The organism is Paracnuella aquatica (genome assembly GCF_003332885.2).
Lineage (GTDB): Bacteria > Bacteroidota > Bacteroidia > Chitinophagales > Chitinophagaceae > Flavisolibacter > Flavisolibacter aquaticus.
Window position 1 is genome coordinate 173,015 of record NZ_QOWJ01000008.1, and the last position, 41,400, is coordinate 214,414.

A 41,400-nucleotide genomic window follows, 5' to 3' on the forward strand; every position below is an offset into this window, starting at 1 on the left:
CACTGAAAGCATTAAAACCACAACGGACGCAAAGCGCAACCACGTTTTGAGTTGGTTGCGCTTTGCGTCCGTTTTTGCTCAGCAAAAAATGGGCTTAAATGCTGTTCTCGCCTCTCTTTGTGGTGTTGCGGTCAGCACCGTCCGATTCATCTTTGCGGTGGGGTTCGCCTTTTTTATGGCTCACACCCAATGCGCCTTTTTGTGGGTTCTGCTGCTCCTCGCCTTTGCGTGGTGGGTTCACCGTATCGCGGTTGCGGCTGTCTCTTTCGCCTTTGCTGCTGTTACTCATATGTAAAAATTTAGGGTAAATAATCGGGCAACCTTTTCCGGCTGCCCCGCTCTTTTCCCCGAAAGATTGTGCCATAACCGATTAAAAAAAACGCGGTGCTCAACAGCACAGGCACAGTTTTTTCCGGGTTAGCGCCACATGAACTCGGCAACAGCGCAACATAATGAAAGTGAAACAACCGATGCCCCGCCGCCCAAACGCACCAGTGTTTTCCCAGCCCTGCAAAATTCCAATTACCGCATTTATTTTTCCGGCCAACTGGTATCTGTGATCGGTACTTGGCTGCAAATTGTAGCGCAGGGCTGGCTGGTGTTACAACTTACCCAGTCGGCATTTTTAATTGGCCTGGTGGCAGCTTTGGCTACCACGCCGTCATTGCTGTTTTCCCTGTTTGGCGGCGTCATTGTAGACCGGTTTCCTAAAAAACGAATCCTCTTTTTTACACAGCTCACCAACACAGCGCTGGCTTTAACCCTGGGTATACTCACCATTTTGGGGTTGGCCTCCATCCCCATCATTTGCGTGCTGGCGTTTTGCATGGGCACCGTTAATGCGCTGGATGCACCGGCCCGGCAAGCCTTTATCCCCGAAGTTGTGACCAAAGACGAACTGGCCTCGGCGGTGGCGCTCAACTCCGCGGTGTTTAATGCCGGGCGGGTTATTGGCCCGGTCATCGCCGGGATTTTGATTGCCGTGGTGGGCACGGGCTGGGCGTTTATTGCCAATGCCGTATCGTACGCCGCCGTGCTGATTGCGCTGCGCTTCATGCACATAAAACCATCGCCGCCAAGTCCGCCGCAGCATCCATTTACCGCCATCAGGCAGGGTGTTCAATATGCGTTTGCGCATCCCATCATCCGGGTGCTGCTGGTGTATGTGGCCATCCTTTCCATTTTTGGCTGGTCTTATTCTACGCTCATGCCCATTATTGCACAAACAGGCTTCGGGCTGGGCGCCACCGGGCTGGGTTGGCTGTACACCGCTACGGGCCTGGGTTCGCTGCTGGCGACGCTGGTGGTGAGTGCCGGCGCCAAACGAATCAGGCCCACCTATTTTGTAGTGGGCGGCGCGGTCATTTTTTCCATCAGCCTCATGTTTTTTGCACAAACCAATTCGCTAAAAGCGGCGCTGCCATTGCTGTTTTTGGTGGGCATGGGTTTGATCAGCCAAAGCGCTATGACCACTACCATGATCCAAAGCATGGTGGAATCACAATTCAGGGGCCGGGTGATGAGCATTTATGTGCTGATGTTTTTGGGCATGTCGCCGGTGGGTAATTTCCTGGTGGGCTTTTTAAGCGACCGGCTTGGTTATGCAACGGCCATTACCATCAATGCAGGTGTGGTGTTGGTAGCTGGGTTGTCGTTGTTGTTGCTGCGCAATAAAATACGAGCCGCTTATCTGACCTATAAAAGCACCCTGCCGCAGTAAAATTCGCTACCGGAAAAGTTTGTTTTGTATGTTTTAGCAAGTCTGCGAAATACCATGACTTATTGAATGGTCGGTTAGTTTTTATCTGAAAAAGATGGGGTCATTTCCTTTATCCGGCCCATCGTCTCTATTCTCGTTTATCAATATGATCGTATAAACTTTTCTTCTTCAACTACATATTTGCTCCATATTTATTTGTAGTACCAGCAGTTTAAATTTTGTTGCGTTTATTTCCCTACTATATTTGTAGAGTATTCACAAGCCCATGTTTTTCATTAGGTAAAAAGGTTGCGCCAAACATTGTTTATGTTCGGTGAAACGCATTTGACTAATCGATGTAAGGATTTTTGATGAAGCATCGCGGCATTGATCAGCAAGCGCTATCTAAAACGAACCGGTGTTTTCATGGGGCATTTGTTTACAAATAGCAACACTGTTCCCTTTTTGTTTTACCTTATCACATTCATTTAAAACAACCCATCATATGTCACAGCAAAATCTCCGCTTCGAAACCTTGCAGGTGCATGCAGGCCAGGAGCCCGACCCGGTAACCAAATCGCGGGTGGTGCCCATTTACCAAACTTCTTCTTACGTGTTCGATTCGGCTGAGCATGCTGCCAATCTTTTTGGCCTCCGCGAATTCGGCAACATCTATACCCGCCTGATGAACCCCACCACCGATGTTTTTGAAAAACGCATCGCGGCGCTGGAAGGCGGTGTTGGCGCACTGGCTATGGCATCGGGGCAGTCGGCACAATTCATTGCTTTGCAAAACATTTTGCAGCAGGGCGATAACATCGTTTCATCCTCTTACTTATACGGTGGTACTTATAACCAATTTAAAGTAACCTTCAAGCGCTTAGGCTTCAACGTTAAGTTTGCCGATGGCGATAATCCCGATGATTTTGCTGCTAAAATCGACGACCGTACCCGTGCGCTGTATGTTGAAACCATCGGCAACCCCGGCTTCTCCATTCCCGATTTTGAACGCCTTTCCGAGATCGCACAAAAGGCCGGTATTCCGCTGATTGTTGACAATACTTTTGGTGCAGCAGGCTACCTCTGCCGGCCATTTGATTTTGGTGCCAATGTAATCGTTGAATCGGCTACCAAATGGATCGGCGGACACGGCAACTCTATTGGCGGCATCATTGTAGACGGCGGCAATTTCAACTGGGGCAATGGCAAGTTTGGCTACTTTACCGAACCCGACGAGGCTTACCACGGTATGAAGTTCTGGGAAGTGTTTGGATCGGATGGTCCGTTCGGCAACATCGCTTTTATTATTCGTGCACGGGTAACCGGTTTGCGCAGCCTCGGTCCTGCTGTTAGCCCGTTCAACTCCTTCCTGTTTTTGCAGGGCCTCGAAACCCTGAGCCTGCGGGTGCAGCGCACTGTAGACAATGCACTGGCACTGGCCGAATGGCTGCAGGGACGCGACGATGTGGAATATGTAAACTACCCAGGCTTGCCCGGAAATAAATACCACGAGCTGGCTAAAAAATACCTGCGCAATGGCTTTGGCGGCGTGCTTTCGTTTAAAATCAAAGGCGGCAAAGAAGCGGCCGACAAGTTTGTAAACGGCCTGAAGTTGATCAGCCACCTGGCCAATGTAGGCGATGCCAAAACACTGATCATTCATCCGGCTACTACTACCCACGAACAACTCTCCGAAGCCGAACAAAAATCGGCTGGCGTAGAACCCGGACTGCTGCGTATTTCGCTGGGCATCGAGCATATCGACGACCTGAAAGAAGACATCGAAGCTGCATTTAAAGCCGCAACGGTGAAGCAGGTAAATGGCGTGACGGTTTAAGTATTTTTATAAAACACAAAGGCACAAAAAGTAGAAGGGATCGCAAAGGGCAACCTTGCTGAACCTTATTCTTTTTGTGCCTTTTTATTTACAATTATGCCAATGGTTATTGAAATAATAAAAGGCGATATCACCCGCGTGGAAGTGGATGCCATTGTTAACGCAGCAAACACTTCATTAATGGGCGGCGGTGGCGTAGATGGTGCCATACACCGTGCCGGCGGACCCGCCATTTTGGAAGAATGCCGCAAAATAGTTGCGCGGCAGGGAGGTTGCCCTACGGGTTCGGCAGTGATGACCACTGCGGGCAGGCTGCCTGCGCAATACGTGATTCACACCGTAGGCCCGGTATGGCGTGGTGGTAAAAATGGCGAGCCCCAATTATTGGCGCAATGTTATAGGCATTCGCTGCAACTCGCTGCGGATAACGGTTGCAGGTCCGTTGCATTTCCCAATATCAGCACCGGCGTTTATGGTTATCCCAAGGAAGCCGCTGCGCAAATAGCGGTGCGATCGGTTTTGCATTTTGCAACAACACCCACTACCATTGAGCGGGTGCTGTTTGTTTGTTTCGATGATGAAAACTACCGGCTGTTGCAACAGGAGTTGCAGCGGCAGCAAGGCACACAGCCATAGTTTTTTTACAAAAAATAAACGGCTATGCGCAACCGAAATTCAATACTCAATTAATTGGTGCGCATCCGCAATTGCTGCAATACTTCGGTGAGGCGTGCTTTGTTATTCATATAAGGCGCCAGGTCAAAGATCCGCACATTGCGAAAATCAACCGGGTGGCTTTCAGACTGCAGCGAAATATAACCGCCATTGATGGGTGCGCCATCGGCATATCCTGCTTTCTTCACCCATGGGTCGCGGCCATCGTATTGCGGGCGGGTAAACGTAAACACGGTATCGCCGTTTACAATATGCTGCACCAGTGAATCGGCAAGCACCAGCGCCTGCGCTTTTACCCACTGCTCGCCATGATATGTTTTGGAAGTGCTGTTGATGCAATGCGGTAAAAACAATTTGTCGTTGACAAAAACATTGGTACCCGGCGTGCACAGGTTTGCCGTGGTGCGGTTGTTTTTACCATCACCGCCCAGAAACTGCATCTCCAACGAAATAGGAAAATCCTGGTCCAGCGCCAGTGTGTTGGGCGGCTGGCAATGCAGCATGGCACCACTGTTGCGGGTTGCCCATCCCTCGCCGCCTTTGGCCTGATCGCCTACAAAACGATACTCTACTTCCAGCAGGTATGCAGAATAAGGCTGGTTGAAATAGATGTGGCCATACTGCCTTTTAAAATCATCGTAGCCATCGTAGCGCACCTGCATCATGCCATCGGCTACACGAAATGTTTGTGCATAGTTTTCATTGAGCGGGTGGTCTTTGATCTTGATGGTCCAGTCGGACAGGTCTTTGCCGTTGAACAGGGTTTTCCAACCGTTTTGCGGCAGGCCTTTCCGGGCAGTACAACTAAAAAATAAGGCGCAAACAAGCGTGCAATAGAGCATTGCGGAAATGGTCCGGGAGTTGAACATGGCTGCAAATATTGTTTTAGGTGCATTGCCGCGCCACAGGTGTATTAGCGGCGCAGCTATTATTGGCTTAAAGATAAAGGGATGCACGAAGCGGCAAAAAATAAACATGGCAATGCTGCAAAATGAAGCTCGTTTCAAAATCCATTTTGTGCATCGTGGTTATAAATAACGCTAGCAAACTAGCATGCGCATCATCAGCCCTCGAACAATATTTACTCCTTAACTTCCCGCTACAATCATTGCATCCATGAAACAATACTTGCACCAATGCTCATTGCTTTTTTCGTTTATCCTGCTCGCCTTCGCTGCATCGGCTAATGTGCGGCTGCCCGCCATTATTGGCAACCACATGGTGTTGCAGCAATCGGGCATCGTCAATCTCTGGGGCTGGAGCGATGCTTCGGAAAAAATCACGATCCGCACCAGTTGGGATACGACCACATACACTACTACTGCATCTGCCGAAGCACGCTGGCAGGTAGCCATCCGCACACCGGCTGCTGGCGGCCCGCACCGCATTACCATTAAAGGCAATAACACCATTGAACTGGAAGATGTAATGATTGGCGAAGTATGGTTGTGCAGCGGGCAAAGCAATATGGAATGGAGCGGCGACAACGGCTTGCCGCAAACCCTTTCCGAAATGCCCAATGCCACCAATAAACAAATCCGCTTTTTTCATGTGCCCCGCACTACATCGCGGCACCCGCAAGATGATGTAAAAGCACAATGGGTGGTGTGCACCCCCGAAGACATGAAGCGGTTCAGCGCCATCGGGTATTTTTTTGGTAAAGAAATAAATGCTGCGCTGCAGGTGCCGGCAGGCCTCATCAATGCCAGCTGGGGTGGCACACCCGCCGAAGTGTGGACACCCGAACCAACGGTAACCGCAAACGCCGACCTGGCTGCTGCTGCCAAAAAGCTAACGCCGCAGCAGTGGTGGACGGTGCGGCCCGGTGCTGCATACAATGGTATGATTGCACCACTGGCGCCCTACGGCATTGCCGGCGTATTGTGGTACCAGGGCGAATCGAATGTGGGCACGGCTAATACGTACACGCCACTATTTACCGCTATGATCGAACACTGGCGCAAGGCTTTTGGCAAACAGTTCCCGTTTTATTTTGTGCAAATTGCGCCGTACAGCGGCTATGGCAAAGACAATATGGGCAGCGCTTTGTTGCGCGAAGCACAAACCGCCACGCTGGTCCTGCCCCGCACCGGCATGGTTGTCACTACCGACCTGGTGGATGACATTGCCGACATACATCCAAAGATGAAAAAAGAAGTGGCGCACCGGCTGGCACAGCTGGCACTGGGTGATGCTTACGGTCAAAAAGTTGCCACCTATCAAAGCCCGCGGTACAGTCATTTCAGCGAAGAAAAGGGCCGGATGCGGATTCATTTTACCGAAGGGGTAGCTAAACTTACCATCCGCGGTGGCGCACTTAAAGAGTTTTATGTAGCCGGCGAAGACCGGATATTTTACCCGGCTGCCGCCAAAATTGAAGGCAAAACCATCGTGGTTTCGAGCAAGCAGGTGGCCAAACCGGTGGCGGTGCGTTTTGCATTTACCAATGCACCGCAGCCCAACCTATACGGCGAAAATGGGCTACCGGCGGTGCCTTTCCGAACCGATAAATGGAACGATGTGCTGACGGTAAAATAATTTCCCGGCCCGCATTTTGAAATCATTGTTCACCGTAAAAAATTATAGCTATGGCACAAATAAACCAGATCGGACTCGATACGCAGCAATCCGGGCAACTGTCGGAGAAGCTGAATGTTTTACTGGCAAACCTGCAGGTATTTTACATCAATGCCCGCGGCCTGCATTGGAACATTACAGGCGACAAGTTTTTTGAACTGCATGTAAAATTTGAAGAACTGTACAACGACCTTCTGCTAAAAGTGGATGAAGTGGCCGAACGTATTTTAACCCTCGGCAATACGCCGGCACATTCGTTTACACAATACCTGCAGCAGTCGCACATAAAAGAGGCCACCGATATTGCCGACGCAACCACTGCGGTGCAAACCATTGTGGCCAACCTGCAAACCCTGCTTACAGTGGAACGCGACATCCTGCACCTGGCCGGCGAGGCTGGCGATGAAGGCACTTCGGCCTTGATGAGCGACTACATCAGGCAACAGGAAAAAATGGTGTGGATGTATGGCGCATTTTTAAAATAACCTGCATCTTTTATTTTTTACAAAAAAAACCCCGCGGCCGGTGCTGCGGGGTTTTTGTTTGCACCAAAATGTGTTACCGGAAACGATACAATAGTTTTTGAAACTCGATGCACTACAAGCCCGGCACAACATTTTTAGCAGGTTTTGAAAAAGAACTTATGGAAGAAAATAAAAACAACCAGCGTACCAGCGGCAACAATGCCAACGGTATTCCTGACGAAAGCAATACAAAGCCCATGGATAGCCGTAAGGATGTGGAACAATCGCCGGATGAAAAAACCGACCAGGATTTTCCGGGCTATCCGCACTACCCCGCTAAAGAAGACGCCATGAACCAGCGCAGCGGTATGGTTCGCGAGGATATTGATGTAGAAAATATTCCCAATTCAAAAAATATGACCGGTGTAAGCCAGCGTTTTGGATTGGAACAGCAGCCCACACCGGGCAGCGCCGATGGCCCCGGCAATGATGCGCCCCGCGAGCCCAACCAAACCGGTGACGACGAAGACCTGGGCATGAGGCCCGGCACTGAAGCCGATGTATCGGCCGAGGAGCGCCGTACGCTGGAAGATGCAACGTATTACCGCCCTACCAATGATGCCGACAACCTGCGCACTGCCCACCTCGACAACACCGATTTTGACGGCGAGCCCCTGAACGAAGAAAGCTTTGGCAGCACCGTTAGCGGCGCCGGCCTGGATGTGCCCGGCGAAGTGGATGAAACGAATACCGAATCGATGGGCCAGGGCGATGAAGAAAATAAATACTACAGCCTCGGCAGCGACCGCCAGGACCAAAACGAGGAAGACCCGTATTCGGGACCGGACCGGAATAATGGCTTGTGATAAGAGTTACGATTGACGATTTTCGATTGACGATTTTGAAGAATGACAATTTGCCTTCAACCCAATCGTAATTCGTCAATCGTAAATATCTCCCCTCCTGATTAATATCAGCTTTCGCCTTGCCCCTACTCATCCCGCCCCGGGATCCTTTTACGCATTTTTGCCCCGAAACGTTAAACCACTTCATCATGAAGATTAACTGGGGCCACCGCATTGCAGGCGTGTACATTTTATTTGTTATTGGCATTTTATACCTCGTTTACCGGGCCAATAATGAAGAGCACGACCTTGTTACCGAAGACTACTACGGCGAAGAGCTGAAATACCAATCTGTTATTGACCAAAAAGACCGCGTAGCACGGCTATCGGCACCGCCAAAAATGGAAGTGTCGGGCGGCAAGCTGCTCGTGAGTTTTCCCACCGAATTTGATGGAACGCTAACCGAAGGCGAGTTGTATCTCTATTGCCCATCCAACCAGGGCAACGACCTACGGCGCAGCTTTTCGGTAACCAATGGCGCTTTTGCGTTGCAGTTGCCCAATGACATCCAAGGTTTGTACGACATTAAGCTGACCTGGAAAAGCGGCGGCAAAACCTATTTCCAGGAGCAAAAACAATTCTTTTAGCCATGAAAGCCTTCCAACAAAAAAACATTCTGAAATGGCTAGCAATGGCTTCACTGCTCGCCGCATTCTTGGTGCATTTTTCAACCGATTATGCTATTGGTGGCGCCTCGCCCCTTGCCCTGCTGCTGACGGCGGCTGGCGCTTTGGCCCTGCTAAAAAAAGCGGAACTGGTGGGCAGCCTGTTGCTGCTTTTTGCTGGCGGCTCCCTCCTTATTTTTCCGTTTTTAAATGTAGCACCGCTGGTGTACACGTTCCTGGCGCTGCCCATGTTGGTGTTGGGTTTGATCCAATCCATCGGCTGGTGGCAGCAGGAAAACAATTAGCCGATTAATGACCATTCCTGAAACTATATCAGCAGCTTTTGTGATGGGCGCCGTTGGCAGCCTGCACTGCATTGGCATGTGCGGCCCGCTGGCGCTGGCCTTGCCCATGGGTCACCGCAATGCAACGGGCAGAGCCGTAGGCGGCGCGTTGTACAACCTGGGCCGAATAACTACCTACGCGTTGCTGGGGCTGGTGCTTGGGCTGGCCGGTCAGGTTTTTCTTTCCGGAAAAGCCCAACAAGTATTTTCAATAGTGTTGGGTGCAGGCATTTTGATCTACGTGCTGACACCGGTAAAATGGAAAGGGCTGGCAGGACTTACCAATGCGACCAACAAGCCCTTATTGAAATTGCGCGGTGCATTGGCCTCGCTTTTTAGCGCCCGGCATTATGGTGCGCATTACCTGATTGGCGTACTCAACGGCCTGCTGCCATGCGGCCTCGTGTACCTCGCCATTACTTCTTCTTTTCTTACCGGTAGCGCAATCAAAGGCAGCCTGTTCATGGCCGCGTTTGGATTGGGTACTTTTCCGGCCATGCTGGCGGTGGTATTTTTTGGCAATTATATGAACCAGCAAATGCGGCTGCGGTTGCGCAAGGCGGTGCCCCTTTTCTTGTTGGTGATGGGTACGCTGTTGGTGCTGCGGGGGCTGAATTTGGGCATTCCTTTTATTAGCCCACAATTGCCGGAGTTAGCGAAGGGGAGTGCAGCGGCGTGTCATTAAACATTTTTAATTAGCTGCAGATAGAAACCTTTTCTAAACTACCTCCCATAAGTCGACCAAGCTTATTTAGATTGATTTGTTCTTGCCACAAGTAAAATGGCATAGCCTGCTAGTGTTGTCATGCCGAACTTGTTTCGGCATCTCCTTGTCCTTTATTAAACTCCGCGAGATGCAGGAGATGCCGAAACAAGTTCGGCATGACAGCGACGAAAGGTGGTAGTTGCATTTCGTATTGGCAAAAACGAAACAATAATGTTGATCGGGTCTTAATTATTCTTCCAAGCCAAAAAATTCGGAGCAACAAAAAAGCCTCCGCAAATGCGGAGGCTTTTTTGATAAAATAAAAAGTTCTATCGTGCTTCGGCCATATCAGGGATGGCTTCAACTTTATATTCACCGGCATCCAGCTTGGCTTTTGTTTCGCTGAAGGCGTGGAGTGTTGCTTCAATATCAGCATCGGTGTGCACTGCTGTAGGAATCAGGCGGTAAATGATGTGCCCTTTTGGAATTACCGGGTAAATCACCACCGAAGCAAAAATGCCATAGTTTTCACGGAGGTCCATGGCCATAGCTGTGGCTTCTTCTACCCCACCCAGCATGTACACCGGCGTTACCATGGTATCGGTTTTACCAATGTCAAAACCACGCTCCTTTAAACCGGCTTGCAGTTTCAGGGCATTGTCCCACAGCTTTTGGCGCAGTTCGGGCATGGTGCGCAGCATTTCCAGGCGCTTCAGGTTGCCGATAACAATCGGCATCGGCAGGCTCTTGGCAAAAATCTGGCTGCGGATGTTGTAGCGGATATAATCGATGATGGTGCGGTCGCCGGCAACAAATGCACCGATCGACGCCATCGATTTGGCAAAAGTGGAAAAATACAGGTCGATGCCGTCCTGCACACCCTGTGCTTCGCCGGCACCAGCGCCGGTTTCGCCCAAAGTACCAAAGCCATGCGCATCATCCACCAGCAGGCGGAAATCGTACTGATTTTTCAGCGCAACAATTTCTTTCAGTTTGCCCTGGTCACCGGCCATGCCAAACACGCCTTCGGTGATCACCAGGATACCGCCGGCATTTTGTTTTTCGATCAATGCGGTGGCACGCTGCATTTGCTTTTCAAAATCTACCAGGTCGTTGTGCTTGAACACAAAGCGCTGGCCTACATGCAGGCGCAAACCGTCAATGATGCAGGCGTGGCTTTCGGAGTCGTACACCACCACATCGTGGCGGCTGCACAGCGTATCGATGATGGACACCATGCCCTGGTAGCCAAAGTTGAGCAGGGCTGCGTCTTCTTTACTTACAAACTGGGCCAGTTCTTTTTCGAGCTGCTCGTGGTAATTGGAGTTGCCGCTCATCATGCGGGCACCCATGGGGTAAGCCAAACCAAAGTTTTCGGATGCATCGGCATCGGCCTTGCGGATATCGGGGTGGTTGGCCAAACCCAGGTAGTTGTTGAGGCTCCAAACTACAACTTGCTTGCCGCGGAATTGCATGCGGCTGCCGATGTCGCCTTCGAGTTTAGGAAATGCAAAGTAACCATGGGCACGTTCCCGGTGCTGACCCAAAGGGCCGTAGTTTTTCACGAGTCGCTCAAAGATATCTGCCATATAGGGGTAAATTGAAGGTATTTGATGCTGAACAATTGGGGCATGGGCCAAGCCCAGCCGCAAAATTGGCGCAAAAATAAGCAATTGTAGCAGATGTGTTGGTGACCTGCGCCCCTATTTGTGAACATATTGGCCCTCCAGTGGATACCTGTTTTGGTTGCGGCACAACTGTATTGGTTTTAAAAATGGGGTGATAAAAGTTGCATCTGCGTTTAAAAGAAAAGATCAGCAGCGGATCGGGACGATGAACGGAGCGTCGCAGCAGGCGTTGCGTGACGCATTGTTGTTGGTTTACAAAATTGTTAATCTGTTAGGTAAATTTTCAGCCACATCAATTAATCCTTACCAAATGGGGCGCCGGGTGGCAGGTAAGCGGCACAACCGTATTTTTGGGGCCCTAAAATAATTGCCTGATGATCAGCCGCACCCGGTTCATTGCACTTCTTTTATTGTTTTGTTGTACGCTGCCAGCCGCCGCACAAAAACCAAAATTGGTGGTGGGCGTGGTGGTAGACCAAATGCGTTGGGACTACCTGTACCGCTACCAGGACCGCTATATTGCCGATGGCTTTAAACGCTTGCTGCGCGAAGGTTTCAGCTGCGAAAACACGCTGATCCCGTACACGCCAACTTATACCGCCCCCGGCCATACCTGTGTGTACACCGGCTCAGTCCCATCGCTGCACGGCATTGTAGGCAACAACTGGTATAGCCGCGAACTGGGCCGCTCGGTGTATTGCACGGAAGACGATTCGGTACAAACAGTGGGCAGTACATCAACCGCCGGCAAACAATCGCCGCGCAACATGTGGGCTAGTACCATTACCGACGAACTGCGCCTGGCGAATAATTTTACCGGCAAAACCATTGGCATTGCACTGAAAGACCGCGGCGCTATTTTGCCGGCAGGCCACACAGCCAATGCTGCTTACTGGTTTGACAATGCCAGCGGCGGCTTTATCACCAGCACTTTTTACATGCAACAATTGCCGCAATGGGTGCAGCAGTTCAATGGCCGCAAACTGCCCGACCAATACCTGAAAGGCAACTGGAAAACCTTGTTCCCCCTCAACACATACCGCCAAAGCACCGCCGACGATAAGCCATATGAAGGCCGGCTAAATGGAGAGGACAATGCATTTGACCACATTACAGAATCGCTTACCAATAACCGTTATGATGTGTTCCGGCATACGCCATGGGGCAACAGCTACACTTTTGAAATGGCAAAAGCGGCTATTGAAGGCGAGCAACTGGGCACCGGGAAAGCGACCGATTTCCTGGCCCTTTCGTTTTCGTCACCCGATTATATCGGGCATACATTTGGGCCTAACTCCATTGAAGTGGAAGACACTTACCTCCGCTTTGACCGCGAGTTTGCAACGTTTTTAAAATACCTGGATCAAAAGATCGGCAAAGGGCAATACCTGTTGTTTTTGACGGCTGACCATGGCGTGGCGCATGTGCCGGCTTTTGCACAAGAACATAAAATACCGGGCGGTGTAACCACCGAACGCAACCTGCGCCAACGGCTGAATGATGCGCTGCAGCAGGAATTCAACACGGCCAACATTGTGCTCACCATTTACAACGACCAGGTGTTTTTGAACAACGATGTAGTAGCAAAAGCTGGCTTGAACCGGTCTGCGGTAAAGACTTCCATCATTCGTGAACTGCTGAAAACCGGTGCCGTATCGAAAGCATTTGACTTGGAAAGCATCAATGCGGCCAACCTGCCCGAGAAGCTGCACATGATGGTAGTGAACGGATATAACCAGCGACTGAGCGGCGATGTGCAATACATTTACAAGCCCCAATGGTTTGACGGCGGCACCACAGGTACCACGCATGGTTTGTGGAACCCCTACGACTCCCATATTCCGCTGGTGTGGTTTGGCTGGAACATCAAACCAGGCAAGCTAAACCGTGAAACCTACATGACCGACATTGCGCCTACGCTGGCGGCTATGCTGCAGGTACAAATGCCAAACGCCAACATCGGGCATGTAATCACGGAAATTACGTCATCACAGCCCGCAGCGAAATAGATTGAGCTGAATTTATTGGAAGTCCGCAACGGTAAAAGGTTGCGGACTTTTTTTTGCACTATATGCAAAAGAATTTGTGAATTAAAGAAGCTATGACACAACTGAAATGAGTTGAAAAACGGCTCGTCTTACTTCTTCTTTGTAAAAGCAGGCGAAACGCTTGGCTGCTTTTCGGGCAGATTTTTCCAATAGCGGCGCGGCATATGCTGTACATGCAGCTTTGTATTTTTCCGGGCGGCAATGTTTACGCTTTTAAAATACTGTTGCCACAGCGCCTGGTACGCGGCTTCGTTTGGCGCATGGGCAGGCGCAATATTGTGCTCGTCGATCTTATCTTCAAAGGAAATGTCCACTTCAGCTACGGTGCTGCCATCATAGTAAATGCCATACTTGCGGCGGGTGTCGTAAATCATCCAGCGCTGGTCGGCATAACGGGCCTCAAAATGCGGTGATATGATGGGCAGTACGTCATGATCGGGTTCAATGAATGCGCAATACATTCCGTCGGCTGTTTCCTGGAACCGCACAAAAGCTTCCATGCGGTGCTTTTCGCGCCACACCCGCCGTGCAGTTTGCACTACGTACAAAACCGATGCATGCCCCAGGTCGTCTTCCATATTGCCGCCCGATGCAAATGCATAGCGGATATAAGCCAGCAAATGTCCTTCGCTTTCGGCTTCTTCCGATAAAAAGGCGCGGTACAGTGCAGTTGTAGCCTCGACCGACAGGATCCGCTCCAGCCCTTTCCACACCCGCTGGCTGTGCACCTGTTCCATCCGTGCATGGTGCACGGTGGCAAACAGGTTGCCATTGAACCGATGCTCCGGCACAATCTGCGCATCAGTAAACTTATACTCATACACATCAAACACGGCACACAAAAAGCCATCCCAAGAACCGTCGTAGAGCACTGTTTGCATGGAGTGAGGTTTAAAGTTTCAGGTCTAAGGTTGAAGGTTTGAGGTTTAGTTTAAATGCAAAATGAACTAGTTGTCAGCAAACAACTTTGAACGTTAAACCTGAAACTTTAAACTGCTAAAACAACTGCAGTTGCGGTGAGTGGTTGGGTGCATATTTGCTGTGCGATGTTTGCAAAATAAAATTGCGGATCTGTTGCGGTGTATAATCTTTGCGCTGGAAATCATCCACCCGCATATTGATAAAATACTTGGCCCTGTTGGCGGCGATGTTGAACTTTTTCAAATGCTCCCAATTGAGCTTTCCAAACCTGCGGGCCTTCCATATTTTTTCCGCTGTTTTTACACCAATACCCGGAATGCGCTTGATCACATTGAGGTCGGCTTTGTTGATGTCAACGGGAAACTGGTCGAGGTGGCGCAAAGCCCAGTTCAATTTGGGATCAATCTGCATGTCCAGAAAAGGATCTTCCGGCGAGATCAGTTCATCCACATCAAAATCGTAAAAGCGCAGCAGCCAGTCGGCCTGGTACAAGCGGTTTTCCCGCACCATCGGCACCGGCGTGCCCAGCGCAGGCAGGCGGTTGTCGTTGGAGATGGGCACATAGCCGGAATAAAACACCCGCTTCAATTCCATTTTCTTATACAACCCGTCCGACAGTTTTAAAATCTGCCAGTCGCTTTCCGGTGTAGCCCCAATCACAATCTGTGTGCTTTGCCCTGCCGGCGCAAACAGCGGCGCAGCCTGCAATACCTTGCGTTCATCGCGGTTGGCTTTAATCCCATTTTGCAGCACCTTCATCGGTTGCACCATTTCCTTGCGGCTTTTATCCGGCGCCAGTAGCTGCAGGCTTTGCTCGGTGGGCACTTCCAGGTTCACACTCAGGCGGTCGGCGTATGAGCCCGCCTCCCTGATCAAATCATCGGAAGCACCGGGTATTGCTTTCAGGTGAATATAACCGTTGAAGTTTTCCTCGGTACGCAGCTTTTTGGCAATGCGCACCAGGCGCTCCATTGTAAAATCGGGGTCTGAAAAAATGCCGGAACTAAGGAACAGTCCTTCGATATAATTGCGCCGGTAAAAATTAATGGTCAGGTCTACCACTTCCTGTACGGTAAATGCGGCCCGCTTGATGTCGTTGCTTTTGCGGCTAACGCAATAGGCACAATCGTAGACGCAATGATTCGTGAGCAGGATTTTCAGCAGCGACACACAGCGGCCATCCTCGGTATAAGCATGACAAATACCCATTCCTTCGGCATTGCCCAACCCGCCATTTTCGTTCTTTCTGTTGCTGCCGCTGCTGGAGCAGGAAACATCATACTTGGCGGCATCGGCCAGTATTGAAAGCTTTTCCAAAACCCGTTCATTCATGCTTTTCGTTGAGGGTCAAAAATACTAAATATTGTAGCAATCAAATCTTAAATGATTACAAACAGACGGGATAAGTAGTTGAGACGCAATATTTTTTGTTTAAGTTTATTTTATATTAAAACAAAATTGTTGAACAATTGGATTTAGGTTTGCATATGCTTTTTTAGGGAACGAATGGAGGCTTAAGTGAGATTGACGTTTATAGATTTTGCAAAAACTGCAGTAGCAAGCGGATAACGAAGTTGGCGCAATTGAAATCCTTCCAGTGTATTAGATTTTCATTATAGCGGAAGTAAAAGATCCCTATGTAATTGCACATGATCATGTCGCTTCGAAAAAACGCATCATGTGCACGCATATTCGTTAATTGTTGCAACATGCAATACAGTGATCACTGCTATTGTACATCGCATAGCAATGGACGCAATGATTAATGAAGGCACAGTTTTATATTTGACCTGATAAACCCTAACCAACATCAGCATGCACTGCAGGCTGAAACAAAACGAAGCGCAAACGTGGAGACAACTTTTTTGCCGATAACCAGCCTTGATCAGATGCAGCAGCTACCGGCGTTTGCCCGCCACCTGCGCGATAATTTTTTCGACGAATTTGTTGCCGCCCAAATTAAATATGCGCAGGTGCTGCAGGTGCCCTTGCTCGTTGTGGTGCAGCAGCTGCCCGAAGAAAAAAGAGCCGCTTTTTACCAGCAAACCACCCACGAATATTTAACCCAGTTGGCCGATAACAAAGCTGCTGAACAAATAGAAAACAACCTGCGGCTGTGGAAAGAGAACATGCTGCCGGAAATAGATAAGGAAGCCATTACGGACAGCGATATTACGCTGGTTAATTACCTGCGCAAACAAGCCATGTTGCAGTTTGCACCTGCTTATTGCAGCAGTACCAACCAATTGCTGCAACTGGTACAGGAACTTGATTTTCTTTCCATGAAAACGGAAAGCGCTTCTTTTTCTTCCTACCTCGATATTTTGGGCGCCAAGATTGAAGAGCAGGCTTATCTTACCAACAAAATCACCAACACTTCGCCGGGGATCATCTATCTATTTGACCTGCGGCGTTATTCGGTGCTGTATGCCAACAAAACGGCCGAAACATTCTTTGGTTTTTCCAATAAGGATTTGATCAACATGGGCTCGTCGGTTTTTGAGCAGATCATACACCCCGACGACCTGCCGGCCACCTTTCATTTTTTACGAGAAATCAGCAGCGCACAGGACAGCGAGGTGCGCATTCTTGAATTCCGGATGCGGCAGCACAACGGCGCTTTTGTCTGGATGCGCAATTACTTCAGCGTTTTCAAAAGAGATGCGGCAGGTATGCCGTCGGAGATCATTGGCAACATATTAAACATACAAGCGGAAAAAGAAGCAACTTACAAACTGCAGGAAAGTGAAAAACGCTACCGACAAGCCGAAGCCCGCACACATATTGGACACTACGACTGGGACCTGGCATCAGGACAGGTGTTGTGGTCGGAGGAGTTATTCCGCATTTACGGCTTGCAGCCCGCCAACCGGCCGGTTCTGCTGTTGGAGATCAAGGAATTGACCCATCCCGACGACTATCATTTGGTGCAAGCCGAAATTCAAAAAGCACTTACGAATAAGGCCTCTTTTTTAAACCACCACCGCATTTGTGCAGCCGACGGCAGCGTTAAAACCGTGCAGGCGCAAGGCGAAGTGGTAACTAACGCCGATGGGCAACCGGTAAAAGTAGCCGGCACGCTGCAAGATGTAACCAGCCAGCACCGGGTACAACAGGAGTTGAACGAAAACCAGGCTTTCCTGCGCCGCATTACCGATGCCACGCCTGCGGCTATTGCAGCATACAATGTGCACAACGGCAACAACACATTTATGAGCCAGGGGTTATATAAACTCCTCGGCTACGATTTGCAGGAAGCCAGCAAAGGCGGCTTTGCATTTATACAACAGCACATTCATCCCGAAGACCTGGAAGCCGTTCGGGAAAAAATTGCATCGTTGCTGGAAGAAGCAAACCGCAATCCGGACCGCAATGATATTGTAGTGGAGGCAACGTACCGCATCCGCCACAGCAATGGCAATTACCAGTGGTTTCACACTTATGTCACCGTGTTCGACCGCAATGCAGAGGGTGCTGTGGAGCATGTGCTGCACATTATGCTCGATGTGACCGGCCAGCAGGAGGCCTCGTTGAAAATCGAGGAACAGGAACAGTTCATTCAAAATATAGCCGACGCCTCTCCTACCATTTTGTATGTGTATGATGTGCCCGGCGGCCACCTGGCTTATGTAAACCGCGAGGTGTATTTTGTTTTGGGACATACCCCCGAAGAAATCATTGACATGGGTGCAACGGTTACGGGCCAACTGTATCACCCCGAAGACTATGCGCTGTTGCCCGAACGGCCGCAAAGCGAACGACATATCCAGCAATCCGACCTGATGATACAATACGAATGCCGTTTGCGGCATAAGTCGGGCGAATGGATTTGGTTCCTGGTGCGGGAAGTGGTGTTTCGTACCGATGATGAAGACAGGCCGGTGCAGATTGTTGGCGCGGCGCTGGACATCAGCAAGCGCAAAGACATGGAAAAAACGCTGCTGCAAAACTCGTTTATGCTGGAGCAATCGAATGCCAGCCTGGAGGAGTTTGCCTATGTTGCATCGCACGACTTGAAAGAGCCGCTGCGCAAGATTTCCACCTTTGGCGACCGGCTGGCGGCTACACAAGCCGAGCAGCTAAGTCCCGAAGGCAAAATGTTTCTTTCCAAGATCATCGATGCATCGCAACGCATGCAAACCATGATCTCCGACCTGTTGTCGATTTCGATGATCTCGGGCAACAGGTCGTACGAACAGTATAGTTTGCAAAAAGTATTGACCGATACATTGCAGACACTTGAGTTTAAAATTGAACAAAAAAATGCGCAGGTGCTGTCCGATGGATTGCCGGAGGCCAGTATCGTTGTATCGCAGTTCAGGCAGTTGTTTCAAAACCTTATTTCCAATTCATTGAAATTTGTGGCCGATGGTGTACAGCCGCAAATCAGCATCACCCACAGTTACCTGGCACCGGAGGATGTTGCCGCATTTCAACTGGCGCCGGCACCCAGCTATTTAAAAATCGAATTGTCTGACAACGGCATCGGGTTTGAAAAGGAGAATGCAGGTAAAATATTTTTGCTGTTCCAGCGCCTGCACGGCCGTTCCGAATACGAGGGCTCGGGCATTGGGCTGGCCATTTGTAAAAAAATTATAGAACACCATGGCGGCGTAATCTATGCCCAGGGCGAACTGGGCACTGGTGCGGTATTTACCATCATCCTTCCGGCACATCAGCCGGCGGCCGGTTAGCAACAACGAACAGGAATCAACGATCATCAGATTAGAAAACAGGCATATGAAACCACCACCCAGGATCATTATTGTAGACGACGATGCAGATGACCGCGAGATCATTCGGGATGCGTTTGTATCGCGTTATCCCGATCATGATTATATGTTTGTTGAAAACGGCGAACGGCTGCTGAAAATGCTGGATGCATTTACGCCTGCCGAAATGCCCGCCCTGATTCTCATCGACCTGAACATGCCCGGCAAAGATGGCCGCGAGGCACTGAAAGAAATCAAAACCAACGAACGCTTTAGCGCCATTCCTACGCTTGTTTTTACTACTTCTTCATCGGCCCGCGACCGGCAAAATGCTTATGCCCTCGGCGCCAATTGTTTTATAACAAAGCCTGATACATTCAATAAAATGATTGAACTGACCGATGCGATTGCGCGGTTGTGGTTGTAGATAAGTTGGAAGACCGAAGACGGAAGTCCGAAAATGGGTGCCGCTAATTGCCTCACTTCGGACTTCAGACTTCAGACTACGGACTTCGCACTACTCTGGACCACCCTTTGCATCTCCCCAGATATGGCACGAACAAATTGGCATATTGGGTGCTCGGGGTTTTCGTATAAAGAATGGAAAGATAGGTTTTACCCGAAAGGCTTGCCCGCAGCTAAATGGTTTGAGCACTACTGCACGCAGTTCAATACGCTGGAACTGAATGTTACGTTTTACCGCTTTCCACAACTGGGCATGTTGCAGGGTTGGTACCGGCGTTCTCCCGAAGGATTTTTGTTTGCAGCCAAGGCACCGCGGGTGGTCACGCATTTGAAAAAAATGAAAAACGCCCACACCGAAGTGGATGATTTTTACAAAGTACTGCGTATGGGCCTGGCCGAAAAATTGGGCGCCGTGCTGTTTCAATTACCTCCCTCATTTGCATACAGCGAAGAAGCTTTGGAAAACATCATCCAACACATGCGCCACGACTTTGTGAACGTGGTGGAATTCCGCCACGAAAGCTGGTGGCAAAGCGAGGTTTGGGAAACCTTGCAGCACAACAACATCGTCGTATCGGGCACCTCCTACCCTAGCCTGCCTGATGCTTTTCCGCAAGACCAACCGGTAAGCTATTACCGCCTGCATGGTGTTCCGCATTTGTACCACTCACCTTACGCCGACGCATACCTGAGAAAGATCGGGAATCAGCTGGCCTATTCAAAAGAGGCTTTTGTGTTCTTTGATAATACGGCATCGGGTGCAGCTATTGATAACGCAAGGTTTATGCAGCAGTGGGCGCAGCAAGGAAATGAACCGCAGTGAAAGGTTTGATTTATCAATAGAGAATTTCTCAACGATATTAGGAGATTGCTTCGGCGCAACAGCAACATCGGAAAGCGTGGTGCTGCCGCGCCTCGCAATGACGAAGCCCGTGGTGGAAACCACGGGCTGTAGGTATGTCTAAACAAAAAATGCACAAGTCTATTAAGGTGGTAACGCTTTAAATTTTGAACTATTGAAGCTTACCTCAACTCTTGACTATCAACTATCATCTATCATCTACCATCCATCATCCCTTAAAAACCCGGTCCCATAAACGTGGTCTTGACGGTCTTGATTTTTTCACTCCCTTCATATACGCCAATCACCAGTTCTGTTTTGCGGCGGGTGATCTGGTCTTTATCCACTTTTACAAAAAACGGCGCCTGGAAATAAGATTCACCTGGCACAACAATAGGTTTTCCAATTACTGCCACTTCACCCTTCATGTTCTCCACCTTCAGGGTCATGGGCAAATCTTTGCGGGTTTTATTGGCCAGTTTAATATTGTATAGATTCGACAGGCGGCCATCGGGCAGCGTTTGAAAAATCTGACCGGAGGTGCGCAGCACGGTTGCATCCACATCATCGCGGCTCACCAACAAAAACACCAGCACACCCAGCAATGCAGTAAGCACACCGGAGTAACCAGCCAGGCGCCAGTTAAACTTGGTGCGGCGCTTTTGTGCAATGTTTTCTTCCGAGTCAAGGCGGATCAAACCCAATGGCTTGTTGATGCGCTCCATGATGGCATCACAGGCATCAATACACGCTGTGCAGTTGATGCACTCCAACTGGGTGCCGTTGCGGATATCAATGCCGGTGGGGCAAACACTTACACAGGCAAAACAATCCACGCAATCGCCCTTGTCTTCAACAGGTGCTACTTTTTTAAGCTTGCCACGTGGTTCGCCCCGAACATAGTCGTAAGCCACCACGATGCTTTTACGGTCGAGCAGCACACCCTGTAAGCGGCCATATGGGCACACTACAATACAGGCCTGCTCCCGGAACCAGTAAAAAACAAAAAAGAAAACAGTGGTGAATCCAAGCAGCGAAACAAACGTGCCGCGGTGCGCTGCAATGCCTTCGCTCACCATCAACAGCACGCCATCCATACCCACCAGATAAGCTAGCGCAAAATTGGCAATGAGGAACGACAGGGCAAAAAACACGGTGATTTTGGTGGCTCGTTTGCGCAGCTTCATGGCGTTCATCGGCATTTCTTTTAGCCGGCGCTGTTCAGCCGAATCGCCATCGATCCAGTATTCAATTTTACGAAAAACCATTTCCATAAACACCGTTTGCGGACAGGCCCAGCCGCACCAAACGCGGCCAAACACCACGGTGAACAGGATCACAAAAACCATGAACGTAAGGAAGCCAATGGCGAAGATGAAAAAGTCCTGCGGCCAAAAGATCTGGCCAAAGAAAATGAACTTTCGCTCCATTACATTGAACAGGAACAGGGGCTGGCCGGCCACTTTTATAAAAGGCAATCCAAAGAAAATAGTGAGGTACACCAGCGTGGCAATTTTGCGCATGCGGTGCAGCCTGCCTCTGGGCTTTTTGGGTTGTATAAAATTGCGTTTCCCTTCTTTGGAAATGGTGGCAACAGAATCCCGGAAACTTTGGTCGATGAGCACCTTTTTCTTTTCCGCCAGGTCCAAGGTTTCTTGTGTGTTGTTGTTCATGGTTTTCGTTGTTTGAAGCTTATGGAACGGCTAAGCAACAAAGGAACAAATGAGCAAAAACCTATGGACTGAGTTTGGTCAGTTTGCAACAACAATTGATATGATTTACGTTGGCTGGGTTGTCATCTTTTCTTTGCAATACGTCAGAAATTAGAAGCATCATTTGCGTGTGTCAATTAAAATTCAATACACGCGCTGGAAACAGCTACCAACAACAAAGCCCGGCCAAAAAAGACCGGGCTTTGTACCATTTCAGTTGTTTTTATTTTCCAGTAGCGGCAGTGCTTTCAGCAGCAGGTGCAGCTTCTTCTTTATACTCGTCGCCCTGTGGTGCTTTGCCATTGGGCGGGTTGGTGCCACGCAGGGTTTTGATGTATGATGCAATGTTCTTGATCTGTGTGGGAGACAGCATTTTTTCCCATGCCTGCATGCCTTTGTCGGGCACACCAAATTTGATGGTCTTAAACACATCGTTGATGCTGCCCCCGTGCAGCCAGAAGTCGTCGGTGAGGTTGGGACCTACACCGCCTTCGCCTTTGGCGCCGTGGCAGGCAATACAGCTTTGTGTATACACTTTGCCACCGTCTTCAATACCTGCAGCATCGGCCATGGTAACGGTTTTTTCGTCCACCATTTCACCAGAGTTTTTGCGGTATTCTTCAATCTGTGCAGCAGCCAGCGACATTTCCGTCTTGTATTCTTCTTCGGGTGTTGGGCCCATATCGAACACATGAAAACGCAGCATGTAAATAACGGCTACAACGATGGTAAAATAGAAACCGGCTTTCCACCAGGGCGGCAGCGAGTTGTCCAGCTCTTGGATGCCATCGTAATCATGATCGAGCAGGTGGTCTTTTTCTTTTTCTACCGGTATGGCCTTGGTAAAAAACTTTCGGTCGAGGCGGGTCCACATACTTTCACCCGGCACGGCAGCTTCTTCCTGTTTGCCTACCGATGAAATGCGTGCTATTGCCGTAAACAGGAAAAATACCAGGAACAGCAGCGCCGTGGCAACGCCCCAGAAAAAATATCCTTCGTTGGCCGCTGGCACTTTTTCGGCAACATCTGCGGCGGCGTCCTGTGCCCAAGCCGGCGCCTGCGTCAGCAGGATAACAATAGCGGCCGCGGCATATTTATTAAACGTTCTCATTTTGATCAGCTAAGTTTTAGGGTTGTGCATTTGTGTTTGCAATCTCACCGCCATCGAGGGGCAGGTGATTCATATCGGAAACAAAGCCTTTGTCCATCTTTTTTACGTAGTACAAAACGCCTACAAAAAACAGGAAGAAAATCATCAGCGAAATGATGGGATAAATATCGATGCCGCTGATGGAGGCTGCGTAGCTTTTGATGTATTTGAGCATGTTCGTTGGATTTACGATTTGGGATTTACGATGTACGATTGCCGTTTAGGTGTTGATTTAGATTTTGGTTCTGCTTTATTGTAAACCCTAATCGTAAATCCGCAATCGTACATCGTAAATCCTTCACCGGTTTATTTCAATTCTGCTGTTTTATTATTGCTGATATCGGTGCCCAGGCGTTGCAGGTAAGCAATCACGGCCAGTATCTCGCGGTCAGCAGGTACACTGATGTTGTTCTTTTTCAGGTCAGCGGCAATTTCAGCAGCTTGCTTTTGCAGGTCATCATTGGCCTTGTCGGCGTAACCTTCGGGGTAAGGCACACCCAGCGTTTGCATGGCTTTGATCTTGCCCGGGGTTGAGGCCACATCCAGTTTCTGATCGATCAGGAATGAGTATGGCGGCATCACCGAACCGGTAGAAATAGCCTGCGGATCATCGAGGTGGTTGTAGTGCCAGGTGTTCGACTTGCGGTTGTTGCCCACACCTGCACGGGCCAAATCCGGACCGGTACGTTTAGAGCCCCACTGGAATGGGAAGTCGTACACAAACTCACCGGCTTTGCTGTATTCGCCATAGCGTTCTGTTTCGGAGCGGAACGGACGGATCATCTGCGAGTGGCAGGTATAGCAACCTTCACGAACGTATATGTCGCGGCCCTGCAGCTCCAGCGGCGTATATGGTTTTACCGAAGCAATGGTGGGTACGTTTGATTTAATCAGGAAGGTGGGGATCATTTCCACGGCGCCGCCAATCAGGATCACCAGCAAAGTGGCTACCAGCAATGGTGTTGGCTTGCGCTCAATCCAGCGGTGCCAGTGTTCGCCTGCGTGTGGTTTTACATTTTTCTCCAAAGCTGGTGCTTCGGCCTGCTCATTGCGCAGCAGCGAACCCTTGCGTGCAGTTTTGTACAGGTTGTACATCATAATGATAGCACCCAGTACAAACAGCGCTCCGCCAAAACTGCGGGTAGCGTAAAACGGCTTCATAAAAGTTACCGTTTCCAGGAACTGGTATTTCAGCTGGCCGCTTGGGGTAAACTGCTTCCACATGGAGGCCTGCATAAACCCGGCGATGTACATAGGAACCGCATAAAACAATATACCCAGGGTACCCAGCCAAAAGTGTACGTTGGCCAGTTTTTTAGAATACAGCTCGGTGCGGAACAGGCGCGGCATCAGCCAATACAGGATACCGAATGTGAGCATGCCGTTCCAGCCCAGGCCACCAACGTGTACGTGGGCAATGGTCCAATCGGTGAAGTGTGAAATGGCGTTGATGTTTTTCAGCGACATCATCGGGCCCTCAAACGTAGCCATACCGTAGGCAGTAACAGCTACCACCATAAACTTCAGAATCACGTCTTCGCGAACTTTATCCCAGGCGCCACGCAGGGTAAGCAACCCGTTGATCATACCACCCCATGAAGGGAAGATGAGGGTAAACGAAAACACAATGCCCAGCGACTGTGCCCAGTTGGGCAAGGCGGTGTACAGCAGGTGGTGCGGACCGGCCCAGATATAGATAAAGATGAGCGACCAGAAATGGATGATGGAAAGTTTGTAAGAATAAACCGGGCGGTTAGCAGCCTTGGGCAGGAAATAATACATCAGGCCCAGGTACGGCGTGGTAAGGAAAAATGCCACAGCGTTGTGGCCATACCACCACTGCACCAGCGCATCCTGCACACCGGCAAAAACAGAGTAGCTTTTAAACGCACTTACCGGGATGGCCAGCGAGTTGACAACGTGCAGCACCGCTACCGTTACAAACGTGGCAATGTAAAACCAGATGGCCACATACAGGTGCTGTTCGCGGCGTTTGAGGATGGTGGCAAACATGTTCCAGCCAAATACAACCCAGATCACGGTAATGGCAATATCAATGGGCCATTCCAGTTCGGCATATTCTTTCGAAGAAGTAAGGCCCAGCGGCAGCGTGATGGCTGCAGCTACGATGATGGCCTGCCAGCCCCAGAAGTGGATCTTGCTCAGCTTATCGCTGTACATGCGGGTTTTCAGCAGGCGTTGCAGGGAGTAGTAATATCCCATGAAAATACCGTTGCCCACAAATGCAAAAATCACCGCATTGGTGTGCAGCGGACGCAGCCGACCAAAGTTGAAATAAGGTTGCAGGTTCAACGATTCGGGGAGCACCAGTTGCAGTGCAGCCCACAAACCGGCCAACATGCCTACTACGCCCCAGATGATGGTGGCCCAGGCAAACTTGCTGACAATGGCATTGTCGTAAAAAAACGTTTCCCTCCTGCCGCCGGTGGCAGGCCGGTGCAGTACCTCGGAGGCGAGGTTTTCTTGCTTAATTGTTTCCATTTCTTTGTGATCGGTATTGTTTAGAACTAGGATTGCTTTGTTTCGTTGGTGACGCCGTCGTCGAATAACATCCGCACAGATGGGGTGTAATCATCGTCGTACTGGCCTTTTTTTACCGAAAAAATAAAAAGCCATAAAAACCCGCCGGCTACCAGCATGCTTACCACAATCAGGACCACCAGTGCGCTCATGTATTACATTTTATTGCAGGTTCAAAAGTATTTTTAGCCATGGTGGCGGCACCTGACAATTATCAGACAATTGGGTGAAGCTGGTCAAGCCTATTGGCCCGCGCCACCGTTCCATTGCGGCGGTATTGGTTTTTGGGTAAATACAGCGCATGAAATGAGTAGGCACCCGGGGCTATTAATCAACCAGTCGCCCAATTTTTGCCGCCCATATTTTACCGAAATGCGTTCCTTCGCTGCTCATGGCTTTTTTAGAAATACAAGGTGTTCATAAACACCAGCAGGGCAACCCCACGCTGCACCCCGTTTCTTTTTCGGTGCCGCAGGGAAAAAAGCTGGGCATTGCCGGCGCCACCGGTTCGGGTAAAACCACGCTGCTCAAGATCATTGCGGGTTTGATGCAGCCCGATGGCGGCCAGGTGGTATTGGAAGGAAAGCGGGTACTGGGCCCCGATGAAAAACTGCTGCCCGGTCACCCGGCCATTGGCTACCTGTCGCAGCATTTCGAGCTGCGCAATAACTACACAATCGGCGAAGAATTGGATTATGCCAATGGGCTGCCGCAGGCCGAAGCCGATGCCATTTACAAGATTTGCGACATTGGCCACCTGTTGGAGCGGGGCACCAACGAGGTTTCGGGCGGCGAAAAACAGCGAGTTGTAACGGCCCGGGTGCTCACCACCCGGCCAAAGTTGCTGCTGCTCGATGAGCCTTTCTCCAACCTCGATGCGGGCCACCGCGCCACCATGAAAGGTATGATCCGCCACCTGACCAACCTGATGGACCTTACCTGCATCATGGTTTCCCACGACCCGGTAGATACGCTGTCGTGGGCCGATGAACTGGTAGTGTTGCAGGAAGGCCTGATGGTGCAGCAAGGCACGCCGAAGGCTATTTATTTTCAACCGGCCAATGAATACGTGGCGTCTCTGTTTGGTGCCTACAACCTGCTGAGCCCGGCGCAAGCCCAGTTATTTGGGGTAAGATCCGAAACTCCGGGCAAAAAACTGATGGTGCGGCCCGGCAGCTTTACGGTGCAGGCGGCTGGCAACGGCGGCCTGTTGGGGAAGATAACAGAGCAGGCTTTTATGGGCAGCCATTATGAAATAGGCGTGGCCCTCCCCCATTTTTCGGTAAATATGCTCACCTTGGATGGCACCTTGAAGCCCGGCACTGCGGTATCGGTTGCGCTGCAAAACGGCCATGGATGCTGGATCTAAGGCAAAATCGCACCAATTGAAAACAGGGCTGCAAACGCTTTGTGGAACCTATCTGGCAAACAAAATGAGCAAATACTAACAGTTTCCGAAAACATAAGCGCCGTCCGTTTGTTTTTTTTAGCTTTGTAAACACCTGGCCGCTGGCAGCCACGGTATCACACAACCCTATAACCCATGCCCCAATCACAGACCTTTTTATTGGTAGACGATGATATCGACGATACTTTTCTGTTTCGGGAAGTGCTATCGGACGTGGCCCCACAAGTAACCCTGCGCACCGCAGCAAACGGGCAGGAGGCCATCGAAAGCCTGCTGGCGCCATCGCATCCGCTGCCGCAGCTTATTTTCCTGGACCTGAACATGCCCAAAATGGACGGCAAGCAATGCCTGCTCGCCATCAAACGCAACGAACGGCTGCAGCATATACCGGTGATCATGTACACCACTTCTTCCCATTCAAGGGACATTGAAGAAACGATGCAGAATGGGGCGATCTCTTTTATCACCAAGCCTTCGCACATCAGCGAGCTGCGCACCATTTTAAGTTCGCTGGCCAACAATACCAACAACAATCTTGAAAAAACGCTGCGGCACCTGAGCCAGTCGCAAAACACTTTTATTGTTTGCTAACAGGAACCGCCTATTTTTCGGCCAAGTTATAATGCCTCTGAAATGCTTTTGTAGGGTTGGGTAAAAATGAGTCCCGGCCAATTGCTGCCATATAAATAGATGACAGGTCATTCCCTTTTATGCACTTACCATGATCCTGATTGTTGACGACACTTCCGAAAACCTGTTTTCCCTAAAAACACTGTTGCAGCTGCACCGGTTTGAGGTCGACACCGCGGCTTCCGGCGAGGAAGCCTTAAAAAAAATTTTACGGCAGGAGTATTCCCTGATCATACTGGATGTGCAGATGCCGGGCATGGACGGCTACGAAGTGGCGGAAACCATTACCGGCTACAGCAAAACCAAAGACATACCCATTCTTTTTCTTTCGGCGGTCAATATCGACAAGCGGTTCATTACGCAGGGGTATGCATCGGGAGGCGTTGATTATATCACCAAGCCATTTGACCCCGACCTGCTGCTGCTGAAAGTAAAAACCTTCCAAAAGCTGTACCTGCAAAACAAAGCGCTGAACGAGGCCCACGCCACGCTGGAGCAAAAAGTGGCCGAACGCACCAAGGAACTGCTGCAGGCTAATAAAGAACTGGAAGCCAGCAATACCGAGTTGCAGCAATATGCCTACCTGGCCAGCCACGACCTGCAGGAGCCGCTGCGCAAAATCCTAACTTTTAGCCACATGATTTCGGAAAAATTTCTGCAGGAAAACGACGATGCCATGCGGCTGATGAACCGGGTCATTGCCTCATCTGAACGGATGCGCACCCTCATCAACGACCTGCTGCAATACTCACGGGTGGCCCAATCGGTTGATTTTATCCCCACCGACTTGGAGCAACTGGTGCAGGATGTGCTCTCCGACCTGGAGCTGGCCGTTCGGGAAAAAGGCGCACAGGTGTCGGTTTCGCCGCTGTGCACCGCCGAAGTGGCGCCGGGACAAATTCGCCAGGTGTTTCAAAACCTGCTGAGCAATGCGCTTAAGTTTTCCAAAAAAGACGAGCCGCCAATCATTGAGATCAGGGGCGAAAAAGTGCGAACGCCCAGCGAAGATGCGCCACCCGATAAAGACGGCAACTGGTGCCGCATTTCGGTATCGGACAATGGCATCGGCTTCGATGAAATGTATGTGCAAAAAATATTCGGCATGTTCCAGCGGCTCAACGGCCGCGAGGAGTTTGAAGGAACCGGTATCGGGCTGGCTATTGTAAAAAAGATCATCGACCAGCACCACGGTTATATTTCTGCACACAGCAGCGAAGGCGTAGGGGCCACATTTGTCATTTTCCTGCCCTTGTTTCAATCCAACATTTCGCCGCTGCCAAACCCAACGACCCATAAAAAAGATTATACATCGCTATGAGCGCTACGTTTAAACGCAACCTGCTCACCGGTTACTCCCTTTCCCTGTTCCTGTTACTGCTGAGCGCAATTGCCTCCTATATTTCCATCCGGGGCCTGCTGCGCAGCGCCGAGGAAGTAAGCCATACCAATCAGGTCATCATCAAACTGGAAGGCGTCATTTCCCTGTTGAAAGATGCAGAGACCGGCCAGCGTGGTTTTCTCATAACGGGCAATGATGCTTTTTTACAACCGTACGACGACGCTATTGGAAAGCTGGACCCCAGCATCCGGGAACTGCGGGAGCTGACCCGCGATAGCGAAGCGCAACAACAGGACGTGAGCCAGCTTACGATGGTTGTGCGGCAACGGCTGGATTCGCTGCAGGCCCGGCTGGAGGAAAAATACCGCAACGAACCGCTGTACCTCGATGGCTTTATGATTGGCCGGGAAACCATGCAAAAAGCCCGCATGATTGTGGAACGCATGACGCAGCGCGAACAGGCCCAACTGGAACTGCGCACCGCAACCCAACGGCAATTTGCAGCCAGCACGCCCTTGCTCATCGTCATCGCATCGCTCTTGGCCATCGGCGTCACCATCGTTTCCTTTTTCCGCGTCCTGTCCGATTTCAACAGGCGGCTGGCGATGCAACAGGAGTTGCAGCAAAAAGACATTGAAATCACACAGCGCCTCAACATTATACAGGATGTGGCCGAAAAAGTGGCCGCTGGCAATTATACCATCCGCGTTACCGACGAAAACAGCGACCTGCTGGGCTCGCTTGCCGGATCGCTCAATAAAATGGCGGGTTCCCTCGACGAATCGTTTAACCAACTGGCCCAGAAAGAATGGCAGCAAACCGGCATGGCCGGCCTGAACGACGAAGTTGTTGGCGAGAAAGATCTACCGGTGCTAACCGAACACATTATTGGCTACCTGGCCCGTTATACGCAAAGCCAATCCGGCGCATTTTATTTACTGGAAAACGGCAAACTCCGCATCAGCAGTGCCTTTGCGCTGGCAGTGAACCATAGAAACCACCTGCTCCAACTGGGCGAGGGCCTCGCCGGCCAAAGCGCAGCGTCGGGTAAAATTATGGAACTGGAAGGCGTAGCTCCTGAGCGTTACACGGTGTCGTTTGCCTCCGGCGCCATTACCCCGGCCCATGTGCTGGCGCTGCCTATTTTCTTTGAGAAAAAAGTTCTAGGCGTGATTGAGCTGGCTTCGTTGGAGCCGTTCACCGCCGAAGACCGCGTGTTCCTGAAATCGGCAGCGCACAACATTGGCATTGCGCTGAACACTGCCTACAGCCGTTTGCGGGTGCAGGAGTTGTTGCAGGAAACACAAGCCCAGTCGGAAGAATTGCAGGCGCAGCACAGTGAGCTCGAAAACATCAACACCGAACTGGAAGCACAAGCCGAAAAACTGCAGGCATCAGAAGAAGAGCTGAAAGTGCAGCAGGAAGAATTGCAACAAGCCAACCAGGAACTGGAAGAGCGCAGCCGCCTGCTGGAAGAACGCAACCAGCTGATCCTGGAACGCAACCTGGAAATAAAAGCCAGCGCCGAGCAACTGGAACAAAGCACCCGGTACAAATCGGAGTTTTTGGCCAACATGAGCCACGAACTGCGTACGCCGCTCAACTCCATTTTGCTCCTGTCGCGGCTGCTTTCCGAAAACAACGAACAAAACCTGAGCAACGACCAGGTGGAATATGCACGGGTGATCCAAAGCTCCGGAAACGGTTTGCTGACGCTGATTGATGAAATTTTGGACCTGTCGAAAATCGAGGCGGGCAAAATGGAACTGGAATACCAGATGGTGCCCCTTCCGGAAATTGTCGACGACCTCCAGCGCATGTTCAAACCCATGGCCGCTGAAAAGGGGTTGGAGTTCAGCGTGCATGTGGCCGAGGGCATGCACCATATTATTGAAACCGACAGGCTAAGGGTGGAACAGATCCTGCGCAACCTGATTGGCAATGCATTGAAATTTACCGCTAAAGGTTCGGTGCAGGTACAGGTATCGCAGCCCGATGACAAGCACGTTTCCTTTGCGGTAAAAGACACAGGTATTGGCATTGCTGCGCAAAAGCAGCAAACCATTTTTGAAGCCTTCCAACAAGCCGACGGTTCCACACGGCGCAAATACGGCGGCACCGGCTTGGGTCTTTCCATCAGCCGCGAACTGGCCCGTTTGCTGGGCGGAGAAATTACTTTGGAAAGCGTGGAAGGAAAAGGCAGCACTTTCTCGCTCCTGCTGCCGCTTTCAAAAGCCGATGCGGAAGCACAGCCCGCCCAACCATCGGTTGTGGCCCTGGAAGCCGACCCAGAAGCAGACCAGCAGCCGGCCGAGTCTGCACCAAAAGCACCGGAACCGCAGCCTGCCATCACTGCCCGTTTTACCGGCACCATTCCTGCGCCCATCCCCGACGACCGCGCTAAAATTGAAGCCGGCGACAAAGTGCTCCTGATTGTTGAAGACGATACGCATTTTGCCCAAGCCCTGCTCGATTACAGCCGGAAAAATGGTTATAAAGGAATTGTTTCCGTTCGTGGTGATGAGGGCATTGAACTGGCGGAGCGCTACCACCCGCTGGGTATTTTGCTCGACCTGCAACTGCCGGTAAAAAGCGGTTGGGAGGTAATGGATGCGCTGAAGAACAACCCCGCAACAAGGGCCATCCCGGTGCACATCATGTCGAGCCAGGAAGCCCGCACCAAAAGCATTGCGCAGGGCGCCGTCGATTTTATCAACAAACCGGTTGCCTTTGAAAAACTGAGCGGCGTATTTCGCAAAATTGAAGAAGCCCTCAGCCGCAACCCCAAAAAGGTGTTGATTGTAGAGGAAAACCAAAAGCATGCGGAGGCACTTTCGTTTTTCCTGAAAAACTTTGAAGTACACACAGAGATCCGCAATTCGGTTTCAGAAGGCATTTCGGCGCTCAACCGCGAAGAAGTGGATTGCGTGATCCTGGACATGGGTGTACCCGAAAACCGTTCCTACGAAATTTTGGAGCAGGTGAAAAAAACACCGGGATTGGAAAACCTGCCCATCATCATTTTCACGGGTAAAAGCCTTTCGTACAACGAAGAGGTGCGCATCAAGCAATTTGCCGATTCGATCGTGGTAAAAACCGCCCACTCGTATAAACGAATCCTCGACGAGGTGTCGCTGTTTCTGCACCTGGTGGAAGAAAATAAAAAAGACGGCACATCGGGGCGCAACAACCGAATGAGCATTTTTGGCGAGGTGCTGCGCGGCAAAACCGTGCTGATTGCCGATGACGATGTGCGGAATATTTTTTCGCTGACCAAGGCATTAGAACAGCAAGGCGTGCAGGTAGTTTCGGCTATTGATGGCCGTGATGCGCTGAAGCAGTTGGAAACCACGGGCAAAATTGACCTGGTGCTAATGGATATGATGATGCCTGAAATGGACGGTTACGAGGCGATCCGCGAAATCAGGAAACAGGGCCGCTACCGCAACCTGCCCATCATTGCCGTTACCGCAAAAGCCATGACCGGCGACCGCGAAAAATGTATTGAAGCCGGCGCATCGGATTACATTACCAAACCAGTTGATATCGACCAATTGCTTTCGCTGCTGCGGGTGTGGTTGTACCAGTAAGAGTCGGAAGTCGGAGGTCAGCAGTCGGAAGAAGGGATATTGTAGATAAGTAGCAGTTTTTTAGTCGCAGGTGGCGGGTTGGTTGGTGAAGGAGCCGGAGGGCTTTTGGCCGGCGAGCAGCGCCTGCAAAAAACAATAGCTGTTGCTGGCCAGGTATTCCATATTGTACACGCCGTGGTTGGAGCTGTTCTCGGTGTGCAGCACCGATGCTACTCCCCTTGCCTGCAATGCATCGTACACCGATTTTGATCCGAAAAATTCCGGATAATTGGTGCAGCCCACAAACGGGCCCTGCGCATAAGGCACTACCGCATCACCAGAGCCATGAAACCCGATTACCGGGATGGCATCACGGGCTTCAATTACCGAAGGGTTCATCAATCCGCCCCACATATTGAGCACGCCTTTAATGCGGTAATCGGCCGGCAAATTATTGCCCGAAGCCTGCAGCCCGCCCAGCTCATTTTCAATATTTGGGTAAAATGAGCGAAACTCGGCCTGTGTAACAAATGCGGCAGAAAGTGCGGCAATAGCCCCGGCACTGGTACCACCTATAAAAATTTTGGAAGTATCGATGCGGTATTGACCAGCATTGGCCACTAAAAAACGCAGCGCTGCATTGAGGTCCTGCGTGGCGCGGTAACCCGCCTGTATAACCGAATATGGATTGCCGCCACAAAGATTGGTACCGCTGCCCAGGTTCCAGCCCAACCGGTATGAAATGGTTACCGTGGTAAAATGCCGCTGGGCAAAATATTCGCAAAAGGTATTTAACTCGTCGCGGGTGCCGGTGTAAAAAGCGCCGCTGTGCAGCACCACCAGCAATGGGTTCGCATGCCGGTTGTTTTGCGGCAGGTACACATCCATTTCCAAAGCCTGCTGCTGCCCCAGCCAGTTGCCGGCGGCGCCGTATTGCACGGCTTTTTCCACTGCAAACGTGGTGCGGGTGGATGCCGCATCTTTTTCTTTTTTACAACCGGCAATCAAAACGAGCAACATCAAACTACAAGCAAACAGGTATTTCATAAACAGCGTGGCTTTTTCCCCAATGAGCAAAAGATGCAACAGCATCATACAGGGAAATACAAGATAGGACGGAATAGGTTCTGCGCCACCACTGGTTTTGAATAGCGGAAGGCTGGTTTTACTGTATCGCAGAAAACTTATTTTTTTACGCAAAAAAAACACGGCTAACCCTCAAGGTTAACCGTGCATTTACTTTGAATGGTGCGGGGCACCAGTTGTAACATCGGTCCAATTAATCGTGACCTTCCAGCTTTACAATTTTGTTGTACAAGCCTAACAGCAGAAACGGTGCAGGCCACTGTCCAACAAACAAGCTTTCTTTTTTCCTGCCCATGATTTGCAGGGTCAGCGATACAGCCATGGAGCCCAGGGCTGCCCATAAAAACAGATCGGATGGGAGCTTTGCGGTTTGCTCCTCGATAGCAGTTGCTACTTTTCCTTCCTTGTGCTCGGGGTTAAGATTTGTAGGCATAAAATAATCCTCCCTTTTTAAGAGTTGATGAATATGTTTTCTCCTTATTCAACTTCCTTGCCAAGTAAGATTGGGGCTGCATGGGCAGTGGTATGGAAATAAATATGTATCCATCACTGATCCATTTTCCACAATTAGGCGTACATTAAAAGGGGGGGGCCTAGCAGGCGCCCAACTACACTTTTCGCTTGCCATACCTAACCACATGAACCGGCTGTTGCTAACTTTTTGCGGGCTGTTGCTGTTGCCGTTTGCGGCACGGGCCGACCACATTACCGGTGGCGAAATTTACTATACCCTGTTGGGCAACAACAATGGCAATTACGAATACCGCATTACGGTGAAGGTGTTTATGCGCTGCAACAGCGGCCGCACTTTCAATGATCCCACCACTATTTCTATTTTTACGAAAGGCACCGGTGCCCGTGTTTCGGACCACAGCGTGTACCTGGCCCGCACCGAAACCATCCAGTTAACGGACCCGAACAAATGCATTACCGATCCGCCGCTGGTTTGCTATAATGTTGGCTATTACGAGTTTGTAGCAACCTTGCCGCCATCGGCTACCGGCTACCAAATTGCTGCGCAGTTTGTATACCGCATCGCCGGCATCCGCAACCTGGTTTCTTTTTACAATAATATTGGTGCTACCTATACTGCTGAAATTCCCGCCAATACCGGCAATGCATGGATCAACAGCAGTGCCCGTTTTGTGGGCTCCGACCTTGTGGCCATTTGTGCCAACAACAATTTTTCTTACTCGTTTGCAGCCACCGATTCGGATGGCGACGAACTGCGTTATTCTTTTTGCGATGCCTTCCAGGGCGGTAATTTCCGCAACGGCATGTCGGTGCCGCCAGATGCGCCGCCGTATAATTCTGTGCCGTACAACAGCGAGTTTTCGGGCGGCTCGCCGCTGGGACCTAATGTAAAAATCAATACGAGTACTGGCCTTATTACGGGTACAGCGCCTGACGAAGGCGTATACGTAGTAACAGTATGCGTGGAGGAAATTCGCAACGGACGGGTCATTGCCGTGCAACGCAAAGACCTACAAATCTTTATTGCATCCTGCACCATTGCATCGGCATCGCTGGAGGCAAGCTACCAGCTTTGCGAAGCATCTAAAACATTGAACGCTACCAACAATAGCGTAAGCCCTCTGATCCGTACTTACAACTGGGAATTGCTCGACCGGTCGGGCAGAACGGTGACGGCTTCCACAACGCAGGCATTTAACCATGAATTTGCCGATACCGGTTTATACCAGTTAAAACTGGTGGTGAACCGCGGCGGCGAATGTTCGGATTCCAACACGGCGCCGGTGCGGGTGTATCCTGGCCTACAGCCCAAATTTGCCACCGAAGGTGTTTGTGCCGGCCGGCCCACCCAGTTTTCTGACCAAAGCACCACGGTGTATGGCCGGATCGATTCGTGGAGTTGGGATTTTGGCAGCAACACGGAAGGTGAAGCCATGTTGTCTACCCCGTCGCCCAGTTTTGTTTTTCGCGGCAGCGGCACCCGGCAGGTGCGGCTGACTGTTGCTACCAGTCTAGGTTGTTCTGCCAGCGCCCTGCAGCCGGTTGGCATTACTGATAAACCGCCACTGAACCTTGCATTTAGGGACACAACCATTTGTATTGGCGACGAAGTGCAGCTACAGGCCCGCAGCAGCGGCAACTACCAATGGACGCCGCAAACGAGCATCAGGAGCGGTGGCACCACCGGCAACCCGGTAGCAGCGCCACGATCCACTACCCTTTTTGTGGCACAAATAAACCAGGACGGCTGCATCAACCAGGATTCTGTTTTGGTGCGGGTGGAGGCTGGTGTTCGCTTGCAGGTTAATGCCGACACGACTATTTGTTTGGGCGATACGGTGCAATTGCGAACCATTTCCAATGCATTGCGGTATGCATGGCAACCCACAACTACTTTGCTGGAAAGCGATGTTGCGAACCCTTTTATTACACCAACTGATCCAGTTACAAAATATACAGTCACGGGCCAGATTGGTGGCTGTACGGAAACGGCATCGGTTAATGTGTACACAGTTCCTTACCCGATGGTAAACGCCGGCGAGGATACCGTCATTTGTTTCAATACCGCGGCATTGCTTCAGGGAAGCAGCGATGGCAACCGGTTTGCGTGGTCAGCAGGCACCACGCTTTCCAACCCAACCAATTTGTCTACCGGCGCCCGGCCCACGGCCACAACTGCTTATGTGCTCACTGCCATTGGAAATAAAGGTTGCCCCAAACCTGCTTACGATACGGTAATGGTGCGGGTGCAGGCACCGGTGCAGGCTTTTGCTGGCCGCGACACCACAGTGATTGTGGGCCAGCCACTGCAGTTGCAGGCATCGGGTGGCGACTTGTACCAATGGACACCCGCCACTGGCCTGAATGATGGGCAAATTGCCAACCCCATTGCACAATACACCGAAAGCATGGGTGGCCGCGTCCGGTACACCGTAAAAGTGCAAACGCCGGAAGGCTGCAGCGATACAGCTTCGCTGGAGGTGCGCATTTTTGAAACAGGCGCCACGGTTTTTGTGCCTTCTGCTTTTACGCCAAACAATGACGGCCTCAACGACCTGCTGCGGCCATTGGCGGCAGGCATGCGCCAGCTGGAGCTGTTTTCGGTGTACAACCGCTGGGGGCAGCTGGTGTTCAGCAGCCGCGACGGCCGTGGTTGGGACGGCACCATTGGTGGACAGGCGCAGGGCCCCGGCGTATATGTGTGGCTGGTAAAGGCTGTTGATTTTAATGGAAAGCCCCATGTACAAAAAGGCACCGTTACCCTGCTGCGTTAGCGCCATTCCGCATTCATCCCCTTTTTATGCCCTTTAACAAAAGGGTTTTCTAATTCATCGAAATTGAAACCGACGGGTTTTAAAAGACCGTACCTTGCGGGCCGCTTTGGCATGGAGTAAACCGATGCCATTTTAAACGAACCTCAATACCAGTTCGGCGCAGTAAAACAGTCGTTTTCCGCTTTTAAAGATAAAAGAGCAGTTGATGTGCTGTGCCGCAACTACAGGCTACCATGCGGCTTTTTTTTACCACCATATTCGCTTTGCTTTTTTGCGCGGCCGGCGCACAACAGGTTCGGCTGAGCGGCACTGTTACCGACAGCAAAGGTTCGCCGCTGTCGTCGGTGAGCATCGTGGTAACCGAATTGAGCCGCGGTATTGTGAGCAAAGAAAACGGCAGCTTTGAACTGCTGCTGGAAGCCGGCCGGTACACCTTGCGAACCAGCAGCGTAAACCACCGCAGCCCGCTCATTCCAATTACGATTTACAACGACACCACCATCCAGATCATCATGGAAGACGACCACTCGCAGCAGTTGTCCGGCGTGGTGGTGCAAGCCAAAATAAAGGACCGGGCCGAAGAGGTGATGCGAACGCTGGTAGCGAAAAAAGACTCCATTACCGCAGCAGCCGGCCCACATTCGGTGCAGTTGTATGTAAAAGCAACGCGGCAGGATTCGGCACAGGCGGCCGCCCGCAGACTCCGCCGCCAGCAAAGCCGTAATGCGCCGCTGCCCGACGACCTGAAGGGCATGCAGCTGACGGAAGTGTTGTTGCAGCTGGATGTGCAGGGTTCGAAATTAAAAGAGCAGCGGCTGGGCGTAAAAAGCACCGGCAATGCCAAAAACTTGTTTTACCTATCGGCTACGGAGGGCAATTTTGATTTTTATAAGAACCAGATCAAAGTTCCGGGGCTGGCGCCCACCCCATTTGTTTCGCCGGTGAGCAGTGCCGGGCTGGTGGCTTATAAGTTTAAAACGATCAAAACGGTGCGCCGCGGCAAACACCGCATTTACACCATTAAAGTTGAACCCCGCCAGCTAACCAATGCCACGGTGGAAGGTGAAATAACAGTTTCGGACAGTGCCTGGGCTATTTTGCACACCCGTTTTCGTTTTCCAGAATACCACTTGCAGGAGTACAACTTTTTTGAAGTGGAGCAGGACTACCGCTTTGTAAATGAAACGGCGTGGATGCTCCAGAAACAGACATTTCGCTACAGTGTAAAGGGTGCCCGCAATACCATTTCCGGCCACACAGAAATTCATTATTCCGGCTACCAGCTCAACCGCAAATTTCCCGACCGTTATTTTGGCCAGGAAGTGAGCAGCACGGCGGCAACCGCATATGAGCAGGACACTTCGTTTTGGACCACCGCCCGGCTGGCGCCGCTCAATAACCGCGAGGCCCGCCTGGTGCGCCACACCGATAGCCTGAATACTTTCATGCAATCGGACCAATACCTCGATTCGCTGGAGCGCCAGATCAACCGCATTACCTGGCAAAAACTGGGGCTGTTTGGCCAGTCGTTTTGGGCCCGGAAAAAGGAACGCTACTGGCACCTGCCTTCGCTGGTTTCCTTGTACCAGCCCGTGGCGTTTGGCGGCAGCCGCATCAACGTTGCGTTTGCTTTTAAAAAAACGGCCAAGTCGCGGAAAGATATTTTCCTCGACAACAATATCAGTTACGGCATCCGCAACAACGATATTAATGGTTTTATAAAATTGCGCCGCACTTACAATCCGTTTAACCGCGGTTATTATGAAATCAGCGGTGGGCGGGCTTTCCAGGCCATTACCGAAGGCGACGCCTGGATCAATATGATCAAGCGCAACAACATTTACCTGAATAACTACCTGCAGGTAGCGCATGGGTTGGAACTGGTAAATGGCCTCATGTTGCACACCGAGTTGGAGACCGCATTTCGCAGATCAGTGGCCGGTTACCGCACGGGCCATTTGGTGGACAGCGTTTTTGGCAATGTGCTCGACAACAATTTTGCCGTGGCATTTGCACCATACAATGCATTATACGGGCAAGTGAAATTGCAATACACCCCGTTCCAACGTTTTCGCCGCGAGCCGAGGGAGAAGGTAATTCTTGGTTCAAAATGGCCCACCTTTTATGCGTTGTGGCGCAAAGGCATTCCGGGTACGCTGAACAGCAAAGTATCTTTTGACTTTATAGAATACGGCGCGGAACAGCACCTCAACCTGGGTTTGATGGGGTTGGGAAAATACACGGTAAAATCCGGTTCGTTTGTACGCCGGCCTGAGTTGCGTCTGATTGATTACCAGTTCCAGCGCCGCGGCGACCCGTTCCTATTCCTCAACCCGCACAAATCCTTCCAGGCATTGGACTCCACTTTTGCCCTGTTTAGCCGTTATGTGGAAGGCCATTATGTGCACGAATTCAACGGCTTATTTTTAAATAAAATACCGCTCCTGAAAAGACTGCAGCTCCGCGAAATGGGTGGCGCCGGTTTTTTGATTGCGCCGGAACGCAACCTGCGCTACGCCGAACTTTTTGCCGGTGTTGAGCGGGCATTCCAGTCGCCGTTCAATCCGCTCGACAAGTTTAAAGTTGGCATCTACGTGGTGGGCTCTATGGCCAACCAGTTTCACAACCCGGTGCAATTAAAAGTGGGTTTCACTACATGGGATAAACGGCGCAACCGCTGGTTCTGATTCTTGTTCGCTGCATTCAGTTCTTTGGTTTCCAGAGTTTGCGTAACTTTTGGTAACCCAAAGCCAAAAATATGAAACCTCGATTGTGCCTGATGCCGGCAGCCCTTTACCTGTTGATCTTTGCTTCGTTTTTCCATTCAAAATTATTTGCGCAAATCCCACCGGTGCCGCCGGTTCAGGAGCTGGTTTTCCGGTCGGTAAATGTGATACCCATGGACGGCGAAATTGTGCTGCCCAACCAGACGGTGGTGGTGCGAAATGGTGTGATTCATGCGATGGGCGATGAAGGAAAAGTGCAGTGGGGCAAGGACGCTAAGGTAATTGATGGAAAGGGCAAATATCTGATGCCCGGCTTAGCAGAAATGCATGCACATGTGCCGCCGTCCGATGATGTGGAGGCGATGAAAGAAGTGTTGCTCTTGTTTGCGGTAAATGGCATCACCACAATCCGTGGTATGCTGGGGCATCCACGCCATTTGGAGCTGCGTGCAAGCATTCAGAACGGTTCCGTCATTGGCCCCACCTTTTTCACATCCGGTCCTTCGTTCAATGGAAACAGTGCACCCACGCCCCAAGCAGCCGCGCAGCTGGTTCGGGATCAAAAGGCGGCGGGTTATGACTTTTTGAAGATACATCCCGGTATCAAACTCGATGCATTTAAGGCAATGGCTGCAACGGCTAAAGAATTAAACATTCCCTTCGCGGGACACGTACCTTCGGACGTGGGCATTTGGAATGCAATTGAAATGGGCATCCTTACCATTGATCACTTGGATGGTTTTGTGGAAGCCCTCATCCCGGGGAAGGAGCAATTTGCGGAAGGAAGCCATGGCCTGTTTGCCACCAACATTTTTGAAGAAGCGAATAAGACGCACATCCAAAAACTGATGGATGCGCTCAAGAAGAAAGGTACATGGGTAGTGCCCACCCAAGCATTAGCGGTGCGTTGGCTTTCGCCGCAGCAAAATGCCGCCCAGCGGGCAGCCGAACCGGAAATGAAATATATGTCGCCAAAAACGGTAGCTAATTGGGTGCGTACCAAGCAAAGCATGGAAGAAGGCGCAGGTTATAACAGGGAAGCCATGCCGCAATACATTGCTTTGCGCAACGAACTGATTAAAGCCTGCCAGGATGCTGGGGTGCCGCTTCTCCTGGGATCTGATGCGCCGCAGGTGTTTAATGTGCCGGGTTTTTCCACGCACCACGAACTGCGGTACCTAGTGGATGCAGGACTTACCCGTTACCAGGCATTATATAGTGGAACGGTTGCAGTTGGAAAATTTTATGGCAAAAGGGAATGGGGAACTATCCAAAGAGGTGCGCCGGCTGACTTGATTTTACTTGAGGGCAACCCATTGCAAAACATTGAGCACATCAAAAATATAGATGGCGTTGTGTTGAAAGGCAAATGGCTCGATAACAGTTGGCGGGAAGCGGTGTTGAAAGCAATTGCAGATAAGAAACGGAAGGAGGAGTCATTGCCATAATCTCTACCCTCCCCTAACGCAAAACAGCCTGACACTTTTGTGTAAGGCTGTTTTAATATAAGTAATAAGATTGGCGGTTACCTACTCTCCCGGAGCATTGCTACTCCAGTACCATT

The 41,400-nt window shown here is 50.7% G+C and carries 33 protein-coding genes; 21 read left to right on the top strand and 12 right to left on the bottom strand.

Annotated features, from left to right (window positions below; all coding sequences use genetic code 11):
- Positions 1 to 94: 94 nt before the first annotated feature.
- Positions 95 to 289, bottom strand: a complete 195-nt coding sequence (locus DRJ53_RS13020; protein ID WP_114236073.1) for a hypothetical protein — start codon at positions 287 to 289, stop codon at positions 95 to 97.
- Positions 290 to 427: 138 nt separating this feature from the next.
- Between DRJ53_RS13020 and DRJ53_RS13025 the strand changes: the two genes are divergently transcribed.
- From DRJ53_RS13025 to DRJ53_RS13035, 3 genes are all read left to right on the top strand, one after another.
- A complete protein-coding gene (locus tag DRJ53_RS13025) occupies positions 428 to 1,720 on the top strand; it encodes an MFS transporter (protein ID WP_114236074.1) in 1,293 nt (430 codons plus the stop codon).
- Between the two features lie 484 nt (positions 1,721 to 2,204).
- Complete coding sequence (locus DRJ53_RS13030; protein WP_114236075.1) at positions 2,205 to 3,536, top strand: O-acetylhomoserine aminocarboxypropyltransferase/cysteine synthase family protein; 1,332 nt, start codon at positions 2,205 to 2,207, stop codon at positions 3,534 to 3,536.
- Positions 3,537 to 3,638: 102 nt separating this feature from the next.
- The gene (locus DRJ53_RS13035) at positions 3,639 to 4,172 is read left to right on the top strand and encodes an O-acetyl-ADP-ribose deacetylase (protein WP_114236076.1); all 534 of its coding nucleotides are present in this window, start codon (positions 3,639 to 3,641) and stop codon (positions 4,170 to 4,172) included.
- A gap of 50 nt (positions 4,173 to 4,222) precedes the next feature.
- On the opposite strand, the gene DRJ53_RS13040 is transcribed toward DRJ53_RS13035, so the two are convergent.
- The gene (locus DRJ53_RS13040) at positions 4,223 to 5,080 is read right to left on the bottom strand and encodes a 3-keto-disaccharide hydrolase (protein ID WP_241558546.1); all 858 of its coding nucleotides are present in this window, start codon (positions 5,078 to 5,080) and stop codon (positions 4,223 to 4,225) included.
- Here DRJ53_RS13040 and DRJ53_RS21315 point away from each other — a divergent pair.
- The 7 genes from DRJ53_RS21315 to DRJ53_RS13070 all read left to right on the top strand — a co-directional run bounded on the left by DRJ53_RS21315 (position 5,079) and on the right by DRJ53_RS13070 (position 9,791).
- Positions 5,079 to 5,249 (top strand): hypothetical protein, encoded by a 171-nt coding sequence (locus DRJ53_RS21315; protein ID WP_155523212.1) that lies wholly within the window; start codon positions 5,079 to 5,081, stop codon positions 5,247 to 5,249. The genes DRJ53_RS13040 and DRJ53_RS21315 overlap by 2 nt on opposite strands.
- A gap of 78 nt (positions 5,250 to 5,327) precedes the next feature.
- Entirely contained in the window at positions 5,328 to 6,749 is a 1,422-nt protein-coding gene (locus tag DRJ53_RS13045; protein ID WP_114236077.1) for a sialate O-acetylesterase, read from the top strand.
- A gap of 50 nt (positions 6,750 to 6,799) precedes the next feature.
- On the top strand, positions 6,800 to 7,273 hold the full coding sequence (locus DRJ53_RS13050; protein WP_114236078.1) for a Dps family protein: 474 nt from the start codon (positions 6,800 to 6,802) through the stop codon (positions 7,271 to 7,273).
- 158 nt (positions 7,274 to 7,431) lie between these two features.
- Positions 7,432 to 8,118, top strand: a complete 687-nt coding sequence (locus DRJ53_RS13055) for a hypothetical protein (protein WP_123893554.1) — start codon at positions 7,432 to 7,434, stop codon at positions 8,116 to 8,118.
- Positions 8,119 to 8,306: 188 nt separating this feature from the next.
- The gene (locus DRJ53_RS13060) at positions 8,307 to 8,744 is read left to right on the top strand and encodes a FixH family protein (protein ID WP_114236080.1); all 438 of its coding nucleotides are present in this window, start codon (positions 8,307 to 8,309) and stop codon (positions 8,742 to 8,744) included.
- Between the two features lie 44 nt (positions 8,745 to 8,788).
- Complete coding sequence (locus DRJ53_RS13065) at positions 8,789 to 9,067, top strand: hypothetical protein (RefSeq protein ID WP_123893555.1); 279 nt, start codon at positions 8,789 to 8,791, stop codon at positions 9,065 to 9,067.
- A gap of 7 nt (positions 9,068 to 9,074) precedes the next feature.
- Positions 9,075 to 9,791, top strand: coding sequence for a sulfite exporter TauE/SafE family protein (locus DRJ53_RS13070; protein WP_114236082.1), 717 nt, complete (start codon positions 9,075 to 9,077; stop codon positions 9,789 to 9,791).
- Between the two features lie 350 nt (positions 9,792 to 10,141).
- On the opposite strand, the gene DRJ53_RS13075 is transcribed toward DRJ53_RS13070, so the two are convergent.
- Positions 10,142 to 11,401, bottom strand: a complete 1,260-nt coding sequence (locus tag DRJ53_RS13075) for an aminotransferase class I/II-fold pyridoxal phosphate-dependent enzyme (RefSeq protein ID WP_114236083.1) — start codon at positions 11,399 to 11,401, stop codon at positions 10,142 to 10,144.
- A 413-nt stretch (positions 11,402 to 11,814) separates the two neighbouring features.
- Between DRJ53_RS13075 and pafA the strand changes: the two genes are divergently transcribed.
- Positions 11,815 to 13,449, top strand: coding sequence for an alkaline phosphatase PafA (gene pafA, locus DRJ53_RS13085; protein WP_114236085.1), 1,635 nt, complete (start codon positions 11,815 to 11,817; stop codon positions 13,447 to 13,449).
- 128 nt (positions 13,450 to 13,577) lie between these two features.
- Here the strand turns inward: pafA and DRJ53_RS13090 are convergent, their stop codons facing one another.
- Both DRJ53_RS13090 and DRJ53_RS13095 read right to left on the bottom strand, forming a co-directional pair.
- Positions 13,578 to 14,369, bottom strand: coding sequence for a TIGR03915 family putative DNA repair protein (locus DRJ53_RS13090; protein WP_114236086.1), 792 nt, complete (start codon positions 14,367 to 14,369; stop codon positions 13,578 to 13,580).
- A 115-nt stretch (positions 14,370 to 14,484) separates the two neighbouring features.
- Positions 14,485 to 15,741: a putative DNA modification/repair radical SAM protein gene (locus DRJ53_RS13095; RefSeq protein ID WP_114236087.1), complete on the bottom strand. Its 1,257-nt coding sequence runs from the start codon at positions 15,739 to 15,741 to the stop codon at positions 14,485 to 14,487.
- Between the two features lie 557 nt (positions 15,742 to 16,298).
- Here DRJ53_RS13095 and DRJ53_RS13105 point away from each other — a divergent pair.
- From DRJ53_RS13105 to DRJ53_RS13115, 3 genes are all read left to right on the top strand, one after another.
- Complete coding sequence (locus DRJ53_RS13105) at positions 16,299 to 19,103, top strand: PAS domain-containing sensor histidine kinase (RefSeq protein WP_114236089.1); 2,805 nt, start codon at positions 16,299 to 16,301, stop codon at positions 19,101 to 19,103.
- Positions 19,104 to 19,149: 46 nt separating this feature from the next.
- Positions 19,150 to 19,548 carry a response regulator gene (locus DRJ53_RS13110; RefSeq protein WP_114236090.1) on the top strand — a complete coding sequence of 133 codons (399 nt, stop codon included), beginning with the start codon at positions 19,150 to 19,152 and terminating at the stop codon, positions 19,546 to 19,548.
- A 123-nt stretch (positions 19,549 to 19,671) separates the two neighbouring features.
- Positions 19,672 to 20,409: a DUF72 domain-containing protein gene (locus DRJ53_RS13115; RefSeq protein ID WP_114236091.1), complete on the top strand. Its 738-nt coding sequence runs from the start codon at positions 19,672 to 19,674 to the stop codon at positions 20,407 to 20,409.
- A 254-nt stretch (positions 20,410 to 20,663) separates the two neighbouring features.
- On the opposite strand, the gene ccoG is transcribed toward DRJ53_RS13115, so the two are convergent.
- From ccoG to ccoS, 5 genes are all read right to left on the bottom strand, one after another.
- Positions 20,664 to 22,100 carry a cytochrome c oxidase accessory protein CcoG gene (gene ccoG / locus DRJ53_RS13120; RefSeq protein WP_114236092.1) on the bottom strand — a complete coding sequence of 479 codons (1,437 nt, stop codon included), beginning with the start codon at positions 22,098 to 22,100 and terminating at the stop codon, positions 20,664 to 20,666.
- Positions 22,101 to 22,362: 262 nt separating this feature from the next.
- Positions 22,363 to 23,250 carry a cbb3-type cytochrome c oxidase N-terminal domain-containing protein gene (locus DRJ53_RS13125; RefSeq protein ID WP_114236093.1) on the bottom strand — a complete coding sequence of 296 codons (888 nt, stop codon included), beginning with the start codon at positions 23,248 to 23,250 and terminating at the stop codon, positions 22,363 to 22,365.
- A gap of 16 nt (positions 23,251 to 23,266) precedes the next feature.
- Positions 23,267 to 23,464, bottom strand: a complete 198-nt coding sequence (locus DRJ53_RS13130; RefSeq protein WP_114236094.1) for an ATP synthase subunit B family protein — start codon at positions 23,462 to 23,464, stop codon at positions 23,267 to 23,269.
- 131 nt (positions 23,465 to 23,595) lie between these two features.
- Positions 23,596 to 25,791 carry a cytochrome-c oxidase, cbb3-type subunit I gene (ccoN, locus tag DRJ53_RS13135; RefSeq protein WP_114236095.1) on the bottom strand — a complete coding sequence of 732 codons (2,196 nt, stop codon included), beginning with the start codon at positions 25,789 to 25,791 and terminating at the stop codon, positions 23,596 to 23,598.
- Between the two features lie 26 nt (positions 25,792 to 25,817).
- Positions 25,818 to 25,982, bottom strand: a complete 165-nt coding sequence (ccoS, locus tag DRJ53_RS13140) for a cbb3-type cytochrome oxidase assembly protein CcoS (protein WP_114236096.1) — start codon at positions 25,980 to 25,982, stop codon at positions 25,818 to 25,820.
- Positions 25,983 to 26,221: 239 nt separating this feature from the next.
- Here ccoS and DRJ53_RS13145 point away from each other — a divergent pair, with 239 nt between their 5' ends.
- The 4 genes from DRJ53_RS13145 (at position 26,222) to DRJ53_RS13160 (ending at position 32,797) form a co-directional block, all read left to right on the top strand.
- Positions 26,222 to 27,199, top strand: coding sequence for an ABC transporter ATP-binding protein (locus DRJ53_RS13145; protein ID WP_114236097.1), 978 nt, complete (start codon positions 26,222 to 26,224; stop codon positions 27,197 to 27,199).
- Between the two features lie 174 nt (positions 27,200 to 27,373).
- The gene (locus tag DRJ53_RS13150) at positions 27,374 to 27,829 is read left to right on the top strand and encodes a response regulator (protein ID WP_114236098.1); all 456 of its coding nucleotides are present in this window, start codon (positions 27,374 to 27,376) and stop codon (positions 27,827 to 27,829) included.
- A 130-nt stretch (positions 27,830 to 27,959) separates the two neighbouring features.
- Positions 27,960 to 29,186 (top strand): hybrid sensor histidine kinase/response regulator, encoded by a 1,227-nt coding sequence (locus DRJ53_RS13155; RefSeq protein ID WP_114236099.1) that lies wholly within the window; start codon positions 27,960 to 27,962, stop codon positions 29,184 to 29,186.
- Positions 29,183 to 32,797, top strand: a complete 3,615-nt coding sequence (locus DRJ53_RS13160) for a response regulator (protein ID WP_114236100.1) — start codon at positions 29,183 to 29,185, stop codon at positions 32,795 to 32,797. The genes DRJ53_RS13155 and DRJ53_RS13160 overlap by 4 nt, the downstream gene beginning before the upstream one ends.
- A 60-nt stretch (positions 32,798 to 32,857) precedes the next feature.
- On the opposite strand, the gene DRJ53_RS13165 is transcribed toward DRJ53_RS13160, so the two are convergent.
- Both DRJ53_RS13165 and DRJ53_RS13170 read right to left on the bottom strand, forming a co-directional pair.
- Positions 32,858 to 33,823 (bottom strand): alpha/beta hydrolase, encoded by a 966-nt coding sequence (locus tag DRJ53_RS13165; RefSeq protein ID WP_162303870.1) that lies wholly within the window; start codon positions 33,821 to 33,823, stop codon positions 32,858 to 32,860.
- Positions 33,824 to 34,055: 232 nt separating this feature from the next.
- The gene (locus DRJ53_RS13170) at positions 34,056 to 34,295 is read right to left on the bottom strand and encodes a hypothetical protein (protein ID WP_114236102.1); all 240 of its coding nucleotides are present in this window, start codon (positions 34,293 to 34,295) and stop codon (positions 34,056 to 34,058) included.
- A 205-nt stretch (positions 34,296 to 34,500) separates the two neighbouring features.
- On the opposite strand from DRJ53_RS13170, the gene DRJ53_RS13175 reads away from it, so the two are divergent.
- The 3 genes from DRJ53_RS13175 (at position 34,501) to DRJ53_RS13185 (ending at position 41,284) form a co-directional block, all read left to right on the top strand.
- Positions 34,501 to 37,110 carry a T9SS type B sorting domain-containing protein gene (locus DRJ53_RS13175; protein WP_114236103.1) on the top strand — a complete coding sequence of 870 codons (2,610 nt, stop codon included), beginning with the start codon at positions 34,501 to 34,503 and terminating at the stop codon, positions 37,108 to 37,110.
- 233 nt (positions 37,111 to 37,343) lie between these two features.
- Positions 37,344 to 39,797: a DUF5686 and carboxypeptidase regulatory-like domain-containing protein gene (locus DRJ53_RS13180; RefSeq protein WP_123893557.1), complete on the top strand. Its 2,454-nt coding sequence runs from the start codon at positions 37,344 to 37,346 to the stop codon at positions 39,795 to 39,797.
- A gap of 71 nt (positions 39,798 to 39,868) precedes the next feature.
- Complete coding sequence (locus DRJ53_RS13185) at positions 39,869 to 41,284, top strand: amidohydrolase family protein (RefSeq protein WP_206609784.1); 1,416 nt, start codon at positions 39,869 to 39,871, stop codon at positions 41,282 to 41,284.
- Positions 41,285 to 41,400: the final 116 nt, after the last annotated feature.

Bases quoted from the DNA above. Each gene is read 5' to 3' on its own strand.
- DRJ53_RS13020 (WP_114236073.1), bottom strand. From the start codon at position 289: ATGAGTAACAGCAGCAAAGGCGAAAGAGACAGCCGCAACCGCGATACG.
- DRJ53_RS13025 (WP_114236074.1), top strand. From the start codon at position 428: ATGAACTCGGCAACAGCGCAACATAATGAAAGTGAAACAACCGATGCC.
- DRJ53_RS13030 (WP_114236075.1), top strand. From the start codon at position 2,205: ATGTCACAGCAAAATCTCCGCTTCGAAACCTTGCAGGTGCATGCAGGC.
- DRJ53_RS13035 (WP_114236076.1), top strand. From the start codon at position 3,639: ATGGTTATTGAAATAATAAAAGGCGATATCACCCGCGTGGAAGTGGAT.
- DRJ53_RS21315 (WP_155523212.1), top strand. From the start codon at position 5,079: ATGGCTGCAAATATTGTTTTAGGTGCATTGCCGCGCCACAGGTGTATT.
- DRJ53_RS13040 (WP_241558546.1), bottom strand. From the start codon at position 5,080: ATGTTCAACTCCCGGACCATTTCCGCAATGCTCTATTGCACGCTTGTT.
- DRJ53_RS13045 (WP_114236077.1), top strand. From the start codon at position 5,328: ATGAAACAATACTTGCACCAATGCTCATTGCTTTTTTCGTTTATCCTG.
- DRJ53_RS13050 (WP_114236078.1), top strand. From the start codon at position 6,800: ATGGCACAAATAAACCAGATCGGACTCGATACGCAGCAATCCGGGCAA.
- DRJ53_RS13055 (WP_123893554.1), top strand. From the start codon at position 7,432: ATGGAAGAAAATAAAAACAACCAGCGTACCAGCGGCAACAATGCCAAC.
- DRJ53_RS13060 (WP_114236080.1), top strand. From the start codon at position 8,307: ATGAAGATTAACTGGGGCCACCGCATTGCAGGCGTGTACATTTTATTT.
- DRJ53_RS13065 (WP_123893555.1), top strand. From the start codon at position 8,789: ATGGCTTCACTGCTCGCCGCATTCTTGGTGCATTTTTCAACCGATTAT.
- DRJ53_RS13070 (WP_114236082.1), top strand. From the start codon at position 9,075: ATGACCATTCCTGAAACTATATCAGCAGCTTTTGTGATGGGCGCCGTT.
- DRJ53_RS13075 (WP_114236083.1), bottom strand. From the start codon at position 11,401: ATGGCAGATATCTTTGAGCGACTCGTGAAAAACTACGGCCCTTTGGGT.
- pafA (WP_114236085.1), top strand. From the start codon at position 11,815: ATGATCAGCCGCACCCGGTTCATTGCACTTCTTTTATTGTTTTGTTGT.
- DRJ53_RS13090 (WP_114236086.1), bottom strand. From the start codon at position 14,369: ATGCAAACAGTGCTCTACGACGGTTCTTGGGATGGCTTTTTGTGTGCC.
- DRJ53_RS13095 (WP_114236087.1), bottom strand. From the start codon at position 15,741: ATGAATGAACGGGTTTTGGAAAAGCTTTCAATACTGGCCGATGCCGCC.
- DRJ53_RS13105 (WP_114236089.1), top strand. From the start codon at position 16,299: ATGCAGCAGCTACCGGCGTTTGCCCGCCACCTGCGCGATAATTTTTTC.
- DRJ53_RS13110 (WP_114236090.1), top strand. From the start codon at position 19,150: ATGAAACCACCACCCAGGATCATTATTGTAGACGACGATGCAGATGAC.
- DRJ53_RS13115 (WP_114236091.1), top strand. From the start codon at position 19,672: ATGGCACGAACAAATTGGCATATTGGGTGCTCGGGGTTTTCGTATAAA.
- ccoG (WP_114236092.1), bottom strand. From the start codon at position 22,100: ATGAACAACAACACACAAGAAACCTTGGACCTGGCGGAAAAGAAAAAG.
- DRJ53_RS13125 (WP_114236093.1), bottom strand. From the start codon at position 23,250: ATGAGAACGTTTAATAAATATGCCGCGGCCGCTATTGTTATCCTGCTG.
- DRJ53_RS13130 (WP_114236094.1), bottom strand. From the start codon at position 23,464: ATGCTCAAATACATCAAAAGCTACGCAGCCTCCATCAGCGGCATCGAT.
- ccoN (WP_114236095.1), bottom strand. From the start codon at position 25,791: ATGGAAACAATTAAGCAAGAAAACCTCGCCTCCGAGGTACTGCACCGG.
- ccoS (WP_114236096.1), bottom strand. From the start codon at position 25,982: ATGAGCGCACTGGTGGTCCTGATTGTGGTAAGCATGCTGGTAGCCGGC.
- DRJ53_RS13145 (WP_114236097.1), top strand. From the start codon at position 26,222: ATGGCTTTTTTAGAAATACAAGGTGTTCATAAACACCAGCAGGGCAAC.
- DRJ53_RS13150 (WP_114236098.1), top strand. From the start codon at position 27,374: ATGCCCCAATCACAGACCTTTTTATTGGTAGACGATGATATCGACGAT.
- DRJ53_RS13155 (WP_114236099.1), top strand. From the start codon at position 27,960: ATGATCCTGATTGTTGACGACACTTCCGAAAACCTGTTTTCCCTAAAA.
- DRJ53_RS13160 (WP_114236100.1), top strand. From the start codon at position 29,183: ATGAGCGCTACGTTTAAACGCAACCTGCTCACCGGTTACTCCCTTTCC.
- DRJ53_RS13165 (WP_162303870.1), bottom strand. From the start codon at position 33,823: ATGAAATACCTGTTTGCTTGTAGTTTGATGTTGCTCGTTTTGATTGCC.
- DRJ53_RS13170 (WP_114236102.1), bottom strand. From the start codon at position 34,295: ATGCCTACAAATCTTAACCCCGAGCACAAGGAAGGAAAAGTAGCAACT.
- DRJ53_RS13175 (WP_114236103.1), top strand. From the start codon at position 34,501: ATGAACCGGCTGTTGCTAACTTTTTGCGGGCTGTTGCTGTTGCCGTTT.
- DRJ53_RS13180 (WP_123893557.1), top strand. From the start codon at position 37,344: ATGCGGCTTTTTTTTACCACCATATTCGCTTTGCTTTTTTGCGCGGCC.
- DRJ53_RS13185 (WP_206609784.1), top strand. From the start codon at position 39,869: ATGAAACCTCGATTGTGCCTGATGCCGGCAGCCCTTTACCTGTTGATC.